Origin of the sequence: Photorhabdus thracensis (genome assembly GCF_001010285.1) — a bacterium.
Classification (GTDB): domain Bacteria; phylum Pseudomonadota; class Gammaproteobacteria; order Enterobacterales; family Enterobacteriaceae; genus Photorhabdus; species Photorhabdus temperata.
Genome location: NZ_CP011104.1, coordinates 748871 through 806541 on the forward strand (window position 1 = coordinate 748871; position 57671 = coordinate 806541).

General features: G+C 46.1%; 49 protein-coding genes, 1 tRNA gene and 9 pseudogenes (2 of these 59 running past the window's edge). 33 read left to right on the forward strand and 26 right to left on the reverse strand.

Features of this window, described 5'->3' with window-relative positions:
- From VY86_RS03050 to tesA, 5 genes are all read right to left on the reverse strand, one after another.
- Positions 1-279 carry the 5' portion of an NfeD family protein gene (locus VY86_RS03050; RefSeq protein WP_046973886.1) on the reverse strand. 177 nt of this gene lie to the left of the window's left edge, so the window shows 279 of its 456 coding nt (coding positions 1-279); it begins with the start codon at positions 277-279; the stop codon falls past the left edge of the window.
- Positions 280-281: 2 nt separating this feature from the next.
- Complete coding sequence (locus VY86_RS03055; RefSeq protein ID WP_021323827.1) at positions 282-1202, reverse strand: SPFH domain-containing protein; 921 nt, start codon at positions 1200-1202, stop codon at positions 282-284.
- A 23-nt stretch (positions 1203-1225) separates the two neighbouring features.
- On the reverse strand, positions 1226-2083 hold the full coding sequence (locus VY86_RS03060; RefSeq protein WP_046973887.1) for a co-chaperone YbbN: 858 nt from the start codon (positions 2081-2083) through the stop codon (positions 1226-1228).
- Positions 2084-2150: 67 nt separating this feature from the next.
- Positions 2151-2936: an SDR family oxidoreductase gene (locus VY86_RS03065; protein ID WP_021323825.1), complete on the reverse strand. Its 786-nt coding sequence runs from the start codon at positions 2934-2936 to the stop codon at positions 2151-2153.
- A 50-nt stretch (positions 2937-2986) separates the two neighbouring features.
- The gene (gene tesA / locus VY86_RS03070; RefSeq protein ID WP_193386979.1) at positions 2987-3619 is read right to left on the reverse strand and encodes a multifunctional acyl-CoA thioesterase I/protease I/lysophospholipase L1; all 633 of its coding nucleotides are present in this window, start codon (positions 3617-3619) and stop codon (positions 2987-2989) included.
- Between tesA and ybbA the strand changes: the two genes are divergently transcribed.
- On the forward strand, positions 3590-4276 hold the full coding sequence (gene ybbA / locus VY86_RS03075) for a putative ABC transporter ATP-binding protein YbbA (RefSeq protein WP_021323823.1): 687 nt from the start codon (positions 3590-3592) through the stop codon (positions 4274-4276). The genes tesA and ybbA overlap by 30 nt on opposite strands.
- Positions 4273-6705, forward strand: a complete 2433-nt coding sequence (gene ybbP, locus VY86_RS03080) for a putative ABC transporter permease subunit YbbP (protein ID WP_046973889.1) — start codon at positions 4273-4275, stop codon at positions 6703-6705. The genes ybbA and ybbP overlap by 4 nt, the downstream gene beginning before the upstream one ends.
- A gap of 108 nt (positions 6706-6813) precedes the next feature.
- Here ybbP and VY86_RS03085 read toward each other — a convergent pair whose 3' ends face one another.
- From VY86_RS03085 to VY86_RS03095, 3 genes are read right to left on the reverse strand one after another with little or no spacing between them, the layout of a single operon-like run.
- The gene (locus tag VY86_RS03085; RefSeq protein WP_046973890.1) at positions 6814-7872 is read right to left on the reverse strand and encodes an LLM class flavin-dependent oxidoreductase; all 1059 of its coding nucleotides are present in this window, start codon (positions 7870-7872) and stop codon (positions 6814-6816) included.
- Positions 7873-7930: 58 nt separating this feature from the next.
- Entirely contained in the window at positions 7931-9205 is a 1275-nt protein-coding gene (locus VY86_RS03090; RefSeq protein WP_046973891.1) for an MFS transporter, read from the reverse strand.
- A 55-nt stretch (positions 9206-9260) separates the two neighbouring features.
- Positions 9261-10166, reverse strand: a complete 906-nt coding sequence (locus VY86_RS03095) for an outer membrane protein OmpK (RefSeq protein WP_046973892.1) — start codon at positions 10164-10166, stop codon at positions 9261-9263.
- A gap of 819 nt (positions 10167-10985) precedes the next feature.
- Between VY86_RS03095 and VY86_RS03100 the strand changes: the two genes are divergently transcribed.
- On the forward strand, positions 10986-11609 hold the full coding sequence (locus VY86_RS03100) for a riboflavin synthase (RefSeq protein ID WP_046973893.1): 624 nt from the start codon (positions 10986-10988) through the stop codon (positions 11607-11609).
- 103 nt (positions 11610-11712) lie between these two features.
- On the opposite strand, the gene purK is transcribed toward VY86_RS03100, so the two are convergent.
- The 4 genes from purK to ppiB all read right to left on the reverse strand — a co-directional run bounded on the left by purK (position 11713) and on the right by ppiB (position 14693).
- Positions 11713-12780, reverse strand: a complete 1068-nt coding sequence (gene purK, locus VY86_RS03105; protein WP_046973894.1) for a 5-(carboxyamino)imidazole ribonucleotide synthase — start codon at positions 12778-12780, stop codon at positions 11713-11715.
- On the reverse strand, positions 12777-13307 hold the full coding sequence (gene purE / locus VY86_RS03110; protein WP_046973895.1) for a 5-(carboxyamino)imidazole ribonucleotide mutase: 531 nt from the start codon (positions 13305-13307) through the stop codon (positions 12777-12779). Before purE ends, purK begins: the two co-directional genes overlap by 4 nt.
- A gap of 149 nt (positions 13308-13456) precedes the next feature.
- Positions 13457-14188: a UDP-2,3-diacylglucosamine diphosphatase gene (gene lpxH / locus VY86_RS03115; RefSeq protein WP_046973896.1), complete on the reverse strand. Its 732-nt coding sequence runs from the start codon at positions 14186-14188 to the stop codon at positions 13457-13459.
- 10 nt (positions 14189-14198) lie between these two features.
- On the reverse strand, positions 14199-14693 hold the full coding sequence (gene ppiB / locus VY86_RS03120; protein WP_021323815.1) for a peptidylprolyl isomerase B: 495 nt from the start codon (positions 14691-14693) through the stop codon (positions 14199-14201).
- Between the two features lie 269 nt (positions 14694-14962).
- On the opposite strand from ppiB, the gene cysS reads away from it, so the two are divergent.
- Positions 14963-16348 carry a cysteine--tRNA ligase gene (gene cysS, locus VY86_RS03125; protein WP_046973897.1) on the forward strand — a complete coding sequence of 462 codons (1386 nt, stop codon included), beginning with the start codon at positions 14963-14965 and terminating at the stop codon, positions 16346-16348.
- A 68-nt stretch (positions 16349-16416) separates the two neighbouring features.
- Here cysS and ybcJ read toward each other — a convergent pair whose 3' ends face one another.
- Both ybcJ and folD read right to left on the reverse strand, forming a co-directional pair.
- Positions 16417-16629: a ribosome-associated protein YbcJ gene (gene ybcJ, locus VY86_RS03130; RefSeq protein WP_046973898.1), complete on the reverse strand. Its 213-nt coding sequence runs from the start codon at positions 16627-16629 to the stop codon at positions 16417-16419.
- Positions 16629-17504, reverse strand: a complete 876-nt coding sequence (folD, locus tag VY86_RS03135; protein ID WP_046973899.1) for a bifunctional methylenetetrahydrofolate dehydrogenase/methenyltetrahydrofolate cyclohydrolase FolD — start codon at positions 17502-17504, stop codon at positions 16629-16631. The genes ybcJ and folD overlap by 1 nt, the downstream gene beginning before the upstream one ends.
- Positions 17505-17700: 196 nt before the next feature.
- Here folD and VY86_RS03140 point away from each other — a divergent pair.
- The 4 genes from VY86_RS03140 to VY86_RS22910 all read left to right on the forward strand — a co-directional run bounded on the left by VY86_RS03140 (position 17701) and on the right by VY86_RS22910 (position 19975).
- Positions 17701-17777, forward strand: a tRNA-Arg gene (locus VY86_RS03140).
- A 165-nt stretch (positions 17778-17942) separates the two neighbouring features.
- A complete protein-coding gene (locus tag VY86_RS03145; RefSeq protein WP_046973900.1) occupies positions 17943-19157 on the forward strand; it encodes a tyrosine-type recombinase/integrase in 1215 nt (404 codons plus the stop codon).
- Between the two features lie 327 nt (positions 19158-19484).
- Positions 19485-19700: a helix-turn-helix transcriptional regulator gene (locus VY86_RS03150; RefSeq protein WP_046973901.1), complete on the forward strand. Its 216-nt coding sequence runs from the start codon at positions 19485-19487 to the stop codon at positions 19698-19700.
- Entirely contained in the window at positions 19700-19975 is a 276-nt protein-coding gene (locus VY86_RS22910; RefSeq protein ID WP_071880963.1) for an AlpA family phage regulatory protein, read from the forward strand. The genes VY86_RS03150 and VY86_RS22910 overlap by 1 nt, the downstream gene beginning before the upstream one ends.
- A 201-nt stretch (positions 19976-20176) precedes the next feature.
- Here VY86_RS22910 and VY86_RS25585 read toward each other — a convergent pair whose 3' ends face one another.
- Positions 20177-20368, reverse strand: a complete 192-nt coding sequence (locus VY86_RS25585; RefSeq protein ID WP_071880964.1) for a hypothetical protein — start codon at positions 20366-20368, stop codon at positions 20177-20179.
- 233 nt (positions 20369-20601) lie between these two features.
- Between VY86_RS25585 and VY86_RS25295 the strand changes: the two genes are divergently transcribed.
- The 6 genes and pseudogenes from VY86_RS25295 (at position 20602) to VY86_RS03185 (ending at position 27180) form a co-directional block, all read left to right on the forward strand.
- Positions 20602-21009, forward strand: a complete 408-nt coding sequence (locus VY86_RS25295) for a hypothetical protein (RefSeq protein WP_082111164.1) — start codon at positions 20602-20604, stop codon at positions 21007-21009.
- A 2-nt stretch (positions 21010-21011) separates the two neighbouring features.
- Positions 21012-23414, forward strand: coding sequence for a primase-like DNA-binding domain-containing protein (locus VY86_RS03170; protein WP_046973902.1), 2403 nt, complete (start codon positions 21012-21014; stop codon positions 23412-23414).
- A 537-nt stretch (positions 23415-23951) separates the two neighbouring features.
- Positions 23952-24917 carry a hypothetical protein gene (locus VY86_RS03175; RefSeq protein WP_080718300.1) on the forward strand — a complete coding sequence of 322 codons (966 nt, stop codon included), beginning with the start codon at positions 23952-23954 and terminating at the stop codon, positions 24915-24917.
- Positions 24914-25309: a DUF1240 domain-containing protein gene (locus tag VY86_RS22925; RefSeq protein WP_038222693.1), complete on the forward strand. Its 396-nt coding sequence runs from the start codon at positions 24914-24916 to the stop codon at positions 25307-25309. The genes VY86_RS03175 and VY86_RS22925 overlap by 4 nt, the downstream gene beginning before the upstream one ends.
- A gap of 124 nt (positions 25310-25433) precedes the next feature.
- Positions 25434-26588: pseudogene (locus VY86_RS03180) on the forward strand (phage major capsid protein).
- Between the two features lie 43 nt (positions 26589-26631).
- The gene (locus VY86_RS03185; RefSeq protein WP_046973903.1) at positions 26632-27180 is read left to right on the forward strand and encodes an HK97 family phage prohead protease; all 549 of its coding nucleotides are present in this window, start codon (positions 26632-26634) and stop codon (positions 27178-27180) included.
- 129 nt (positions 27181-27309) lie between these two features.
- Here VY86_RS03185 and VY86_RS03190 read toward each other — a convergent pair whose 3' ends face one another.
- Positions 27310-28692, reverse strand: coding sequence for an IS4 family transposase (locus VY86_RS03190; RefSeq protein ID WP_046973493.1), 1383 nt, complete (start codon positions 28690-28692; stop codon positions 27310-27312).
- A 102-nt stretch (positions 28693-28794) separates the two neighbouring features.
- On the opposite strand from VY86_RS03190, the pseudogene VY86_RS03195 reads away from it, so the two are divergent.
- The 9 genes and pseudogenes from VY86_RS03195 to VY86_RS03235 form a co-directional block, all read left to right on the forward strand.
- Positions 28795-29901 (forward strand): annotated as a pseudogene (locus VY86_RS03195) (phage portal protein); the annotation flags it as partial.
- Entirely contained in the window at positions 29898-30230 is a 333-nt protein-coding gene (locus VY86_RS03200; RefSeq protein ID WP_046973904.1) for a phage head closure protein, read from the forward strand. The pseudogene VY86_RS03195 and the gene VY86_RS03200, both read left to right, overlap by 4 nt.
- Positions 30230-30526 (forward strand): head-tail connector protein, encoded by a 297-nt coding sequence (locus VY86_RS03205; RefSeq protein WP_046973905.1) that lies wholly within the window; start codon positions 30230-30232, stop codon positions 30524-30526. Before VY86_RS03200 ends, VY86_RS03205 begins: the two co-directional genes overlap by 1 nt.
- On the forward strand, positions 30527-30961 hold the full coding sequence (locus VY86_RS03210; RefSeq protein WP_046973906.1) for an HNH endonuclease signature motif containing protein: 435 nt from the start codon (positions 30527-30529) through the stop codon (positions 30959-30961).
- Positions 30962-31090: 129 nt separating this feature from the next.
- On the forward strand, positions 31091-31444 hold the full coding sequence (locus tag VY86_RS03215; protein WP_046976688.1) for a phage terminase small subunit P27 family: 354 nt from the start codon (positions 31091-31093) through the stop codon (positions 31442-31444).
- A pseudogene (locus VY86_RS03220) lies at positions 31441-32025 on the forward strand (terminase large subunit domain-containing protein); the annotation flags it as partial. The gene VY86_RS03215 and the pseudogene VY86_RS03220, both read left to right, overlap by 4 nt.
- A gap of 47 nt (positions 32026-32072) precedes the next feature.
- A complete protein-coding gene (locus VY86_RS03225) occupies positions 32073-33284 on the forward strand; it encodes an IS701 family transposase (protein WP_238591457.1) in 1212 nt (403 codons plus the stop codon).
- A gap of 89 nt (positions 33285-33373) precedes the next feature.
- Positions 33374-33733: pseudogene (locus VY86_RS03230) on the forward strand (RHS repeat-associated core domain-containing protein); the annotation flags it as partial.
- Positions 33734-33741: 8 nt separating this feature from the next.
- The gene (locus VY86_RS03235; protein ID WP_046973908.1) at positions 33742-34149 is read left to right on the forward strand and encodes a hypothetical protein; all 408 of its coding nucleotides are present in this window, start codon (positions 33742-33744) and stop codon (positions 34147-34149) included.
- A 95-nt stretch (positions 34150-34244) separates the two neighbouring features.
- On the opposite strand, the gene VY86_RS03240 is transcribed toward VY86_RS03235, so the two are convergent.
- Positions 34245-34565, reverse strand: coding sequence for a SymE family type I addiction module toxin (locus VY86_RS03240; protein WP_046973909.1), 321 nt, complete (start codon positions 34563-34565; stop codon positions 34245-34247).
- Between the two features lie 73 nt (positions 34566-34638).
- Positions 34639-35043, reverse strand: coding sequence for a helix-turn-helix domain-containing protein (locus VY86_RS03245; RefSeq protein ID WP_046973910.1), 405 nt, complete (start codon positions 35041-35043; stop codon positions 34639-34641).
- A gap of 121 nt (positions 35044-35164) precedes the next feature.
- Between VY86_RS03245 and VY86_RS03250 the strand changes: the two genes are divergently transcribed.
- Positions 35165-38077 (forward strand): CHC2 zinc finger domain-containing protein, encoded by a 2913-nt coding sequence (locus tag VY86_RS03250; RefSeq protein WP_046973911.1) that lies wholly within the window; start codon positions 35165-35167, stop codon positions 38075-38077.
- 746 nt (positions 38078-38823) lie between these two features.
- A complete protein-coding gene (xerC, locus tag VY86_RS03255) occupies positions 38824-39825 on the forward strand; it encodes a site-specific tyrosine recombinase XerC (RefSeq protein WP_046976652.1) in 1002 nt (333 codons plus the stop codon).
- On the opposite strand, the gene VY86_RS24445 is transcribed toward xerC, so the two are convergent.
- Together VY86_RS24445 and VY86_RS24450 are read right to left on the reverse strand one after the other, a co-directional pair.
- Positions 39757-40218: a hypothetical protein gene (locus tag VY86_RS24445; RefSeq protein ID WP_158019899.1), complete on the reverse strand. Its 462-nt coding sequence runs from the start codon at positions 40216-40218 to the stop codon at positions 39757-39759. The two genes, xerC and VY86_RS24445, sit on opposite strands and share 69 nt — an antisense overlap.
- A gap of 291 nt (positions 40219-40509) precedes the next feature.
- Positions 40510-40653 carry a hypothetical protein gene (locus tag VY86_RS24450; protein ID WP_158019888.1) on the reverse strand — a complete coding sequence of 48 codons (144 nt, stop codon included), beginning with the start codon at positions 40651-40653 and terminating at the stop codon, positions 40510-40512.
- Positions 40654-40769: 116 nt separating this feature from the next.
- On the opposite strand from VY86_RS24450, the pseudogene VY86_RS03265 reads away from it, so the two are divergent.
- The 3 genes and pseudogenes from VY86_RS03265 to VY86_RS23930 form a co-directional block, all read left to right on the forward strand.
- A pseudogene (locus VY86_RS03265) lies at positions 40770-41873 on the forward strand (terminase large subunit); the annotation flags it as partial.
- Between the two features lie 274 nt (positions 41874-42147).
- Positions 42148-42423 (forward strand): helix-turn-helix domain-containing protein, encoded by a 276-nt coding sequence (locus VY86_RS03270; protein ID WP_046976692.1) that lies wholly within the window; start codon positions 42148-42150, stop codon positions 42421-42423.
- Between the two features lie 146 nt (positions 42424-42569).
- A pseudogene (locus tag VY86_RS23930) lies at positions 42570-43327 on the forward strand (IS5 family transposase).
- A gap of 652 nt (positions 43328-43979) precedes the next feature.
- On the opposite strand, the gene VY86_RS03285 reads toward VY86_RS23930, so the two are convergent.
- The 6 genes and pseudogenes from VY86_RS03285 to VY86_RS03310 form a co-directional block, all read right to left on the reverse strand.
- A complete protein-coding gene (locus tag VY86_RS03285) occupies positions 43980-45011 on the reverse strand; it encodes an IS630 family transposase (protein ID WP_046976622.1) in 1032 nt (343 codons plus the stop codon).
- A gap of 56 nt (positions 45012-45067) precedes the next feature.
- Positions 45068-45514 (reverse strand): annotated as a pseudogene (locus tag VY86_RS03290) (hypothetical protein); the annotation flags it as partial.
- A gap of 8 nt (positions 45515-45522) precedes the next feature.
- Positions 45523-45954: pseudogene (locus VY86_RS03295) on the reverse strand (IS630-like element ISPlu16 family transposase); the annotation flags it as partial.
- A gap of 20 nt (positions 45955-45974) precedes the next feature.
- Positions 45975-47105, reverse strand: coding sequence for an ISAs1-like element ISPlu17 family transposase (locus tag VY86_RS03300; protein WP_046973755.1), 1131 nt, complete (start codon positions 47103-47105; stop codon positions 45975-45977).
- Positions 47106-47171: 66 nt separating this feature from the next.
- Positions 47172-47816, reverse strand: a pseudogene (locus tag VY86_RS03305) (IS630 family transposase); the annotation flags it as partial.
- Between the two features lie 463 nt (positions 47817-48279).
- Positions 48280-48525 (reverse strand): PIN domain-containing protein, encoded by a 246-nt coding sequence (locus VY86_RS03310; RefSeq protein ID WP_193386964.1) that lies wholly within the window; start codon positions 48523-48525, stop codon positions 48280-48282.
- Positions 48526-49081: 556 nt separating this feature from the next.
- Here VY86_RS03310 and VY86_RS03315 point away from each other — a divergent pair.
- From VY86_RS03315 to tssK, 5 genes are all read left to right on the forward strand, one after another.
- On the forward strand, positions 49082-50731 hold the full coding sequence (locus VY86_RS03315; RefSeq protein ID WP_046973915.1) for a condensation domain-containing protein: 1650 nt from the start codon (positions 49082-49084) through the stop codon (positions 50729-50731).
- 86 nt (positions 50732-50817) lie between these two features.
- Positions 50818-53949: an amino acid adenylation domain-containing protein gene (locus tag VY86_RS03320; RefSeq protein ID WP_046973916.1), complete on the forward strand. Its 3132-nt coding sequence runs from the start codon at positions 50818-50820 to the stop codon at positions 53947-53949.
- Between the two features lie 963 nt (positions 53950-54912).
- Positions 54913-55449 (forward strand): type VI secretion system contractile sheath small subunit, encoded by a 537-nt coding sequence (gene tssB / locus VY86_RS03325; protein WP_071880966.1) that lies wholly within the window; start codon positions 54913-54915, stop codon positions 55447-55449.
- 31 nt (positions 55450-55480) lie between these two features.
- Positions 55481-57013 carry a type VI secretion system contractile sheath large subunit gene (gene tssC, locus VY86_RS03330; protein ID WP_046973917.1) on the forward strand — a complete coding sequence of 511 codons (1533 nt, stop codon included), beginning with the start codon at positions 55481-55483 and terminating at the stop codon, positions 57011-57013.
- Positions 57014-57017: 4 nt separating this feature from the next.
- A protein-coding gene (gene tssK, locus VY86_RS03335) for a type VI secretion system baseplate subunit TssK (RefSeq protein ID WP_046973918.1) crosses the window boundary here: on the forward strand, positions 57018-57671 show its 5' portion. The gene runs 693 nt beyond the window's last position; the window shows 654 of its 1347 coding nt (coding positions 1-654); the start codon lies at positions 57018-57020; its stop codon lies off the right edge, out of view.

Sequence of the window (57671 nt, forward strand, 5' to 3'; positions counted from 1 at the left end):
CTGGTGGTCTTTCTGGTTCAGTGTATCGCTGCCTTTTGACGGACGGCTACGTAACCAGTAGCGCCATAGCACCACAGAGAGCAGCGTCAGCGTTGCAAACAGAATACCTTGCAATTCCCAGCCCATTCCTGGTAGTAACCAGGTGATAAATGCAACAACGAGAGCGGCTATACCGGTCCATAACAGATAGCCGCCGGTTCCCAGAAGCTCTGCGATTAACAGTAAACCGCCGAAAGAGAACCAAAGCCAGGTTGTTTGAGCCGCAAGTTGTGCAATCATGGTTATTTACCTTTTTTGCTTTCGCCAATCAGTTCAGCAATACCACCAATAGCGCCCATGAGATTACTGGCTTCCAGCGGCATCATAATCACTTTGCTGTTATCGGAGGCGCCAATGCTGGTCAGCGCATCGGTATATTTCTGAGCAACAAAGTAGTTAATGGCTTGCATATTACCGTCAGAAATCGCGTCAGAAACCATTTTGGTTGCACGGGCTTCCGCTTCGGCAGCACGCTCACGCGCTTCTGCCTGAAGGAATGCGGATTGACGTTCCCCTTCCGCTTTCAGGATCTGAGACTGTTTTTCCCCTTCGGCTTTCAGAATCGCCGCTTGACGGATACCTTCCGCTTCCAGAATATCAGCACGTTTGGTACGTTCTGCTTTCATCTGGGCGTTCATGGCAGAAATCAGTTCCTTCGGTGGGCGCACATCACGGATTTCAATACGGGTAATTTTCACGCCCCACGGGTTAGTGGCTTCATCAACAATATGCAATAGACGGCTATTGATGGAATCACGCTGTGACAGCATTTCGTCCAGCTCCATTGAACCCAGAACGGTACGGAAGTTCGTCATAGTCAGGTTGATGATGGACAGCTCAAGGTTGCTGACTTCATAGGCGGCCCGAACGGGATCGACAACCTGAATAAAGCAGACTGCATCAATAGTCACATTAGCGTTGTCGCGGGAAATCACTTCTTGTGAAGGAATATCCAGCACTTGTTCCATCATGTTAATTTTACGACCAATGCGATCGATAAAAGGGATAATAATATGCAGGCCCGGTAATAAAGTCCGGGTATAACGGCCGAAGCGTTCTACTGTCCATTGATAACCCTGTGGCACTGTTTTTACGCAAGTAAATACAATAACTACAGCGATAAATATCAGAATAGGGACGGCACCAAAAGCAAATAAGTCCATAGCAATTCCTTAATCAAATAAAATCAGTAAAGCAGCGAATAAACCTGGCGACGGTATTTCGACGCCAGAGTGTTACCGGTTCCCATCGCAGACATAATATCCATCATTGTTTTCCGTACTGCACCATTAGCGGCAGAAAGATCCTTTTTCAGGAAGCCCAGTAATAATTCCAGAGCTTCTTCGTTGCGGTTGACTTCGTGCAGTTTCAGAGCGAGCTTAACAGCCAGCTCTGCATTTTCCGATTGAGTGGAGAATTCTTGTTGCAATTGCTGGATCTCCGGTGTATCCGCCGCTTGTTTTTGTAACTCAATTTGAGCCAGTAAACTATGATAATGAGAATCTTGATCCTGCAAGGGAATAAGATTCAGAATTTCCTGAGCTTCTTCTATATTATTGAGCATAATTTGCACTTTGGTCAACGTTAGTGCAATTTCACTGTTTTTAGGGGCTAATTGCCAGGCTTCTTTTAACAGAGGCAGTGCTTCCAGCGGTTTTCCTTCTGCGATAAGTTCTTCTGCCTGAGCAGCTTTCAATTCTTCCGGTTTGGGTAATACGCGGGAAAGCATCTCTCTAATCGCGTTTTCAGGTTGTGGCCCTTGAAAGCCATCTACTGGTCGGCCTTGTTGCAACATATAAACAGTAGGAATGGCCCGTAAGCCAAACTGTGCAGCGACCATTTGCTCTTTATCGCAATCCACTTTTGCCAATATAAATTGATCTGCATATTCTGCTGCCAGTTTATCCAGAGTTACGCCCAATTCCTGACAATGGGGGTTATGTTCAGACCAGAAATAAAATAAAACAGGTATAGTCATAGACTGTTCAACAGCTTGGTGCAGGTTACTTTCGTTAACGTTAATTCCAGAAGTGGTTGGTAGCATATAATTAGTCTCTTAAATTCGATTGTCGCAGAGGAATATTAAACAGATGAGGTTATTTTCCTGACTTTCAAGTTGTACCACTCTGTTTACTCAGTATTTTGTCCATTAATCTTCCCGGTAAAAACCGGCGCATAATAGTGACAGCATGGGTTATCCAAGTAACCGGATAACGTAATTTAGGATTCGGACTTTCCAAAGCATGAATCAATTTGCGCACAACGGCTTCGGGTGTCAGGGTGAAATGGCGGGCGATCCTGGAATTTACGACGGGTTTATCGCGTTGGGTTTGATTCACATTTTCTGCAAAACGTGTTTTTATCGGGCCAGGTACAATCAAACAAGATTTAATTCCTGTTCCTGCCAATTCCATTCTTAATGCGTCTGACCATGCTTCCAAAGCATATTTACTGGCAGAATAAGCACCACGGCCTGGAGTTGAAATCAGTCCCATGACTGAACTGGTTTGGATAATACGGCCTTCACCATGAAGCTGCATTGCCGGGAGTAATAAACAGGTAAGTTGATGTGTACCAAACAGATTGGTAGAGAATTGGCGTTCCAGTTGTTCACGGCTGATGGTATTTAACGGACCATAAATACCAAAGCCGCCATTATTAAACAGTCCGTAAAGGCGACCATTGGTTAATCGGATAACTTCGGCAGCGGCACGTTCGACACTGATTTTATCGTCAAGATCCAATGCGATAGGTTCCAGCCCCAATTCGCGCATATGTTGTAAATCCTCGGGCTTCCGGCAGGCTGCTAATACTCGGTAGCCCCGTTGATGGAGTGTTTTGGCCGCCACCAGACCAATCCCACTGGAACAGCCGGTGATAAGAACTGACTTTTGCATAACTTTACCTGCTTATATACATCTATTTGTAAAAACTGATGGTTTACTACTTAAGAATGATTAAGGTGTACTAATAATATGTCAGATATCCAGTCGGCGATAAACGGTTGAGCGGCCAGATTGGGATGTAATCCATCCTGTTGTATCCATTCTGGTTTAATAGCGACTTGTTCCATGTAAAACGGGAGCAGGGGAATTTGATTGTGTTCTGCCAGTTTGGGATAAATTCTGGCAAAAGATTCGGTATAACGGCGGCCATAGTTTGGTGGCAGCCGGATCTGCATCAATAAAGGCTGAATATTGGCTTGTTTCACTAAAGTGATGATCTGTTGCAGATCCTGTTCTGTTTGTTGTGGAGGAAAACCGCGTAATCCATCATTGGCGCCAAGCTCTATCAGGACCCAACGGGGTTTATGTTGTTTAAGTAATTCGGGTAGCCTTTCAAGGCCCTGAGCCGCGGTATTACCGCTGATGCTGCTGTTGATCACAGTGATATTATTGCCGGATTTCTGCCACTTTTTGTCCATCAAAACAGGCCATGACTGTTCAACCGGCAGATGGTAACCAGCGCTAAGGCTATCACCCAGAATCAAAAGGGTATCAGCGGCAGTCGTTCTGGCGCAGAATAGCACCACCAGTAAAAGGAAGGGTAAATGGTAACGGGGAATATTCTTGAAGTTCAGCATCTCAGTAAGCACGTTGGTCAGGGGGAACATAGAATCACTATATTGCAGGGAGTCGGGTTGGTTGTCGAGCCTGCACAGACGATTGCTTTAGTGGGCGAATCGGGTTCGGGTAAATCTACGTTGCTCGGTATTATTGCTGGGTTGGATGATGGCAGTGACGGCGAGGTTCGGCTGCTGGGGCATAATTTAAGCCGGATGAATGAAGAACAAAGGGCACAACTGCGGGCTGAAAATGTCGGTTTTGTCTTTCAGTCATTTATGTTAATTCCGACGTTAAACGCATTGGAAAATGTCCAGCTTCCGGCTCTATTACGTGGTGAGTCGGAAAGTAGCAGTAAGAAACGGGCGGTTGAATTGCTTGAACAACTCGGATTGGGGAAGCGTTTAAAACATATGCCTGCACAACTTTCTGGTGGTGAGCAACAGAGAGTGGCGTTGGCACGGGCATTCAGCAGCCAACCTAAAATTTTGTTTGCTGACGAGCCAACAGGGAATCTGGATCGACAAACGGGAGACCGTATTGCAGATTTACTGTTTTCTCTCAATCGCGATTACGCCACAACATTAATTCTAGTCACTCATGACAGCCAGCTTGCGGCCCGCTGCCAGCGTTGCTTGCGGTTGGTCGATGGTAAATTGAGGGAAGAAAAATGATTTGGCGCTGGTTTTGGCGCGAATGGCGCACTCCTTCTTTATTGATTGTCTGGTTATCTCTGACGCTGGCCGTGGCTTGTGTGTTGGCATTGGGCAGGATCAGTGATCGCATTGATCAAAGTGTTCATTACCAGAGCCGGGATTTTCTGGCCGGTGATTTAGTTCTGCGAGCCTCTTACCCGGTAGATGAAGGGTGGTTACAACAGGCGGGAAACCTTGGGCTAAAGTTGAGCCGCCAGCTCTCTTTCTCCACAATGACTTATGCTGGGGATATTCCTCAACTTGCCAGTGTCAAAGCCGCGGACAGCTATTATCCATTATATGGTGAGCTGGAAACCAATCCACCGGGTTTGAAAGCAGAAAAGGGCACGGTGCTGGTAGCATCTCGTTTGCTTGAACTGTTGAAAATTAAAGTTGGCGATAATCTGGATGTGGGTGATACCACACTAAGGGTGAGTGGAGAATTAATTCAGGAACCAGACAGTGGTTTCAATCCATTCCAGATTGCACCGCGGATTTTGATCAATCTTGATGATGCGCAATCCACCGGCGCTATTCAGCCCGGTAGCCGTTTGACGTACCGTTATATGTTTTCTGGTGATAAAGAAGCGGTTTATCAATATCAACAGCTAATTGATCCCCAACTTAAGGCTGATCAGCGTTGGAATACCTTGAAGCAGGATAGTGGCGCGCTGGCAAAATCTATTGATAGGGCGCAGCAATTCTTGCTGTTATCGGCTTTGCTCACATTATTACTTGCTGTCGCGGCGGTAGCCGTATCAATGACTCACTATTGCCGTAGCCGCTATGACTTGATTGCGGTGCTTAAAACACTTGGTGCGGGACGTTGGGCGTTACGTAAATGGGTGATTGGTCAATGGCTGGTGATATTGAGTGCGGCAGCGTTGGTGGGGGCGCTGCTTGGATTGATGTTTGAGTATCTGCTGGTGCAGATTTTGGCACCTATGTTGCCGAAGACGTTACCGCAAGCAGGCTTCTGGCCGTGGATATGGGCGTTAGGGGCATTATCTGTTATCGCTTTACTGGTGGGGATACGTCCATATAAACAGTTAATGGCAACCCAACCATCAAGGGTGCTGCGTGATGATATTATCGCGCCCATCTGGCCGTTGCGTTATTACCTGCCGTTGGTGGCGCTGGTGGTGATTGGCGGGCTGAGTCTGCTGGCTGGAACTAAACCGATGTTATGGGCGTTACTTGCCGGCATGATGATTGTTGCGGTATCACTGGCTGTGCTCGGTTGGGGAGGATTGTGGTTATTACGTCATCTGAAATTTCGCCAGCTCAGTTTTCGTCTGGCGGTTAACCGATTACTGAGGCAGCCATTGCAGACGGTAACTCAATTGGCGGCTTTCTCTTTATCATTTATGTTATTTGCTCTGTTGTTGGTAGTCAGGGGAGATTTGCTTGATCGCTGGCAACAACAACTGCCAGCGGACAGCCCAAACTATTTTCTGATTAATATGACTGGACAGCAAATTTCACAGGTAGAAAATTTGTTGGCTCAGTATCAGGTTAAACCGGCGGAGTTCTATCCGGTGGTATTGGCCCGTTTGACGGAAATTAATGGGCAATCGGCGATAACATGGGCAGATGCCAGAGAACCGGACAGCAACACTGTACGACGGGAATTGAACCTGACATGGAAAGAGGAATTGCCGCCATTTAATACCCTAGTAGAGGGAAATTGGCCACCAAAAGAGGATGAAGTTTCTATTGAGAAGGGGGTTGCTGAACGTTTGGCAATCAAAATCGGCGATAAACTGACATTCAGTGGCGATACGCAGCAATTCAGCGCCACAGTAAGCAGCATCCGACAGGTAGACTGGGAAAGTTTTCGGCCAAATTTCTTCTTTATTTTCCCAAAACAGGCATTGGAAAATCAGCAACAAACCTGGTTGACCAGTTTCCATTATCAAGGGGATGGCCGACTGCTAACCAGCCTTAATCGCCAGTTTCCAACGTTGAGTTTGCTTGATACTGGTGCGATGATTAAGCAAATTCAGGGTATTTTGCAGCAGGTAGGCAGGGCGTTGGAGGTCATGGTTGGGCTGGTTATGGTATGTGGCGCATTACTCCTGTTGGCACAGGTTCAGGTAGGGATGCATCAACGACAACTTGAGCTGGTGGTTTACCGTACCTTGGGAGCCAGTAAGCCATTACTGAGCCGTACTCTCTGGAGTGAATTCGCTTTGCTTGGATTAATGGCGGGTTTTACTGCGGCATTAGGTGCTGAAGTTGCGCTTTGGTTGTTGCAGACAAAAGTGTTTGATTTTCCATGGCAACCAGAGTGGCGAATGTGGCTCTTACTGCCAGTCATCAGCAGCCTGTTACTTTCGTCGTGTGGTAGTTGGCTGGGGATCAGGTTGTTACGGGGAACGGGATTACACCGGCGGGTTCAGGGGTAAAAAGGCGATATTTGTAACATCCGGGGAATGGGTAAGATCGCCGATACGGGGTGAACCCATTCCCAAGGAGTTGAAGCCACATTAATTTGCTGATTTGTTTATCGTTGTTTAAGCAAATTCGGCCCTGAGTTGTGGCAGGATTTTGGCGCCGAAAGTCGTGAGACCTTCGACATAATCAGGGAAGATCAACATAACTCCATCCAGCTCGCATTCACGCAGTAAATCTGACAATTGTCTGCGACAAGTTTCTGGGTTGCCGATAGCCGTGTGGGTCATAAAAGCATTTTGGGATCGTTCAACCATAGCATTGCTTTTTTCACCAACATCGACGCCGAAACTATGCATCATGCTTTTAACTGCGCCGATATCCAGGCCATCACGATAGAACTGAGCCAGAGTTTCAGCTTCTTCATCTGTTTCGGCGCAGATAATCGTACACATACAAAAGGTCTTGGTGGTTGAACCGTATTCTGCCGCAATACGTTTGGCCATTAGGCTTATTTGCTGTGTCTCTTCTTCATCCTTACCACCAATGAAACACACATCAGTATTACGTACACTAAAGCGTAGCCCACATTCTGATTGACCGGCACAGACCAAATAAGGACGTGGAACGGAAACAGGTTTGGGTTCAGAAACACAATTCTTCAAGTTAAAGAACTCTCCCTGATGATCAACCTGCTTCTCGCACCAAAGCCGTTTGATTAATTGGGTCCATTCTTCAGTCATTGCATAACGCTGATCGTGATCTAAATCACTATTCCATTCTCCCATTTGTTCAAATTCGTCTTTGAATGAACCGGAGACAATATTCAACCCGGCGCGTCCATGACTAATCTGATCCAATGTGGCAATCATCTTGGCTGTCACAGCAGGATTATGCAGCCCGGCATGCATGGTCGCGATAAGTTTGGCGTGATGAGTCACTTCGGCAATGCCGGCCATCATCGTGACGGATTCCAGCGAACAACCCCAATGTTCGGTCTCACCGCCGAAGCCACGCCATTTGCTCATGGACATAATGAAGTCCAGGCCGATTTGATCAGCCAGAATAGCGGCTTCACGGTTTTGTTGATAAGAAGCATCCAGTGGTGGTGTATTTTTAGAAATAATCCACCCGCCTTTAGCTATGGGCAGGAATACACCGAATTCTTTTTTTGCCATCATTGATTCCTTCTTTTTATGTTGTAAGGAATACCTTTTCAGGTCCATTTTGTTTTTAAATTCAGTTAAGCAAGGTACTGTTATCAGGGTGTTTCTTCACTATTTGTGAAGGTGGTTGCATCGTGAATGTGATAATCAGAATGGTAAACACGGGTATGGCAATAATGAAGAATGCAGGGGTAAAACTACCTGAATAATCTTTAATCGCTCCTACCAGGAAAGGAGCGAAACACGCGATAGTGGAGATCAGGTTCACCACCGAGAACAATTCCAGGTAAGGCTTACGCCCAAAGTAATTGAACAGTAATAGGCTGGATGCCAGAAAGGTCATGCCATAACCGATGCCAATACATAAAGTAAACAGGATTAAAAATGTCCATGAAGAGGCAGCACTGAGTGCGATAAGACCACAGATAATTATCGACAGACTGCCGATAAGAAGTTTTTTGGGATCGAGCCATTCACCAACAGCTCCTCCGGCAAATCTTGAAAATGCATTGATAAAAGCCAGAATACTGAGTGACGAAGCGGCAACAGACTCACTGAATCCGTTTTCGGTGATATGGGCCACAGCAAAACTGTTAACAGTTATTCCGCACAATAAGAAAGAGGTATAAGCGGCCGCAATGGCATAGAATTGCCAGGTTTGCAGTGCTTGCCGGGCATTCCAGATTTCCTTGGTGCGATAGATACTGGAAGGGGGTTGATCTTGTTGATTTTTACTGACTTGTTCAGCATGGGCGCTTTCCTTTTTGCCTTCGCGCATCACTAAAATAGTCAACAGGCTAAACAGGGTCAGTAATATCCCGGAAATCGCCCAGTGCATACGCCAGCTTCCCCAGAATGCTGTTGCCAGGAAATAGATCCATGGACCAAGCACTCCACCTAATCCACCAATGGTGAAATAAATACCAAAGGCCAGCGACTGTTTTTCAAAAAGCCGGCTAATGACATAGGTTCCGGGAACGGTAGCCATAAGGCTAAAACCGATCCCCAGCAATGTTGTGCCGGTGAAATAGGCAGTAATACTGTGGGTGTTGTAGAGGATGTAAAAACCGGTGATGAAGATTAGCGTACCGATCAGCAAAGTGGCCCGGACACTCGTATGACGAATAAGCATCGCCGGAAGGTAACTGGATAGCCCACATGACAGGCCAAGTAAAGTGAATCCCAAACCTGCATCAGTCCAACTCCAGCGTAATTCCTTGATCATGCTGGGTAACACAACGCCCAATGAGGTAAATGTCGTTGCGGTGACCAGAAAATAAACCAGACCCAAAAGTATCAGCAGAAGCCACTGATAAGTACGTCCGAACCTGTCGTGTTGAATGGGCATCTTGACTCCATAATGGATAAAGGTCATCAAAAATTTCTGATATTTTATTTCGGTATCAGAAAAAACTATATCGAATAAAGATCCCGTAGCTAAATTGATCCGTTCGATAATAAGGGGTATCTTTTATTTTGTATTTATTTTTTATTGGGTTCAGGACAATGCCAGTCCATAAGTGACCTGGTTGATTACCTAGGAATTTTCCTAAATCATAGTGCAACTCGGGTTTGAAATCGATAGTTTCGGGTTGTCCATGTAAGCCTAATGTATAATCAAAAGTTCCGACAACCCGGAAATCACCTAAACGATTATTGAAGGGAATTCCATAGTCAATATGAATTCGCTGATCATTCCAGCTCCCTTTGGCGTTATTCTCAAAATAAAAAATTGTACGTAACCAGCTAATCCAGTCTGCTTGCCAGTCAATGCTGATACCTGGGAAGTAGTCGTAATTCATACTTTTGGTTTTAGCAACCCATTGAGCGAACAGAATATCTTTTAACGGCCCAAAAGAAATGTCATGATCAGTTACTTTACTAAAGCTTATTCTTGGCACAAGTTTATAATAGTAGGTGCTTTTATCACCGGTATAATCACTTTGCAGTGAATTCTGCCAAATACTATAGACGTACATATCTCCGACACTGTAGTCACCGAAAGCCTCTAAAATGGGTGAGATCGTTTTTCTGGGATCGACCCGGTTTTCAAATTGCATATAAAGGCTGGTATCAACAGATTGAAAATTAACAAAATCACTTGCCTGAGCTTGATTGATTACCGGTAGTAATAACAATATTGAAGATAATTCTCTCTGTTTTAATCTGGTGCTGATCCAATACCAAGCCATTGCCAGATAAGCGGCACAAGAAAATGGAGAAGAGAGCCCTAAAGTGAAAAAAAACGGTGGGCAGCTTTTAGGATGGTGGGCTTTCCCGGTAAGTAACACGAGGGTTCCCCTTTTCATACGTTATCGGACTAATAATAGCGATAGCATTGATCTAATGAGTCGGTTTTGTCAAAGGAAGATTTGATTTTATTGATGAATGGTGAACTGTGTAGAAAGATAAGATTATTCTAACTTTAGTTATTTTTTTAGTATCGCTAATATATTGATTATTTAGTTAGCGATGTTTTTTGTTTAACTTTATGTTCCAGATCGTAAAGAATATTGTTAATTTATTGTTGTGTGGAAATATTTGTACAATTGTGACTTAGGTCACTGAATTTTATGATTTTATTTATAATGATAAATAGTCATAGAAATGATAACAATGAATTAATACTTTCTATATCATAGTGGAATTAAGGCTAAATAAGATTCCAAAATAGCGCTACATCTTATACTACTCATAATTCTATATATAACAATGGGTTGAAGAAGGCCATGTGTAGCAAAATTATGAAATGTTATTTAGTAGTGAATTATAATTTAAATATTTTGAATTGCTATGTGAAATATTTTATAAGATGTAGTCTGTTATTGTTTGCGAAATATTTATATATTTTAGAGTTATCATTAATTTAAATTACAAATCTTATTTTATATTTAGTTGTTTATTTAACAATAAAATCGCATAAATTTAATATAATTAAAAATCACTATATTAAGTAAGTAATTAAATTTTTTATTTGTGAGATTTTATATATTAAAATCATAAATATATAAAAACTTGATAAAATAAGTCGTGAAAATACCATTAATAACTCTTTACCAGAAATATATTTCAAGATAACATAAAGGTTATTATTCAATGGTTTTTTTACTTAATATAATGGGGTGATTATGTATACTGGAATTGTACAAGGAAAAGAAACAGTATTATCTCTTGATAAAAAAAATGGATTTAGTACATTAACGGTAAGTAATATTAACCACTTCTTTGATGATGTTTCTGTGGGGGCGAGTGTTGCTATTAATGGCACGTGCTTGACCGTGACACAATTTAAAAATGATATTGTTTCTTTTGATATTTCAGATTTTACTGCTGATGTGACCACATTAAAGCTTTTAGGTGTGGGAGATAAAGTTAATATTGAAAGATCACATCAAATGTATAAAGAAAATGGCGGGCATAGTCTGTATGGGCATATTGAAGGCGTAGCAAAAGTCGTTGATTTTATCGAAACGGGTGAAACTTATCGATTAATTATTAGCATTCCTGAAGATAATATCAAATATTTTTTCCATAAAGGTTTTATCGGTCTTCATGGTTGTAGTTTAACAATAAATGGCATAAATGAAGAAAATAAAACCATAGAATTGAATTTAATTCCAGAAACATTAAGGGCGACTAATCTTAGTGATATTAAAATTGGCGATTTACTGAATTATGAAATAGATCAAACAACGAGAACTATTGTAGATACGGTAGCCAGAGCGATTAATGCTAATAAATTAACACAATAATTAAAGGAATATAAAAGAATTCGGAACGAGTGGGAATGTGGAGCGGTAAATTATTTTATTTCCGCTTCCACATTTAATTCCGGGCTATTAGATGATAAAACAGCTAATTTAATTTTTCCTGCACCCACTCCAGACCACTCTGATATTCAGGTGGTAGCATTGGAATTAGTTTTCGCAACGTATCTTTTAATTCGTTTTTATCTGAATAAGAAAGATTAAGGTGACCGACCTTACGCGCCGGACGAACTTCTTTCTCATACCAATGCAAGTGTACTAATGGCAAACTGAGCCATTGATTATTGATATCTGTGCCAATCAGATTAACCATGACTGATGGCGCAGTAACTTCTGGGTGAGGCATAGGTAAATCCAGAATAGCGCGAAGGTGTAATTCAAATTGGCTGATGGAAGCGCCGTTCTGAGTCCAGTGACCACTGTTATGAACCCGTGGCGCCAGTTCATTAATTAGTAAGTGATCATCGACGATAAAACACTCCATTGCCATTACGCCGACATATTTCAGCTCATGCATAATGGCTGACAACATGTTCTGGGCTTGTTGTTGTAAATGGCAATTTTCCTGAGGAAAGGCAATGCTGGCCCGCAGAATGCCATCTTGATGCAGATTGTGAGTCAATGGATAGAACACACAATCACCACTTTCATTGCGTGCACCTACCAATGACACTTCACCAGAGAAAGGAATCGCCTGTTCGGCAATACATTCACCATAAATATCGGTCGGTAACTCTGTTTCATCTCCGGGGCGGATGCGCCATTGTCCACGGCCATCGTAACCGCCGATACGGCGTTTAACGATGACGAAATGACCAAGCTCTGCGAATAGTTGCGGCCATTGGCGGATATCAGACAGTAATTGCCACGGAGCAGTTGCAAGCCCAAGGCTATCTATTAATTGCTTTTGTGGCAGGCGATCTGCCAGGCGGGGAAAAATATCCCGATTAGCAAAAGCCTTATGGCGGGCGAGTTCTTGGGTAAGGGCGGTTTCCGGCCAGCGCTCAATTTCGGCGGTGATAACACTATTTTGGTAAGGAACGGCTTCGGGTTCTGCATCCAGGCCAACCGGATAAACTGTGATGCCTAAAGGCTCGCCCGCCTGACGTAGCATCCGGCCGAGCTGACCGTTACCTAATACACAAACTGGCTTCATGCTTCCTCCCGTGGATCGGGATTATCGAGTACATCTTGAGTTTGTGTTTCACGCCAACAGGTAAGGCGTTTCAGCAAATCTTTATCATGACGAGCCAGAATCTGTGTTGCCAGCAAGGCTGCGTTTGCTGCGCCTGCTTTCCCAATCGCAAGTGTACCGACGGGAATACCTTTTGGCATCTGTACGATTGAATAGAGGCTGTCTACACCATCAAGTGCCGCACTTTGTACGGGTACGCCCAGAACCGGTACCAGCGTTTTAGCCGCCAGCATTCCGGGTAAATGGGCAGCACCTCCTGCGCCAGCGATAATGACATCAAAACCATGTTGTTCAGCTTGTTCGGCAAAACTGAACAGCTTATCTGGTGTACGGTGGGCAGAAACGATTTCAACATGGAAGGGGACATCAAGGGAGGTGAGAATATCCGCCGCGTGCTGCATAGTCGCCCAGTCGCTTTTGGACCCCATAACGATGGCAATTTTGGCGTTGTGTTGAGTTGTTCCTGCTGAATCAGGCCGGGCAGTCATAAATCAAATGCTCCTGTGTTTTAACGTCCACCAGAACGAAAATAGCGCTTTAAGGCCGCGAATCATACCATGCTCGCAAGCTAAGGAAAACGATTGCGTTGCTTTATACTTTGGTTGTGCTGGTTTTGGGTGTGAGTGTTCCCTATCAATCAGAATGGGAAAAAGATAAGATCCGTTGATTCGCCGGTTACTTTGAACATTGATCCTTGATGGTGCCATGCACCAAGCACTCCGCGGTAGTATATTTTGTTATGCAGAGAAATTTCATGTACAGCCGGGCGGTGAGTATGCCCATGTATCACCCAGTCAGCTTGATATCGCTCAAAAACATCAATAACAGCTTGCTGGTTGACATCCATGATTGCTTCGGATTTTCTGCTATTGACAGATTGGCTGTTTGCCCGCATTTTTTCGGCGATTTTCTGACGGATAAACAGAGGTAATAATAAAAACAGGCGCTGAATCCACGGGGTATGTACCCGTTTACGGTATTGTTGATAACCTTCGTCATCAGTACACAAAGTATCTCCGTGTAAGATAAGCACTCGCTTACCATACAGTTCCACTATTTTTTCCTGTGGTAACAATATCATTCCGCTTTCTTCAGCGAAGCGGGAGCCGATCAGAAAATCACGGTTACCATGAATAAAATAACAGGTAACACCTTGTTTTTTCAGTATTTTTAATGCAGCGGCAATTTCATGGTGGAGAGGATTGTTATCATCATCGCCAATCCAGTAATCGAACAGATCACCGAGAATATAGAGACTATCTGCCTGAATAGTATCCTCACGCAGAAAACGCAGAAAACGCAGAAAACCGGCAGTGATTGCCGGTTCGTGTTCGCTGAGATGTAAATCTGCGATAAAAAGTGTGCACATACGCGCTGAATTACTCGCTGACAGTCACTTTTTCGATGATAACGTCTTCGCGTGGTACGTCTTGGTGCATACCGCTGCGGCCAGTAGATACGCCTTTGATTTTATCAACAACATCCATACCTTCGACCACTTCTGCAAATACGCAGTAACCCCAGCCATCAGGACGTTCAGAACGGAAGTTCAGGAAATCATTATCAACAACATTAATGAAGAACTGTGCAGTCGCGGAGTGTGGGTCGTTGGTACGTGCCATAGCCAGAGTACCACGGTTGTTTTTCAGACCGTTATTGGCTTCGTTTTTGATAGCCTCGTCAGTCGATTTTTGCTTCATACCAGGTTCAAACCCACCACCTTGAATCATGAAGCCATTAATAACACGGTGGAAAATAGTGTTATCGTAGAAGCTATTGCGGCAGTAGTTCAAGAAATTTTCAACAGTTACAGGAGCTTTGTCAGCGAAAGTATTAATTACGATATCGCCAAAATTGGTATGGAAAGTCACCATAATTGAAATCCTAATAATAGTTTTGATTAACCCGGTTTAGGGCATTTGGACCAGGCGGCTTTTATATCACATCTGCCATAATGAGTCAGTACCTATTAATTTCAGTAAGCTATATTGACCGCTGACCTTGCAAAGCGCTTAATATCAGGTTTCAATATCTTATTGGTCTATGCCATATCGAGTATCTATTTATGAGATAAGGACATAAATCCAGAATTATCAATTCGTTATTTTTAATCACACGTACAGTGAATTTACGGAAAATCCCGATGCTAAAAATTTTCAATACCCTCAGCCGCCAGAAAGAAGAATTTAAGCCAATCCATCCAGGGAAAGTAGGGATGTACGTGTGTGGTATCACGATTTATGACCTATGTCATATTGGTCACGGCAGAACATTTGTTTCCTTTGATGTGGTTGCCCGTTATCTGCGCTATCTGGGATACGATTTGACCTATGTGCGCAACGTGACCGATGTTGATGATAAGATCATCAAACGTGCAGCGGAAAACCGTGAAAGTTGCGATGAGTTGACCAGCCGTATGCTGGCGGAAATGCATAAAGATTTTGACGCGCTGAATATTTTACGCCCTGACTTGGAACCACGTGCGACCCGTCATATCCCAGAGATTATTGAACTGACGGAATTGTTGATAAAACGTGATCATGCTTATGTGGCGGATAATGGTGATGTCATGTTTTCCGTCGAGAGTGATCCGGATTACGGATCACTTTCCCGCCAAGATCTCAGCCAATTACAAGCAGGTGCACGAGTAGAAGTAGCTGATGTTAAGCGTAACCCGATGGATTTCGTATTGTGGAAAATGTCTAAGCCGGGTGAACCGAGCTGGGAATCACCGTGGGGAGCTGGTCGTCCTGGTTGGCATATTGAATGTTCTGCCATGAACAACAAACAGTTAGGCAACCATTTTGATATTCATGGTGGTGGTGCTGATCTGATGTTTCCGCATCATGAAAATGAAATTGCTCAGTCTACCTGTGCTCATGATGGCCCGTATGTGAATTATTGGATGCACTCTGGAATGGTGATGGTGGATAAAGAGAAGATGTCCAAATCACTGAACAACTTCTTTACTATCCGTGACGTACTGGAATATTACGATTCAGAGACGGTACGTTACTTCCTGCTGTCAGGCCACTATCGCAGCCAGCTTAACTACACTGAAGAAAACCTGAAACAGGCGCGTACTGCGCTTGAACGTCTATATACTTCTCTGCGTGGCACGGATGCTTCTGTACAGCCGGTAGGTGGTGAAATGTTTGAGGCGCGTTTCAAGGAAGCGATGAATGACGATTTCAATACGCCAGAAGCTTATTCGGTACTGTTTGATATAGCACGTGAAATCAACCGATTGAAATCAGAAAATATGGCCGCGGCGAATGGCCTGGCGGCTGAGTTACGAAAATTGGCAGGTATTTTAGGCTTATTGGAACAAGAGCCGGAACAATTTTTGCATAGTGGTGTTCAGGCTGATGATGAAGAAATTGCCAAAATAGAAGCACTGATTAAACAGCGTAATGATGCCCGTAAAAACAAAGATTGGGCGCTGGCAGATTCTGCCCGTAATCAGTTGAATGAGATGGGGATTGAGCTGGAAGACGGCCCGCAGGGAACGAGTTGGCGTCGTAAGTAAGTTAGATATGTTTTGAGTCACTGAGCTGGCTTTTAAAATAGGCTCCCTTTTGGTGGAGCCTATTTTAGTTATTCTTTGATGCAAACAGAGTCACCGTTGAAGGTAACAACCTGTCCGGCAGTAATTTTGCAGCGTTTGCGCGTCTCTGTCTGACCATTGACTTCAATCAGACTTTCAGCAATAACGGCTTTGGCGGCCGCACCGCTTTCACTCCATCCTTGAAACTTTAGCAGATCACACAGCTCCACATGAGGATGGCCTTCTAAATAAAAAATTTCCATTAACAACCTTCAGTTTTTTCCACGTTGTGGTATTCCTCGCAGGCTTGCAAGGTGTTCTGGATAAGCGTAGCTACTGTCATTGGACCAACACCACCTGGAACGGGCGAAATCCAGCTTGCTCGTTCTGATGCGGTTTCAAAATCAACATCACCAATGACCTTACCGTCTTCCAGACGGTTAATGCCTACATCAATAACGATAGCGCCTGGTTTAATCCATTCACCGGGGATAAAGTTCGGTTTACCGACAGCCACAATCAGCAGATCCGCATGTTCCACATGGTAGCGTAAATCTTTGGTAAAGCGATGAGTCACCGTGGTGGTACAGCCAGCCAGCAACAATTCCAGACTCATTGGACGACCAACAATATTTGAAGCGCCGATAATGACGGCATTCAGGCCATAAGTATTGATTTCGCAGCGCTCAAGCAACGTTGCGATACCGCGCGGAGTACAGGGGCGCAGTTTTGGCGCACGTTGACACAGACGGCCAATATTATAGGGATGGAAGCCATCAACATCCTTATCAGATTGGATACGCTCCAGAACCTTGACATTGTCGATACCGGCGGGTAAAGGGAGTTGCACCAGAATTCCATCAATTTCTAAATCGTTATTGAGCTGATCGATAAGGTTCAGTAACTCTGCTTCACTGGTAGTATCTGGCAGATCATAAGAACGGGAGACAAACCCGACTTCTTCACAGGCACGGCGTTTGCTTGCGACATAAATCTGAGAAGCGGGGTTTTCCCCTACTAAAACAACGGCAAGACCGGGAGCACGTTTTCCCGCTGCGACACGTTGTTGAACACGTTCTGCGACTTCTCTTCTGATTGTCTGCGCAATCGTTTTCCCGTCAATAATTTTTGCTGACATGTACTAATAAATCCATAAATCAAACATTGGGATACCGCCTATTTTGTCAGAACATGAGCGTGCTGTCAGTTTTATTGATAATCAGAAAATAGACAGATGGAGATTTATAAGCAGAAAAGCCATTGACTCAAGGGTTTGTCCCCGTATAATCTCACCCCGCATCAAAGCATTACAGATGCAGCTCATCTCCCAAGATGCGCCCTTAGCTCAGCTGGATAGAGCAACGGCCTTCTAAGCCGTAGGTCACAGGTTCGAATCCTGTAGGGCGTACCATCCTTTAATATCTTATCGTCTTCCAAAGTCCACAAAACTCCAGTAAATACGCAGTATTAGCCATTCTTCGTTCTCCCGTAGTCTAGTAAGGTATGTTGAAATCTACGATCTTATGGGGGTATATTTAGGGGTACGTTCAGGTTCAATGAAGTGAGATACCCCCAAATGAAGCTAACAGCCCGACAGGTAGACACTGCGAAGCCTAAAGATAAACCTTATAAACTTGCAGATGGTGGTGGATTATATCTATTGGTTAACCCTAATGGCTCTCGTTATTGGCGGTTAAAGTATCGGATCGCAGGCAAAGAAAAATTGCTCGCATTAGGGGTATATCCTGATATATCTCTCGCAGAAGCAAGAAATAAGCGAAATGAGGCAAGGCGAACGCTGTCAGGTGGTAGTGATCCGCTTGAGGAAAAGAAAGCTGAAAAAGTCGCCAGAGCTTTTGCGGTCAATAATAGTTTTGAGTCTATCGCCGTTGAGTGGCACGAACATAAGCGCCCCAATTGGTCAAAAGGATATGCTGAAGACATTCTGGAATACCTGCGAAAAGATATTTTTCCCTATGTTGGGAAACGTGCTATTACTGATATCAAACCCGCTGACATGTTAGCCGTTCTCCGAAAGATGGAGCAACGCGGCGTGTTAGATAAATTGAAAAAAACCAGACAAGCATGTCGGCAAATTTTCACATATGCTGTTATTACAGGACGAGCAGAATTCAATCCCGTTACTGATCTTGCCAGCGCGCTTAAGGCACCAAAGCAAAAACATTTCCCACACCTTTTAGCCGACCAACTACATGATTTTCTTATCACCTTGGGTGGTTATAGTGGCAGCCAAGTGACGCAATCAGCAACACGTATGCTGATGCTGACCGGAGTACGTACCATTGAGCTGAGAGAATCGGAATGGACTGAATTCGATTTTGATAACGATCTCTGGCAAATACCTGCCGAACGTATGAAGATGCGCCGTCCTCACATCGTACCGCTATCAAATCAGGTTAAAGCTATTCTTATTAAGTTACACGCTATTACAGGGCGCGGGAAATATGTTTTCCCTGGTCGTAATGATGCGGGTAAGCCAATGAGTGAAGCCGCCATTAATCAGGTTCTTAAGCGTATTGGTTATGATGGCAGGGCAACAGGCCACGGATTCCGCCACACTATGAGTACAATTTTACATGAACAGGGGTATAACTCAGCTTGGATTGAAACGCAGCTTGCTCATGTGGATAAAAACAGTATCCGAGGAACTTACAATCATGCCCAATATTTGGATGGTCGTAGGGAAATGTTGCAATGGTATGCCGACTATATGGATGTACTCGAACAAGGCAAAAATGTATTACATGGCGAATTTAAGAAGCGCGCTTAACTGGGTGAATAAGCAACAATAGTTGTCGTTCAATATAAATAACATTTCATAATTCTGCTACACATGGCCTTATTCAACCCATTGTTATATATAGAATTATGAGTAGTATAAGATGTAGCGCTATTTTGGAATCTTATTTATAACTACTTAAGGTTATTTTTAATCATAAGTAGTTATATCTGTAAACTGTAAGATATATTACATTCTTTGTATGAAGTAAGTTACTATTCCAACGTGATGATCTCACATTATAAATTCGGTTTAATTACTCCTGTTCTAATAACATCCAGAAACATCAAATATGGACAAACTAACAGGGGAAACTATATGTCAACAATTACCACATCTAAAGAAAGTCTTATTCGCTTGTCCGAGGTTCAACGCAGAACGGGTTACAGTAAAGCGTGGATTTACAAACTCATTGAAGAAGATAAATTTCCGAAGCAAGTAAAAATTGGCACTCGCTCAATAGCTTTTATTGAGTCAGAAATTGATAGCTGGATAGCTCAACGTATCGCTGAATCTCGCGGTGAGATGATGTAATGAAAAAATACATCTCACCAACCGATGAACAGAGGAAATATATTCTTTCTGCTTATGGTGAATCTGAAAGAAGAATAAGGGAAACAGAACGCAAAAGATTAACGAGTATATCAAGGGGACATTGCTATAAACTAGAAGCCTTGGGTTTATTTCCTCCACGTTGTCATTTTGGGCGTAATTCCTGTGCGTGGCTTTTAAGTGATATTTTATGGTGGATACGCAATCCTCCAAAAGTAGAAAACGTAAACAACCCATATAGCCGAAAAGCACAGTAAATAAAGAAAAATCATGAAAAATAAAAAGACGGATAATAACCGTTACGGGTATCCCTACGCTAAAAATCAGGAAAGTGATATTTCAATTAGTTGTATGGTGATTAGCTGGGTGAAAAAAGGCGGGGATAGCACGGTGAATGCTACCCTTAACTTACTTGCTTTTAGCGAGTTAGTTAACCACCGGATTTATTGTCGGTTAGTTCAACCTTTTGGCTCTATGCCTAGCTGTTCTAATTCTTTGCGGCCTAATGTTTTTAACCAGTTGCCTAAAGTCATTCCAGCATCGGACGCAGCGTCTTCAAACTGTGCTTTTAGCTCAGGTGTTATTCTGATTTGGAAAGTGGGGGACAAGCCTTTTCCTTTTTCAGTTTTATCTCTTTTTAATATTGACATGTACGTACGTAACCTTATAGCATGTGATTTATTACGTACGTACTTTATCATGGTGCACGTACAAAAAGAAACGCCCCCGAATGATATTGGTCGTATCAAACGAGGGCTAACCACCAACGATAACGACAATATCGAGGTAGCTATGTATCAATATACCTTTCTCATCGGAAAGGGCAAAGCCCGTTTGCCTAAAATCCTCTCTATGCGCTTTACCTCCATTCAGGGGGTATACTATGAGCAATAAACCTATCTCATTAAAACAGGCGCTATATCGCGCAGGTCTGGGAATTTCACTTTTCGCGTACATTACCCAAAAAGCCAAAGATGAATGCGAAACCAATTTAAATAACCTGATTGCACTGGCGCATGGCATTCATCAGGAAGTTCACCGCGACCTGTTGAAACACGTCCCGCAGAACCCGGTGAATAAATTAGTCAATTGCATTGTACGCAGGGAAATAGATCCATTAGGTCAGTCCTCGTTTCGCGCGGGCTTATGCACTTCTTTATATGAAATCATTCTTGAACAGGCCAGCCAACATTGTTCGGAAGAGTTACATGATTTGTTGTCGCTGGCTTGTGATATCAATCAGGAAGTTTACCACGCGCTTTATGCGGTGGTTAATGGTGAGGAAGAATGATCATGAGTCAGGGAAATCATAACCCTAAAAGCCGCCCGATTAACTTAATCCGCGCTGTGAAGCAATCCGCCGCCAATTATTGGCAAAACCTATTGCCCGCTTGTGGCGTTGGTGTTCCAGCAAGGGGAAAGCATGGTGCTTGCCCGATATGCGGCGGAACTGATCGCTTTCACTTTATTGACGATAACCATAACGGCGACTGGTATTGTCGCCAGTGCGATGAGCCGAATCATGGTGACGGTTTGGATTTGGTGGCAAGAACCAAAGGGATCACGGTCTTTGCAGCGGCTAAGCTGGTGGCTGATGTGCTGTCAATGCCTTTGCCCGAACCTAAACACGTCAAAGAACAGCCACGAGCAGCAAAGCCGGTTGCTGAACGTATTGCGGCACTGGTTGCTACTACTGTTACAGGTGAATCTCAATATCTGGTGAAAAAGGGGCTGCAATGCCCCAATCAGCGGTTATTGAAAGATGGCTCTTTATTGCTGGTGGTTCAGACGCTGGACGGCACAATCACGGGTGCACAGACCATTAAGCCAAACGGCGCAAAACGCTTTGTTGCAGGTACTCAGAAAAAAGGGAGCTTTATTTCCTTATCACCCATAGCCGGAACGCCGGACACAATCATCATTACCGAGGGCTACGCCACTGCCTTAACCGTCAGCCAGTTACATGAAGGCGTAGTGCTGGCAGCTATTGATGAAAGTAATTTACTGACTGTTGCCGGGCAGGTTAGAACGCAGTGGCCAGACGCGAAAATTATCCTTGCTGCTGATAATGACTGGCACGAGCCGGAAGAACGGGACAAAAACGGCAGGCTAAAAAAGAACGTTGGCAAAATGGCGGCAGAGAAGACCTCTATAGCGATTAACAGCTGGGTAACGCTACCGCCTACGGCATTAAAAGCCGATTGGGATGATTATCGCCAACATCACGGCATTGAGACAGCAAAGCAGGCATTTAATAACGGGTTATATCAGGTTGGGGAGAAAAGACTAATGGAAGCAGAAGCAGTGGTGATCCAAGAAGCAAAGCCCAAAAAGGCCAATAACAATCTGACACAAATGGCAGCCAGTCAGCGCGGGGCGCTGGTGGTAGAACGCTACGGCAAGGTCGCGGTCAATCCTGAAAGTGATATGGTTTACCATTTTAACGGTACGACATGGCAGACTGTGTCGGATAATGAGCTGCGCCGCGCAATGGTGGCAATCTTTGACCAGCACGAAACCCCTTACAGTCCGAATGGGATCAATAACGCTATCTGTGCCATGAAATTACAAGTGCCGGTTATCGGCGAACAGCGGCAGGATTTAATCGGGTTTCGTAATGGCGTGTATGAATTATCGACACAACAATTTACCCCGCACCAGCCGGAACACTGGCTAATGAACCATAACGGCATCACATTCACCCCGCCTGCTATCGGTGAAAACCTGCCGGATCACGCCCCTGATTTTTACCGTTGGCTATCCCATGCGGCGGGAAGCAATGAACACAAAATGAATCGCATCAAAGCCGCCCTGTTTATGATTCTGGCAAACCGCTATGACTGGCAGCTATTTATTGAAGTGACGGGCGAAGGTGGTAGCGGTAAAAGTATCTTTACCTATATAGCAACACTATTGGCAGGAGAGCATAATACAGCCAGTGGCAATATGAGGGCACTGGATGAGGCCAGAGGCCGCTATCAGTTTGTCGGGAAAAGCCTGATTACGCTCCCCGATCAAGTTAAATATGTGGGTGAAGGGGCAGGCATTAAGGCGATTACAGGCGGCGACCTAATTGAAGTTGACGGGAAATATGAGAAGCAATTTTCTACAGTCATTAAAGCGGTGGTATTAGCCACTAATAACGAGCCGATGAGCTTTACGGAACGTAACGGCGGGATTGCACGGCGTAGGGTGATATTCCCGTTTAATATTCCGGTCAAAGAATCCGAGAAAGACCCACAATTGCCGGAGAAAATCAGCCGGGAACTGCCTGTGATTATTCGGCATTTGTTAAGCGAATTTGCCGACCAGAATAAGGCTAAAAAGCTGCTACAGGCGCAACGCGATTCTAACGAAGCGTTAACGGTGAAAAGCAATTCAGATCCGTTGTATCGCTTTTGCGGTTATCTGGTGTCTGTCAATGATGCAACTGGAATGAAGATGGGCAATAAGAACATCAGCCCACGCGCACCGAGATTGTACCTGTATCACGCTTATCTTTCTTTTATGGAAGCACACGGCTTTGAGCGACCGCTCACACTGACCAAGTTCGGCGAATCACTTCCCAAAATTATGCTGGAGTATCGCAAGGAGTATCGGAAAGTGCGAACCAATAAAGGTTACTCTTATAACGTTGAATTATCCGAAGAAGCGGAAGAATGGCTACCCTCTGTACCTGAGTTACGAAACAGTTAAGCCTGCTGTATAAAACTTTTAGGTTTAGGTCTGCATTCCATGCACTATTTTAAATATCTATCTGTATTTAAAGGAAAATAATAGGTGTATAGTTATTTTTTAGCTATACACTAGTATACATTCTCTTCATTAATGTAAAAAATAGGTGAACAGGTGATACAGTGAATGAATATCATATTAATTGCGGAAAACCCAGATGTAGCAAGGCGTTCAGTGAATTATGCAGAGGGTGCACAGCGAAGGAGGCGAAAAAGATTTTTAGGGGGTATCTCTGGCAGGCAAATAAAAGCCGGATGAGTCTGGGATAATAAATTTAGTGCATAATTTTTTTATTATGGTAGGACTGAAATTAAAATTAAGTAATTGTCTGATTTTTCTTAAGAATAGAGATTCATCACAAATTTAAAGGTGGATCTTTTCCATGCTGGAATGGGTAAGCATTGTTGTTATATCCTGCTTAATTGATGCTACATCGGAAATCTTGACACAAGTCAATCAATTATTAATTTGATATTGAGTGCTACGGAGAATTGAGGAATGACACATAAAAAATATAATCCCACTTGGGATGGTTATATGGGCGATTTTTTAAGGGGTAATGTAGGGATTAATCAGCTAAAACCCCAGCATGAATTTTTTGATGCCATTGGGTTAGAAAAAGTATTGAGTGATAATACCCAATATCACTTTGTTCTCACATTAGCGCAAGCCAAAAGCATTATTGAGGATATCAGTCCCTCCCATCCACAAACCCCAAGTCATGGAGAAGCATTTGCAAGAGGTACGGAAGCAGAAAATCTAAGTTACGGAGACGAATTTGCAAGAGGCACGGAAGTAGATAACAAGAAAAAAAATCCTATGGCGTATGTATTTTCTGTCACAGATCCTATTTCCACCTATGCGGGAAATATTTATGATTCACATGGGTTTTCTGATGTTTGCCGGGAATTTAAGAGGTTAAGTATTACTGCAAAAACCTATGTGGGAGAAAATGGGAAAAAATATATTCATCTGTCAGGTCATGCTGGTCTTAGGCGTCTTGTCAGGGGAACCCGATACGGTGCTAGCCACCCTCAAATGTTAACCATGGGGATAGGACAGCAGGGTCTTAATGCTAGTATTATCAAAGGTGTTAGATTCTGTATTGTCTTTTCGATTGGCTATAGATTGATAGAAAGTATTTTTAAGGATGAATATACTTTAGCCGATTTTATCGGCAACATAACAATGGATATGGCTAAAACTGCTATTATTGCTGCTTCCTCTTGGATTGTAGGATCACTTTTAACTGCCACTGCTTTGGTAGGTGGAAGTATTATTGTTGTTGCGGGAATAGTTTTAGCTGTTGGAATTCTAGTGGCTATCGGTTTAGATCTTGTTGATAAGCAATATGGAATAAGCGAAAAATTAATAGCACTTTTGAAAGAAGAAATGAAGAGAAAGCCAAGAACACCGGAAGCAGACTTACAATATTTTTTTAATACGATGGGAAGAATTAGGTGAATAGCAAATATTTAAAAGCCTTGGGTGGAGTAATATTGTTATTATTCCTTACATTTCTGATGTACTTCATTATTAAATCTGCTGTTTCATTAGTATTAATGAAAGATGAAATAACATTCTCCAGCGCAGTTATTATAAGTATTCTATCTTTCCCTATAATATTTTACTCTTTATCAGGTTCTATTTTTTTCTTTATATTTGATAGATTACCTAAATACAACAAGATACTTGTTAAGTACCTGAGTAGATTGATGATTGCATCATTTGTCATTAGCTTACCTATCTCTTTTTATGTTGATTATAAGTTAAAAAATGATGGTTATTTGACATGTGATAAAATATCGTGGATGTCACCAACAACCTACGTAAAAAATTTATTACTTTGTAAATGAAAAGTTTTGTAAATATTTTGTCTTCATGTTTCCCCTTGTTTAGCCTCTAAATCACAGAGGCTTTTTTATTATTTTTCACGGTGTTAAATAGTGTTTTAAAGAAAATAACTATTCCAAAAACACCATGAAAAAACTACTCGAATTACACCAACAGAAAACCGATTTAACCCAACAAATGCGCTCGTTGCTTACCAAAGCCGAAGACGAAAAGCGCTCACTGACTGCCGATGAAGCCAAACAGTTCGACGAGCTGCGCACTCAGTCTGATGCACTCAATACGGAAATTGCCCGTTATGAGGCGCTGTCTGATGAAGAACGCAGTCAGGCAAGCAAACCCCAATCGACCAGCAAGAACCTCAGTAATGACGAGTTGCGCCACTATATTCTGACCGGAGAAACCCGCGCCTTGTCTACGGGCGTTCCGTCAGACGGTGGCTATACCGTTATCCCCGAACTGAACAAACAGATTATGTAGCAATTGGCTGATGAATCTGTCATGCGCCAAATCTGTACTCTCAAAACCACACGCAGCAACGAGTATAAACAGCTTGTTTCGGTCGGTGGTGCGGCAGTGGCACACGGGGAAGAAGGTAAGGCACGCGGTGAGACTGGCACGCCGAAGATGGAAGAAGTCAGCATCAAGCTGTTCCCCATTTACGCTTATCCCAAGACCACCCAAGAGATCATCGATTTTAGCGATGTGGATATCTTAGGCTGGCTGACCTCAGAGATTGCCGATACCTTCGTCGATACCGAAGAAACGGATCTTGTCAGCGGTGACGGCAGCAAAAAAGCCAAAGGTTTTCTGGCTTATCCCCGCGATACGAGAAGCGACAAGGTGCGTGATTTTGGCACGCTGCAAAAACTGGAAGCTACCACGCTTGAGGCCGATAGCCTGATTGATCTTAAGTTCCTGCTTAAGAATAAATACCGTAAAAACTCCGTCTGGGTGATGAACTCCAATACTGCCGCCAACGTGCAAAAACTGAAAAACGGTAACGGAGATTATATCTGGCGGGAACGTTTACAAGCGGGTGATCCCGATATGTTGCTGGGCTTACCTGTCCATTATCTCGAATTTATGCCCGATGGCGTGATCGGTCTGGGCGACTTCAAACGCGGTTATTTCATTGTTGACCATGAAACAGGCACCCGTACCCGTCCCGACAATATCACCGAGCCGGGATTTTATAAGGTACACACTGATAAATATCTGGGTGGTGGTCTGGTGGACTCCAACGCAATCAAGATCCTTGAAGTTAAAACCGCGTCGAAATAAGCGAAAGGAGCGAAAGTCCCTTGACTGTCTGGGAGTCCATAAAATGAATAACGATTTTGAAATCCGCACGGCTTCCCTGTCTGCCAGTGATAAGAAACTGACAGGCTATGTGATTAAGTGGAACAGCCGATCCCACGTTTTATGGGATGAATTTGTTGAACAATTCGTCCCGAATGCGTTTACGAACAGTCTGACAAACAATACCGATGTTCGGGCGCTTTATGAACATGATCACATGAACCTGTTAGGCCGTACTACATCTGGCACGTTGAAGTTGACCGAAGATGCCACCGGATTACGCTTCGAACTAACCCCGCCTGATACGCAGTTGGGGCGTGATGTGCTGACTCTGGTTGAACGGGGTGATATTTCCGGTATGTCCTTTGGATTCAGGGCGCTGAAAGATCAGTGGGATGTTGGACAAGAGCCGTATCTGAGAACCGTTTTAGAGGCCGAACTGCGGGAAATCACTATCACCAGCTTGCCCGCCTACCCTGAAAGCGGGGTAGAGATTGCCAAGCGCTCTTTGAATGCTCTCAAATCCCATGATGTGGATTTGTGTCATTACTGGCTGCAACTGTCCGAGGTGTGATTATGTGGCCTTTTAAGCGAAAAGACACTGAAACCCGCAGCATGAGCATGGATGAGTTTCTTTTTCTGGCGGGCGTGTCTAACACCAAATCGGGCGAGCATGTTTCCCCGTCTACGGCCTGTCTCTTGATCAGATCTCCAAATCAACTGATTTAGCCAGCAAATAGCCGTCTATCAGGGTTTGCAGCCGAAACCAACCTTCCCAAAGTCGTTCCCATCCGACTCGACCCGTGCGTTTGGAATCGTACCAGCCGGCCAGTTTTCCCAGATTGATGAAGGCCCAATGCAAGCTCGGGGCTTTTTTCGGCACACGGCATTTTTCTTGTTTTGACCACAGTAATTTCCACGCCAGGGGGCTTAATACTGTCTCACAGCTCTCTTTCTCTGCTTCTTCTTTGTTCAGACCCTTAAAACGCAGCTGGTGTATCCGTACCGCAATAAAGGCCAGCAGCACTATCATCCGCTCCAGATTATCTTTGCTTTGCATACGCAGCGCTTCTACCTGCGTGCCGCCCGTTTTCCACGCTTTGTGAAATTCTTCTATCAGCCAGCGGCGCTCGTAATAACTGAATATTTTATGGGCGTCTTCCTGACTGTTGACGGGTTCGGAGGTCAGAAGATGCCAGCAAAGCCCATCCTCCGGACCTTTTTCGTAGCAACCGACATAAAATATCCGCACCGCTTCACCGCTTTTTCCTTCGGGGATTTTCAACGTCACTTCGGCATAACGGATATCACAATGCGCGACACGCGCCTGACGCCCGCCTTTCTGTCTGATCTGAACTAATCGTTCTCCAGCACTCTGTAACTGGCTGATAAAGTCATAAAGTTTATCCTGACTTTCCTCAATACGCCGGTTTTGCATCGAACGGATGACGAAACGGTGTTTTTGGCTCGTTTTATAACGCAGATATTCAATGATATCGGCTTCACGGTCACAGACAGAAATCACGTTGGCCATCTGCTCCCCTAACCGGCTGTCGACGGCTTGTGAGGCCCGTTCCCACTTATAACTCTCTTTCCCTTCATAAGGGCGTGTGTCGCGTTGTCGGCTTTTGCCATAATCACTGACATCTCGACACCAGCGCTGTTGCTCTATCAACCCCACGACCTGTTGTTCTTCAGGCGCAAATAACAACACCGAGTGTACCTGCATGCCCCGGGATTTTTCCGTCGAGGTGGTATAGCCGAGTTCATCGGCGACCGACGCGTGGGAAAATGACAGGGTTGTCGTGTCTTCCAGCGCTAACAGGCAACGATAACGTTGAGCGTGAGCGACGGTGGCGGTAAATCCGGCTTCGGCGATGGCCTGAGGCGCAATGGCGGAATTTCGGGTCAGTCGGTAGGCCGCTTCAACATCGGCAGGAGAGTCAAGAGATTGCACGAGCGATTGTCCTATATGGTTAGCCAACGAACAGGCCACTTTCACCAGGCGGTTGGTACGGCGTTTATCACCTAATTCCGCATGTTGAAACGTGTCATTTGCCCATTGTTCAGCGCAGGTTGAAAACATAAAGATTACCTCAAGTCGTGTTTGTTATTGAGATCAATCTATGAGGAAAAAGTTCAATAACGAGGGGGCAGGTTAAAATATTTGTGTAGGAAAGACAGGTCTACGGCGGAGGGCTTACCTGCGGTAATGAATGCCGTTACGGTGATCAGTGAGGCGGTGGCGACCATGCCTTGCTATCTCTATCGGGTTCAGCACCAGAACGGCAAAGAATCCCGCGAATGGCTCAGTGATCATCCTGTCGATTATTTGCTGAATGAGTGTCCGAATGACTGCCAGACCCCATTTCAGTTTAAGCGAACCCTGATGCGTCATTGCTTACTCAATGGTAATGCTTATGCGGTGATTGTCTGGGGGCGGGAGGGTCAGCCACAATCGTTGCACCCTTACCCACCGTCAACGGTTGTCCCTCAGCGGCTATCCGATCACCGGTTCTCATACACCATCACAGAGCCTTATAGCGGTAAGGTGAAAACCTACCTACAGGAAGAAATTCTGCATTTACGCTATGCCACCGAAGACGGCTTTCTTGGGCGATCACCTGTCACCATTTGCCGCGAGACATTGGGGTTAGGGCTGGCACAACAACGCCACGGTGCCAGTATCATGAAAGACGGCATGATGGCGGTAGGGGTTATCAAGTCCGCTGATTGGTTAGATGGTACAAAGGGCGCTAAGGCACTGGAAGCGCTCGAACGTTACAAGGGCGCTCGCAATGCAGGGAAAACGCCGATCCTTGAAGGTGGCATGGACTACCAGCAATTAGGCATGAGTAACCAAGATGCGGAATGGCTGGCTTCCCGTCGCTTCACGATTGATGATATCTCCCGTATGTTCAACGTCAGCCCGATCTTTCTGCAAGAGTATTCGAACAGTACCTACAGTAACTTTAGTGAAGCGTCCCGCGCCTTTCTGACCATTACCATGCGCCCGTGGCTCGCCAACTTTGAACAGCAAATCAAATCGGCCTTGCTGATGGCATCCCCGAAACGGGGGATTCGTTATCAGGTGGAGTTTGATACCGCCGACTTGCTTCGCGCCAATCCGAAAGAACGCTTTCAAAGCTATGAGACGGCGATTAAGTCGGGGGTGATGTGCCCGAATGAAGCCCGTGAACGTGAGGGACTCTCTCCCCGTAAAGGTGGAGATGAATTTAGTCAGGCATGGAAGCAAACGGTAGAAATCAAGAAACAACCGGAGGGCGAGGAATGAGGGCAGGCAGATTGAGGCATCGTGTGATTATCCAGAAATCCGAGCAGTCACGCGCCCCGTCAGGGCAGGTTATTGACAAGTGGGTGGATGTCACCACCGTCTGGGCGGAAGTGAGGGCGATTAGCGGGCGTGAGCGTTTGGCATCCGGTGCGGTGTTCTCTGAGGCCACTGTGCGTATCTGGATGCGTTACCGTGATGACGTGACCACCGCCAATATCATTCTCTATAACGGGGCTAACACCAGAGGAACCGCTTTTGACATTGTGGCGGTTATCCCTGATGCGAAACACACCCGCTTAGAGTTGCTTTGTAAAGGTGGTGTTTTCTAATGGCTGAAATCCCTTTAAATGAAATCAAACAGCATTGCCGGCTGGGTGAAAGCGATACGCTTGATGATGCCTTGTTAATGGGCTATGCCGAAGCCGCGCTGGAAGTCTGCCAGCAACATATTGGCAAGCGGTTTGATAACGGATTGGCCTTTACCCCTGCTATCAAGGTGGGCTGTCTGCTTTATATTGGCTTGCTGTATGAAAATCGGGAGATGGTGACAGAAGCAGAACTTAAAGAAGTCCCTTTTACCATCAAGTCATTGTGGTCTGTGTATCGTGATGTGGGAGTGTATTAGATGCCGTGGCAACCTTTAAAGCGCTGTAGTTACCCGAGTTGCCGTGAACGGGTGAAGTCAGGCCGCTGTGAACAACATCAACGCGAGTCCAGACGGCAACAGGACAAACAACGGGGAACCCGAACCCAACGAGGCTACAGTAACCGATGGGGGCGCTATCGGCTGCAATACCTGAAAGCCCATCCGTTATGTGTCCCTTGCTTACAGGGAAATATCTATACCCCTGCAACGATTGTAGATCACATTATCCCGATACAGGGTGAAGCTGATGTGTTGTTTTGGCCTGAATCCAATCATCAATCGTTATGCCAACCCTGCCATAACCGCAAGACCGTACAGACAGATCCTATCACCAAAGCGAAGCGCAAACAGGGTATCTATCAGGAACGGGAAACAGAAGCGGCAAAGCGTCGCGGTTGGTTAGTCGCAGAATAATAACAAATGAAATAGTGGGTGGAGGTATTAAAAATGACAAACGCGCTTCCCAGCGGAACCGACCCCCTCCTTCAATTTTTACGCACGGCAATTTTTTTGAAAATAAAATCACAAGGAACAGAGAACATTATGGCAAGAGCCCCCAAACCGCCCACTTATTTGAGCGATATTGCTGCCAGTCAATGGAAAGCCAAAGGTAAAATATTAAGCGAGCGGGAAGACCTGAACGCCGCCGACTGGAACAACTTAGAACTGTACTGCGTCAATTACGCTATTTACCGAAAAGCGGTGGCAGACCTTGATATCAGGGGTTTTAGCATCGTGAACAGTCAGGGCAGTGAAAGCCGTAATCCGTCACTGAGTGCCAAAGCCGATGCCGAAAAAATCATGATAAAAATGTCGGCGTTGCTGGGTTTTGACCCTGTATCACGGCGCAAAAATCCGGTGGAAACAGAGGAAGAAGACGAGTTAGACCGATTATGAACGTATGGGAACAGTACGCTTTTGATATCGAAAACGGCACAATTCTGGCCTGTAAACGGGTAAAACAGGCGGTAAAACGCTACCTTAACGACCTGAATAACCCACTTTATGTGTTTGATTCGGAGGTTGTGGCGCGGTTTATTGCATTTTCCCGTCACTGTCCGCACGTCAAAGGCCACCTGCGGGGCAAACCCATTATGCTTGAACCGTGGCAGCAATTCGCCTTTGCTAATCTGTTCGGCTTCAAGATTAAAGCGACCGGACGTCGAAAATATCGCAGTGCTTACATTCAGGTGCCACGCAAAAATGCCAAATCCACCGTTGCCGCGATACTGGCGAACTGGTTTCTGGTGATGGAGAACGGGCAGCAGGATATCTACACCGCCGCCGTGAGCCGGGATCAGGCGCGTATCGTGTTTGATGATGCCCGCCAGATGTGCCTGTTATCAAAACCGCTCAAAAAACGGGTAGCTATCCAACAGCACAAAGTGACTTATGCAAAGAGCAACAGCCTGCTAAAACCACTGGCAGCCAAAGCCGCTACGATTGAGGGCACTAATACTACAGCCGTAGATAGATATTGTGTCATAATGCGCCAAGTTCTCATGCCAACATAGCGAAAGATTCGATGCAAACACCGTTGACCCTGTGGACACAGGAGCTGGATACATTACACGCCCGTTTAGCTCCCCTGTTCAAACGCTCCGAACCCCGACAGCGCAGTCTGGCCTACCTTAAGGGACTCCTCAGCAACGTCGAACGCAAGAACGGCTGGCAACTGGCTGAGTGGATGGGCGAAGCCACGCCTGACGGGGTACAGCATCTGCTTGAACGTGCCTTGTGGGATGCCGACGCGGCCCGCGATATCTTGTGTGACTACGTTGTCGGCCACCTGAGGGATGACAACAGCGTGCTGATTGTCGATGAGACCGGATTCATCAAGAAAGGGCAGTACTCCGCCGGCGTACAGCGCCAGTACAGCGGCACCGCCGGACGGGTGGAGAACAGCCAGATTGGCGTCTTCCTGTGCTATGCCGGCGGTGGGGGCAGTGCCTTCATTGACCGGGAGTTATATCTGCCCCGTCAGTGGGTTGATGACCCGCCACGGCGTGAGGCGGCGGGTATCCCCACGGAAGTGAAGTTTGCCACGAAACCCCAGCTGGCCCGCCGGATGCTTGAGCGGGCACTGGATGCCGGCGTCCCCTGTGGCTGGGTCGCGGGCGACAGTGTCTATGGCGGTGACCGCCGCCTGCGGGTCTGGCTGGAGTCGCGCCAACAGCCCTTTGTACTGGGCGTCGCCCGGAATGAGCCGCTGTGGTGGAAGGGACCGGTGTTCATGAGTGCGCAGGCCATCGCCAAATCGCTGACGCCCCGAGCCTGGAAGTGCCGGTCTGCGGGAACCGGCGCCAAAGGCGAACGTCGATACGACTGGGCGTTTACCCCGCTGTGGCGCCTGCAATTAACGCGGGAAGAACGGCGTTTCGGTCACTACCTGCTCGTGCGTCGCAGTCGTGATGAGAAACAGGAATTAGCCTACTACGTGGTGTATGCCCCACGAAAGAAGGCGAAGCTCAAGACGCTGGCGCAGGTGGCGGGCCGGCGTTGGGAGATAGAGACGGGTTTCGAAGCCACCAAGGGGGAGTGCGGTCTGGCGCAATACGAAGTGCGGCGCTGGCAGGGCTGGTATCGCCACATCACGCTGTCCTTGTTAGCCCACGCGGTGCTGGTAGCCTTGCGGGTGCAGGAGAAAAAAAACGGTGCCGGGGCTGATTGCGTTGAGCGTCCCGGAGTTGCGCAGGCTACTATCACGACTGATGTGGAAAACCCAAGATGTCGTTGAACACATTCTGCATTGGTCTCTCTGGAGGCGGAGGCACCAGTACCGTGCTCAGCAGTGTTACTACCGTCGCAGAGGGGGGAGCCCACCCTCAGGATCCTATAGGGTTAGCGGGCGGAATAAACCTGTATCAGTATGCCCCTAATCCGATGAGTTGGATTGATCCTTGGGGATTGAATGGCTGGCAAATAGACGGGGAGAGAACATCAGCTGTTTTACAAGGTGGCCCGTTTAAAGAAAAATATTATAAAGATAGTAAGACAGGGCTATGGTGGTCGAAAGATACAACAGGCCATGGTGGATCTGCTTATAAAGTATATAGAGAAACTTCAACTTCTTTAGAATGGATTGCTGATGCTGATAAAGATGGCCAATTTATGCCTGAAAAACATAAAGGAAATACAGGCAAAACCATACCTAAGAAAGGTTGTAAAAGTGTATCTGTTAGATGAGATTGCTTATGATTCATACAATTGAGGAATTCGTAAGATTAAGGAACAGTAATATTCCCGCTGAATATATGAGAGCCGGAGTAGATGAGGCACCTCTCTTAATTTGGAAAGAACTCATTGAAAAAAAACCAGACATGAGGGTTTGGGTTGCAAGAAATAAAACTATACCGAAAGAAATTATAGTTGCCCTTTCTAAAGATGATAATCCAATTGTCAGGGATGCTATTGCAGCTAAATATCCGTTGGATATGGATATTTACTTATCTCTATCAAAAGATCCTGATGAGGGAATTAGAGCAAGGCTAACGTATAACAAGGGATTACCTATTTCTATCTTAAAAGAAATGTCAGAGAGCGACCCAAGTGATTTTGTCAAATCTCAAGCTATAGATAGATATCAACAACGTATTACATAGTTTATATAACATACTGTAATATAGTTCTATTAAAAAGCCGGAAAGATCCCATGATCTTCCGGCTTTCTTTTTTTAGAGCCGCTCAGTCCCTGCCCTTAGTTGCTGTTGTAATCCCCAATCAGCTCCCGCATCCGCAGCTTAATGTCACTGAGCTGGTCTTGCTGGCGCTGGTACTGTTGCCGGATGGTGCGGGTGTCGTCACTGTCAGGGATCAGCACCAGACAGCCCTCCATAATCTTCACGGTCAGGGTGCAACCCTTATCGAATCCGGCCGCCTTGAGCCACTGACCTTTAAGGTGTATCGCAGGTGGGGCGGTGGCCTTGTTATTTTGCGGCACGTATCCCACGGTATAAAAACGCTCTGTTTTTGTTGCTTTATTTACGGCACGGTTTTGCCTAGAATGCGCCTTAGCCATAGTAACTACCTCTTTTAGTTGCTTGTGGTGAGCGGCGTTGGTGTGGTCTCAACACATCAGCGCCGCGCTATTTTTATCCCTCCGGTTCATCAACGGGCAGCAATGCAGACTCCATACGTTGCTTGGCAATCATGGCATCAATGATCTTGATAACTGTTTCCTGATCTTCCTGTGCCAGTTGTTCCAGAACCTGAAAACGCCTAAATAATCGAGAGTTAGCCAACGGTGAATCTTCAACAGGATTGCCTGTCAGCAGATAATCCACCGTGACCCCTAACACATCAGCCAGCTTAACCATCATCTCAGCGGGAGGTATGTTAAGTCCGCTCTCGTACTTGTTCAGTTGTTGAAAACGGATCTCAACTTTCCCAGCCAGTTCTTTCTGAGGCCATCCCTTCTGCTTACGTAGCGCCTTGAGACGTACCCCAAATTCTTTGCGGAGTTCAGCATTTTGCATAATCAAAAACTCTGTTTGCATAGTGACTCCGTTAGTGTAAGGGCTTGTCTGAATTAGGGGTTGCAAGTAACTCCTAAAAGGATTATAAATAAATCCAATTAAGAGTCAATTTAAATCTTGACAGGATTTAGGAGTCAACAACATGGCACGGATACCCGACGCAGAATTACAGCACCTGAAAGCCGCTGTCTCCTTAGTGGCCGTGGTGGAGCAACAGGGGCGACAGCTCTTTAAACGCGGCAAAGATTACGTGCTGCTGTGCCCGTTCCATCAGGAGAAAACCCCGTCAATGGTTATCTCACCGGCAAAAAATCTCTATCACTGTTTTGGCTGTGACGCCGGCGGCTCCGTGCTGGACTGGGTAATGAAAACCAGGGGCTTAAGTCTGCGCCGGGCCGTGGAACAGTTGCGCGGGATACTGGGAGATAACCCCTCTGTGGCCCCGCTGGTGCAACCGGATGAACCGGCCATGCTGGCCGATAATGACGCCGGACGGCAGGCGCTGCTCAGTCGGGTCGTCGGGTTCTACCATCATACGCTGCTGAATGCCCCCGAAGCCCTGGCTTATCTGGAAAAACGCCGGCTCAACCACCCGGAATTAGTCGCCCGGTTTAAACTGGGCTTTGCCAACCGCACGTTAGCCTATCGCCTGCCCATCAAGGCCGTGCAGGCCGGCGCACAGATCCGCGCCCGTCTTCGGGCCGTGGGGATTATGCGCGACAGTGGACACGAACACTTTACCGGTTCGCTGGTGATACCGGTTATCGACCCGAACGGTCAGATCCGCGAGATCTACGGGCGCAAAATCACCGACCGCTTACGCAGCGGAACGCCACTGCATCTGTACCTTCCCGGCGCACATGGCGGGATATGGAATGAGCCGGCGCTGATCAGTTCAGGGGCGGTCATCCTCTGCGAATCGTTGATCGACGCCCTGTCATTCTGGGTGGCCGGTCACCGCCATGTCACCGCCGCGTATGGGGTGAACGGCTTCACCGATGAGATGCGGCAGGCGTTCCGGCGGCATGGCGTTAAACAGGTCTTGATCGCCTACGACAACGATCCGGCAGGCAATGAGGCGGCGGTAAAACTGGCCGCCGAACTGACTGCCGACGGCCTCACCGTGTTCCGGGTGGGGTTCCCCGAAGGCATGGACGCCAACGGCTATCTGTGTCAGGTCGCCGAGCCGGAACGGGCCTTCGGGTTGCTGCTCGACAGTGCCGTGCCGATGCAGGCGGCGGCGGAAATACAGACAACCACCGCCACAGAGCGGGCCGCACTGGCTGAACATCAGCCGGTTCCGGTGCCGGAAACGGTCAGCACCTTAGCCGCCGGGATAGCTGCGTTGCCGTCAATGCCCAATGTGGTCTGGGAAACCGGCGCTAACGGCGAGATATCCCTCACGCTGGGCACACAACAGTGGGGTATCCGGGGCCTGTCACAGGTGAAAGCCGGGGCGGCAGTGATGAAAGTCAATGTTCAGGTGGTTGATACCGACAGCGGCGTGATGTTCGCCGACAGCGTGGACATGATGAGCGCCCGCAGCCGGAGCGGGTATGCGCGACTGGCCGCTACCGAACTGGGACTGGCCGAAGGTGACCTGCGCCGGGCACTGGGGCAGGTGTTGCTGGTACTGGAACAGTGTCAACAGGCCGGTGTCAGTGAACAAACTGAAACCCCGCCGGTTCCCGAACTGAGCGAGGACCAGCGGGCAGCGGCGCTGGCACTGCTGCAAGACCCCCAACTGAGTGAGCGCGTCACCGTTGACTTAGCCGCCTGTGGCGTGGTGGGCGAATCCACTAACCTGCTGGCCGGTTACTTAGCCGCCGTCAGTCGCAAGCTGGACCGTCCGCTGGCCGTGCTGATACAAAGCAGTTCGGCGGCAGGGAAAAGCAGCTTAATGGATGCGGTACTCAATCTGATACCGGAAGAAGAACGGCTGCAATACAGCGCCATGACCGGCCAGAGTCTGTTCTATCTGGGGGAAACCAATCTCCAGCATAAAATCTTAGCCATTGCCGAAGAGGAAGGCGTCAGGCAGGCCGCCTATGCGCTCAAACTGTTGCAAAGCGACGGCGAACTGACCATTGCCAGTACCGGTAAAGACGATGCCAGCGGGAATCTGGTCACCAAACAGTACACGGTGAAAGGGCCGGTGATGCTGATGCTCACCACCACCGCGATAGATGTCGATGAAGAGCTGTTAAACCGCTGTCTGGTGCTGACGGTAAACGAATCGCGGGAGCAGACCGAAGCTATCCACGCCTTGCAGCGCCATAAACAAACGCTGGAAGGTCTACTGGCCGAGAATGAAAAGGCATATATCACCGAACTGCATCAAAACGCCCAGCGGCTGTTGCGCCCGCTGAATGTGGTTAACCCTTATGCCTCACAGTTAACGTTCATGAGCGATAAAACCCGCACCCGACGCGACCACATGAAATATCTCACCCTGATACAAAGTATCGCCCTGCTGCATCAGCACCAGCGCGAGGTGAAGACCGCGGAACACCGGGGCAAACGGCTTGAATATATCGAGGTGACCAAAGACGATATTCGCTTAGCAAACCGGCTGGCCCACGAGATATTAGGCCGCACGCTGGATGAGATGCCGCCCCAGACAAGGAAACTGTTGCTGCTGATACAGCAAATGGTGAAAGAGACGGCGGCAGCGCAACAACGCCCGGTGAAAGATATCCGCTTTACCCGCCGGGATATCCGCAGTTATACCCACTGGAGTGACAGCCAGCTTAAACTCCACTGTCAGCGCCTGAGTGACATGGAATACCTGCTGACACACGGCGGCAGTCGCGGCCATCTGTTGCAATATGAACTGCTCTGGAATGGCGATAAAGCGGAGGAAGCCCACCTGTGCGGTCTGATTGAACCGGAAAATCAGGCTGCCAATAGTGTATATGACTCATGCAAGTCTGGCCCGGATGAAAGCAAGTCGGGGTCAAGTCTGCCCCAAGTCAGGGCCAAGTCTGGCTCGCCAAAACCGGCTGCAAGCCACAGTGACAAAGGGCTGAACGGTTCGCAAGTCGGGCGAGCCTGAAAAGGACTGTTCCGGCCCCCTAAAAATCAGGCCGTCGTACCGTACTGTCCCTTCATCAACGAACCCGAAAGCCGGATAAAGGAAAGCGTGAATATGACGGGTGCAAGTCTGGCTCAAATGAAGGCAAGTCAGGGTCAAGTCTGCCCCAAGTCGGGGTCAAGTCTGGTTCGCCAAAACCGGCTGCAAGCCGCAGTAGCAAAGGGCTGAATGACTCGCAAGTCTGGGCAGACAGAAAAGGACTGTTCCGGCCACTTAAGAATCAAGCCATCGTACCGTAGTGATGTATCACACACTGATAACACTAACCGCTGTTCTCTACAGGAAATCCCATCATGTCATCACCCGTTAAACGTCAATCTGAACCTGCCCGGCTGACCCTGCGCCAGCATCTGGAGGCGTATCTGGATAACCTGCTGTTGCAGGGGGCGAGTCAAAAGAGCCAGTCCGCCCGTCATGAACGGCTGTCGCCGTTCGTCAGCTGGTGCGAGGAACAGGGCGTAATATCCGCCGCTCAGGTCACCGGGCCGTTACTGGCAAACTGGCAGCAGTATCTGACCCAATACCGCAAGGCCAACGGCCAGCCCTACCCGCCGGACAGTCAGCGCCGACGCCTGCGGGCCTTACGCCTGTGGTTCGACTGGTTGCAGCAACAGCACGCTATCCCGACCAGCCCGGCGGCAACCCTCGCCTCACCAGACAGAAAAAAACGTCCCTCGGTGACGGAGACCCACGGTCAACCCGACGCCATCCCAGCCCGCTTCGCCACTTTACGCCAGCATCTGGCCGCCTGGCTGGAAGCCGTACGAGGACAGGGCTTAAGCGAACGGACACAAGAGTCCTATGAAGAGCGGCTGTTGCCGTTCGTCAACTGGTGCGAAGCGCGTGGCGTGATGACGGCACCGCAGGTCAGCCTGCCGTTACTGGAAAGTTACCAGCGCTGGCTGAGAAGCGCCCGTAAAGCGAACGGCCAGCCCTACAGCCCGGGCAGTCAGCGGGACCGCCTGAGTGTCTTACGTCAGTGGTTCCGCTGGCTGTTGCAACGTCACCATATCCTGTATAACCCGACGGATAACATGGTATTGCCAAGAGAAGAAAAACGGCTGCCAGCACAGGTGATGAATGAAGACGAAACCCACACGGTCTTAGCCGCAACGGATATCAACACCCCAACCGGGCTGAGAAATCGCGCTATCCTTGAAGTACTGTGGAGTACCGGTATCCGGCGGATGGAAGTAGCCAACCTGCTGTTAAGCGAGGTGGACTTCGGGCGCGGGGTGGTGCTGGTCAGACAGGGTAAAGGCCGTAAAGATAGGGTGGTGCCCATCGGCGAACAGGCGCTGCACTGGTTAAGCCGCTGGCTCAGCGTCCGGCCCGAGTTAACGCGGCGGGGTGACAGTGGACACCTGTTTATCACCAGGAAAGGCCGGGGACTGGCAAAGGGCACGTTAACCTGGATAGCCGCCGACAGCATCCGTAAACAGGCGCAACTGACTAAACCGGGGGCCTGTCATCTGTTCCGCCACTCAATGGCAACCCAGATGCTGGAGAACGGCGCGGACACCCGGCACATCCAGGCGATACTGGGGCATGAGAAACTGGAGACGACGCAAATCTATACGCGGGTGGCCATCGGTCACTTAAAGCAAGTGCATGAGCAGACCCACCCGGCAGAACGGCAGTCAAAGCAGGCAACGCCAGACGATAAGCAGGCGGAGAGTGACAAGCCGGACAGCCCGAAGCCGGTCTGAACGCGCTGTGTTGCCGGACAATCTTAATGTTAGCCGGTTCCCTGTGAGCGCGTGGGGTGCAGTGAAAGGCAGACTGCGCGCGTCCCTGCGCACAGACTGCCTGCCCACCTTCTGAGTGCCCGGCAGTAAATGCCGGCCGCCCGGCGCTGAACATCGGCGTTCTCGGTGACAATCGTTGCCGGTCAGCCGCCATTCAACATAATGTGGCATTAAGCGAAATGGGCCTACACGGCCCACAACGCTTAACGGCACATTATGTCGGCACCGCCCACCCATGGGCGCTGCGCGGTTACCTTGGCCCCGGTGCGCGGCTGGCCGCCGGGTTGAGCTTCTCAGAGCAGTGTGGCGCACCGGGTTCGCCCGCTCACCCGCTGCTGTCAGCCCCAGAGCCAAAACCGGCCGCCGCAGTCGCCGCCGTCCGTGGCGGCTCCGGGGCGAAAATCCGCCTTAAACCGTTGTCGGTCAGTCCGTCAAGGTCAACCGCCCTGAAGGCAGGCCAGCAAGCTGGCGCAATTTATGGCCCCCGCCCAACCCTGCTGCACTGGCTGCGTCCGGCTCGCAGTCGCAGGCTCCTCGCTCGTTCCCGTACTCGCCATCTCCGCCCCGTCCGCCCCCGCGAGCGGGGGCTCCCCGCTGAAAAGCTTCACCTGCGGGCTTCGCCAGCCCGCACCCGGCCAACCCGCGTCAGCGGCGCAGACAAGCTGCACCGCCGCCACGGGTTCCCAATAAAACCCGGTTCCGGCAGGCAAAGCGGGGCGAAACCCGGCGCTGACGTCGGGGAAAAAATGCGCTAACATCGGGAAAGTGCCCGTCGGGGCCAGTTGGCATGTTCTTTAACAGGGTGGGAAAAAACGGTGGAGAAAAAGGCTGCTAAATCAGGGGGAAAGGTCCGCTAAACTGTATGATGGCGTCGGGATAGTCCCTAAGATAAGTACGGCTGTAGTACTAACCCCAGTCTGGCAATTGTCGATGAGTACCATTTACACCCAGATAATGCCGTCTACTCTGCTCTTGAGCTGGGAATGGGTGCACGTCCCGAAGGTATCCTGTTTACCATTACCACGGCAGGCAGTAATGTTATTTTAGCCTGTAAGCAGCACTATGATTATTGCTGTCAGATATTGGAGGGTGAAGAACATAACACCCCACTGTTTGCCCTGATTTACGAGCTGGACGATGAGCACGAAATTGATAATGAAGCCCTTTGGATAAAGGCCAATCCCAATCTGAATATCTCCGTGGACAGTGCCGCTTTGCATGACACCATCCAGAAAGCGCGGGGCATTCCCTCACAATGGACGGAAATGCTCACCAAACGCTTTAATATCTGGTGTCAGGGCGAAACACCGTGGATGGGTGAAGGAGCATGGAAAGCCTGCCAACTCGACTATGACGAAAACGACCTGAAAGGCTTGGAGTGTTATGCCGGACTGGATTTATCCTCCACAGGCGATATCACCAGTATTTGCTACACGTTCCCCGTGGATAGCGAACTGTTATTACTAACCCGCCATTACTTACCGGAAGCCCAGTTACAGAATCCAGCCAATAAGAATCGGGCGATGTATCGTCAGTGGGCACAAATGGGCTGGATTCGCACCACACAAGGCGACTGCATTGATTATGACCGTATCCGTGATGATATTCTCAAAGACAGTCAGCACTTTGATATTAAGCTGGTGGGCTTTGATACATGGAACGCCACTCACTTAAGAACGCAATTACAGGGGGCTGGGCTGGATGTTGAGCCGTTCCCGCAAACCTACATGTGTTTTAGCCCTGTGGCTAAATCTGCCGAGGTGTTTGTTAACCGTAAGGTCATTCGTCATAACGGCGATCCGGTGCTCGCTTGGGCGATGTCCAATGTCGTGATGGAAACGGACGCGAACGCTAATATCAAACCGAACAAGAAGAAATCCGCGAATAAGATTGACCCCGCCATTGCGCTCCTGATGAGTTTTGGTACATGGCAGGTTGAGCATGAAGAGTTTGCGTTTACCTTAAGTGAAGAACAGCAGCAGCGCCTTAAGGTGTTTAATGGGATATAGCGAAAAAAGTTAAGCGTTTATACTGATTCGCTTATTGAGTCAGATAAACCAATCGGTTAAAGTAGCCCAGCCATTGGCAAAATCCAATGGTCAGGGATTTGCAACCCTGTAGACACTCCACTGGTAGGATGTTTCTACCAGTGTGCCTGCGTTCGCCTTTTCTATGGCGGTTCAGGCAGGGGAGGCTTCGGCCTCGCCGGATGAGTGTCCCGGTATTGCAAACCCTGTCCGAATCGCCACCATCAATGATCAATTAATGGAAGGGGTAGCAGGAATGAATAACGTTAGAAATGACTGGTATCAAGCTGACATTATTGCTGCATTACGTAAGCGTGGTACGACCTTAGCGGCTGTTTCCCGTGAAGCGGGACTCAGTTCATCTACACTAGCAAATACTCTCAGTCGGCCTTGGCCTAAAGGAGAGTGGATTATTGCTAACTATCTTGAAATACACCCATCTGAAATTTGGCCTAGTCGCTATTTTGATATGTGCGGTCAGCTTATTGAGCGAAAGGCTAGAAAAAATCCGACTAATAGTAGCCTAAGTTAAACAGATATTTTCTTGTGGGGGACTAAGCACCTATCCCAAAAGGAATTGTCATGTTGTATAATATTCTAGAACGGATAATTTCTGAAGGTATAGAGAGTATGACAAACAACAAATGGCGGCTCAGTGATGAGCTTTGGGAAAAAATGATGCCACTTATCCCCGAACATAAAACTCAGCATCCGCTAGGTACACATCGCAAACGGGTTGATAACCGCGCCGCTATGGATGCCATCTTCTTTGTGCTCAGAACAGGCTGCCAATGGAATGCCCTGAATGCAACAGGAATATGCTCGTCAAGTTCGGCTCACCGTCGTTTTCAGGAATGGCGTGACGCCGGCGTTTTTGAACGCTTCTGGCAGAACGGTTTGCTGGCCTGCAAGCACCTCGCGATCATCGACTGGTCGTGGTTATCACTGGATGGTTGCATGACCAAATCCCCTTTAGCGGGGACAAAAAAACAGGTCGTAACCCCACAGACAGAGGGAAACAAGGCGTAAAACGCAGCCTCATGACCGAGGCTAACGGGCTTCCTCTTTCACTCGTTGTTGGCGCAGCAAACACGCACGATATCAAACTGGTTGCAGATACGCTCGATGCACTTCAGACAGGCAAGCCGGGTAAAAAGGTCAGGCTGTGTCTGGATAAGGGATATGATGCTAAATGGCTGAAAGACTATCTACGAAGTCGGCATTACGAGCCGCATATTCAGTCTCGCAAGGAGGAATCAGATGCCTGCCAAAATACGGACTTTAAAGCTCAAAGATGGGTTATCGAGAGGACGCATAGCTGGATGAATCGCTTTCGTCGGATACTGATCCGATGGGAAAAGAAGGTCGAAAACTATGAAGCTATGTTACATTTTGCCTGCGGGATTATAGTCTGGAACAAAATCCTATTGGGATAGGCTCTAATACTACAGCCGTAGATACCAGAAAGTTGCATTTTCCTTGATGGTCACCACTCTGAGAAACCGCATGAATTAAGCTTTTCTATGAGTGTCTTTTCTGTTGAAAAAAGTAAGTACGGCTGTAGTACTAAGCACCCCACTAGATATTTAGATATTTTCTTTTAATTAAGAAAATTTCAGTCACCTTGCGTTAAGAAATCTAAACTTACATCTCCATACATTAATAGATCAAAAGCTAAAAATAACTTTCTTAAGTCTGATTTTAAATTATCATTTTTAAATAATGGAAAAGCTTCTTCTTGAATATATTTCTTTAATTCATCTTTATTTATTGATTTTATATTTTTTATTATAACTAATAATTCTTTTTTATTTAATAAATTCTCGGATTTTATATCTTCGATTGAGCTAAACTCTCTCTTTGAGAATGTTTTATCCAGATGGACGGATTTAACTAATTTGTCTATTTTTCCATGTTATTTTATTCTTTTTTCTATTTTTTTTATTTCTTTTTTTGATATATTAATATTGTGAAAATCACAAGATTTTATTAATTTAGAGAAAGGGGTTCTAGCATGAGGAGAGTAGTCGATAAGAAATTCAAGAGCTGATTTGTTGGGGATTTCATTTTTTTCAAATATATACCCGCTTAACTTGAAGATGCAGTATTCATAACCTGGAAGTTGTCATTAATACGGCACGACAGGTTCCCGGCCAGTTCCGGTAATATTTCCGTAAAAAAGCGATGTATTGCCTGCTTGAACAAGGTCGTCGAGGCGAAATAATGGTTATTCCTGACTTGTTCATTCATCACCTTCCACAGCCTTTCTATCGGGTTCAGATTCGGGCTGTACGGTGGCAGGTAATGAAGCTCAATATTCATCACATAAGCCCAGTCTTTCACCAGCCTGCTTCGGTGGTAACCAGCTCCGTCAAGGATAATATGAACCTTCTGACTGACCGGATAGGTTTCACGCAGAGCAATGAAAAACTCTGCGATGTGATAACTGTCGATACGGTCATACTCGCGTACTACCGTTTTACTAATATCAGCCAGATTAAGGGCCCCCATCAGGTTCAGACGGGTACGGCTTCCCGTGGTTTTCACCGCGGTTTTCTGGCCTTTTCGCATCCAGCCATAAGCCAGTTTCGTCCCCTGCGTGGGATGGACGCCATCAATGAACAGGATGGGCTCATGGTCTCCGGCTTCCTGCTTGAGTTTCCCGTAGGTTTCTATAAAGGCCCGCTGCTGTTCCGCGTTGAACTTGTGTGGCACGCCGGTCGGCTTTTTATAACTGAATCCCTGGTGGTGCAGCCATTTATTCATGCCGGGAACGGTGTAACGGATATCCCACGCTTCTTTGACAAGGCGGATAACCGCCTGTGTGGTGGGCAGAAGATTTGCGGTCAGATAGGCGATAAGTTCCTGAGTCTGTGTTTCGCTGAGATGGCTCTGAGAGCCGCCATTTTCGGGCTTGATTTTACGGTGATTAAGGTAATCGCTGATATGACGATGAACGGTCGTTTCATGAAGACGCAGGGCCTGAGCGATCATGACAGAACTCCAGCCCTCAGAGGCCAGGAGGACCGCTTTGATGCGATCACACTCTCTCTTATCACGGCAGGTGTGATGGAGATGTTCAAGTTCGGCTTTTTGTTCATCGGTAATGAATATTTTCATGACAGATACCATGAACCTCATTTGGGCGAAAATCAAGCAGTTTCAATGATTACGGGTATATAATCTTCTAAATATCCAATTTCTTTCACTCTAATATAAACAAGTTGTTTATCACCTAATGCTACGACTAAATTTTTACCAGAATTAGCATATTTTTCTAATTCATCCAAATCAGAAGGCGTGACTAATAAACTACCTAGATTTCCTTTCTCCCCTTCTTCTAGAATAAGTTGCTTTATTACCCTTTGATATCTAAGGATATCATATGGTGGCAATCCTTCATCTATGTTACTTATTTCATCATATATTTTTTTATAATTATCTGTTTCTATAGATGTATACGTTATTTGTGATTTATCATCTGTCCTATGTGTTTTTAAAATATCCATTTCATTTTTTTTGAATTCAATAAAAATAATTCTTTCAGCGGATTTTCTTTTATCTTCTTTTGGGAGCTGTGAAGAAAAATCAGTCAGTAGCTTTTTTACATTTCTATCTGTTAAATAAGATTTCATAATTGTGCTACACCCATTTTTTGTCTTCCTGGCTTTTGCTGTGATGAAAACGATGCCAAAAAGGCATCAACATAATTCAGTAACTGCCACATAAATTGACAACAATGATTTCGCGTTATTGTCTCATGGAGCGATTGCCATAACCGTTCTATTTTATTTAGCCACGGTGAATAGACCGGTAAAAACAACAGGGTAAATTTTGGATGTCGTGCCAGCCAGTCCTTTACCTTCTGACTTTTATGAATACAGTAGTTATCTAAGATTAATGTGAGGGTTTCCGCATGGGGATATTGATGATTCAGTTCATCTAACATTTTGATAAATAAATCAGAATTCTTTTTTATTCCTTTAACATAGGTGATTTGCTCTGTTTGGGCATTAAGGCAGCCCGCAAGGTAATGTTTTTCGTTTTTTCCCGGGGTGATAACCAGGGCAACCGCATGAATGATTAAATATCACTCACATTAGCAAAACCCGCCTGTAATACTCGCTCCAAAAATTGGGTTTTCATCCATATTCGTCTACGCTTCGCTTTAATGCTTAATTGACTCGTTTCTTTTTTCAGCATGTTTAACGAAATACGTCGTAATATCGCGATGTTTTCCGCCGCATTTTCACGGTAAATTTGACAATCATCTTCCTTAAACGTCACATCAAGCACCCAGTGAAGATTATTCTCTATTTGCCAATGGCTGCGTACTGCCTGAGAAAATTGTTCTTCTGTCAGTCTGGCTGAACTGATGTAGTAACGGTACTCCAGACTGGGCAATTTGCCGTTTTCTTGCCTGTATCCGATTGTGACACCCAGTGTTTTTAATCCCGTCCATTCCGGAAAATCGGTTTTGAATGTATCGGCATTCAGCACATGGCTTTCTCTGATTTCCAGACGACCATGACCCTGTTCTATCAACGCTTTTTCGGTTGTTAAGGGCAAAACGCGCTGGGCTTCCAGGGCTTTTTGAATGGCACGATGGAGACGTTTTTGGTTGTCTTTCACACTTAATAAATAATCCGCGCCGGCATCAATAATCTCCTGAGCGATCTGCGTTTGGCATCCCATCGCATCAATGGAAATCAGCGCGCCTTTCAGTTCCAACAACTTAATGAGTTCCGGGATTGCGGTAATTTCATTAGATTTTTTCTGGGTTTTAACCTGGCCGATGACCATTTTATTGGCTGTCGCATAAGCACTCACAAGGTGGAGAGCCGAACCGCGTTCTCCCGGGGCATAGGCACCCCGTAAGACTTTACCATCAATCGCCACTAATTCTCCCTGAGTAACCTGATGAACCGAACGCATCCAGTTGATAAAACACAGATTAAATTGTTCCGGATTAATCCGTGAGAGAAGCCGGGCAATCGTATCATCAACAGGGATCCCCGCCTTGAACATATTATGTTCAAGAAACCATTCATGGTGGCCTTCAATATACTCTTGGATCTCACTCCAACCATCTGCGCCGCCCAGAACAGCGCACAATGAGGCAAATAAAATATCGAATAAAGGGTAGGCGACTTTAGCGCTTTGACGGGGATCTTGAATGTCTGAGAAATGTTCAGTAAAAATATCAAAGCACATGGTTTTTGCTCTCAAAAAGAGAGTATGAGATCATAACTATTACCGTCGGTCAAATCTGATTTTTTTAACAAAATATTCACGATCTTGCCCTGGGGTGATAACCCGTTTTTGTTGTCCTTTGAAGCACCAGTCCGCGCCGATTTTCGGGTTTAAATCAATATCCACCTCATCTTCATAAAAAACGGGATGTTTTTCTGAAATGTTCGCTTTGGCTTCCGCGATCTTTGCCATTTTCTCATCGTATTCGGGATCAGGTTGTTTCACTGTGGGTGCCGCTCTACGCCAGACAATCCCCACCTGAGCAAAGTAACGATAAAGGACATTTTGCGTCAGAGAGAGGTTGAGTAATTCATTGAGGGTATGAGTCATGAGTTCAAGGCTCCAGCGAGAGCGGAGATAGCCTAACTTTTGGGGGGATTGCTGTAATAAGAAAAGTAAGAGGTTATAGAGTGGGGAGAGATCCCAGACAACAGGTCGGCCAACGGGTAAACTTTCGAGTCCTTCCAGCCCATATAATGTAAACCACTGAACCCAACGATTGACGGAAGAGCGTGCGGCATGAAGGGTCTTGGCGACATAAGTCACTGTCAATCCTTCATTGAGCATCAATAACGCCGTTAATCGACGGGAATAGTTCTTATCACGGGTTTTATGGATAAGTTTTCTCATTTTCTGGCATTCATCTTGAGGTATAGGTGCTATGATAGGCATCACTCAGTCCGTGTTGGGGTTTGGGATTTTTCGCAATTGATCAGATCGCAAAAATCGGACTGAGTTCCCTCCAAGTGATCTATTATTTTGAAAAGTTATTTACTTCGATTAAATATAATTAACTGTCTTTCTAAAAAGTTTTATTTATTGAGTTAAATCTGACTTTTATATAAAAGCTTTAATCTATTTGTATTCTCGTTTTTAAATGGTCATGGCAGGTTAGGTAAATGTAAAATGAGCGGAGGATAGCATAGCTGATAAATGCATTAAACATGTTAGGGAGTAAGCTGTTTTTAGTCACCTTTCCGCGTGACCAACCAAAATGCTTCTGTACAAATATAATAAACCTCGGTAACTTTAGCTTACTTGTAATAGGATCCATTGATCCCATTTCACCTTCTTGCAACACTTTGTGCAATTGGGGACTGTGATAGTATCCCGTTCATTCGTGAAATATTTTCCTCTAAGGCTCTTCTGTGCCGTCGATCTCCAATGCGGCTTTATCAAAAGTATAAAGCGGCGAAACCGACTCTTTGTTTTTTACCCCATACCGCTGAGACTTATTCACTATCAATGCACCCGCAAAGTCGGCCTGCTTAGTCTTACCGCCGCATTTAATCGGCTTTGCATTGATGTAGTCATCCAATGCACACCAGAGCGCATGACCATCTTCGAAGATAACATTGGGTTCTTCAATGAGGCTATGCAACACATCTACCAGCGACTCTTCAGGCAGCAAGTAACGCTTACCTCTCAATGTCCAAATTGTCTCGACTAAACATGATAAGTAGAGATATGCACATCTTTACATTTTGTCAATAGTAAATACCTGTCATCAAATTTGCTGGGATTGCAAGTTAAGATAACTGGGCTATTTGAACAATGTTTTTATGTAATCCCATATGTGAAGGCTGTTTTTCAACTATTGGTTTATCCACGTATAGCGTTTAATCAGGCTAGGGGAGCAAGTGTATGGTGTCCATTTATTTATTGCTATAAATTGGACATTAATTTATTGGATATATTAAATTTTTTATCGAATTTAGATGATGTGCTCTCGACTTTAATCCTGCGGAATAAGGTTCACCTGCTTATTGAGTGGTTTTATCTAATTAATAAGCATGGATATTTTCAAGAAATTTTAGTCATTAACATCGGGCTAATTCATATTCATGTTGCTTTATTTATCAAATAATAATAATTTTTATTATCATTTGTAATCGTATTCTTGTTGTAGCTGATGATCTAAACTTTATGGAAACTAAATGAGAGAGCTAACGACCATGCAGGCCGCTTATTGGGTTGGCCGACAATATGAACAGACGTTGGGTGGTGTTACCGCACATTTGTATGCAGAGTTTGATGGTACTGCACTTGATCTTGAGCGGCTGAAAACTGCCGTACAGTATCTCTTTGATATCCATCCGATGTTGAGACTACGCGTTACACCGGATGGCATGCAAACCATAGAAAGTCTGTCTTCCAAAGATAAATTGTACATTGATGATGTCAGTATCTGCGATGAAAAAGCCATTGCTGATTTTCTGGAAAGTAAACGAAAAAGTAAAACCCACCAGAAACTGGATCTTGAACATGGTCAGTCTATCGATTTGAGTGTCACCCTTTTAAAGGATGGAGACTTTCGCTTGCATATCGACCTGGACATGATTGCAGGTGATGCGCAAAGTTTTCGTATTCTTATGGAAGATTTGGCCCGGTTTTATCATCAGCCTGATCATCAACCGAAAAGTGGAGGAAGCACTTATTTTCACTATTTGGAGCGGATGCAGGTTGATAAGTCTTTATTAACTTTACGTGAACGCGATAAAAAATGGTGGAGTACGCGTATCGCGCAAATTCCACCAGCCCCTAAACTTCCTCATATTCATCGCCCTCTCCCAAAGGGAGAATACTTTAGTGATCGATTCGCGGTTCAACTGACTAAAGAAGAAAAGTTGTCGTTAAAGACAACCGCCAAAAAATATCAGATTACGCTGTCAACATTATTTCTGTCTCTTTTCGCGTGTACCGTGGGGATTTGTACGCAATCTGATAAATTCAGATTAAATGTACCTACGTTCCAGCGAGAAAGTTACCTCAGTGATGTGGACAAAATTGTTGGTGATTTTTCAGATTTATCGATTTTAAGTGTTGAATTACAGCGCCATGAGCCGATGATTACGTTATGCCGTCGTTTTGCTGATCAAATCGCTTTACTCCTCTCTCACCGTGCTTACCCGGGAGTCAGTGTTATGCGGGATCTCTCCAGATACCACGGTAACATGCAAATCTCGCCTATTGTTTTTACCTCCGGTTTTGGTATCAGTGGCGATAATTTATTATCCGAAAATGTAACCCGTACTTTCGGTGAAATGGTCTTTGTTATTTCGCAAGGGCCACAGGTTGCCTTGGATGTCCAGGTTGCGCCGGCTTATGAAGGGATTCTGGTCAACTGGGATGTTCGTCTGGATATTTTCCCTGAACCGTATATCCGCGGAATGTTTGATATCTATCTCTCTTTGATTCGGATGATCATTCGTTCGCCTGAACTAATAAACCAATCTTTGGACTATTTTTTCTCATCTCATTTTTCTGCTTCGCATCAAGATGTGGGGGCTGAAAAGGTGACATCCTCTTGTGTTGAGCAAATGCTCATTATTCTGCTGTCCCGGCTGACGAATGAAGAAAATATCAACGCTCATACTTCTCTTTCAGCATTGGATATTGATGCTGATGTCGCAAAAGAATTAACGGGATTTATTAACAAATATATCCCACAGGCAGGACTGATAATTGAAGATATTCAGGCTCATCAAACATTAAATGCACTGGCACAGACAATGACATTAAGATCGCGGGGAGCGGCTGAAAAGGCGGCTGAGGCACTAGTGAAAATCCTTAATCGACAGAAGTAATCTTTCTTTTTGAAAGATGTTAAATGTTTAGCTTGTTAATTAATTAGATTCTGCGCTTTCTCACAATCGAAAATTGAGGAAATATCATGGATACCGCACTGACACCATTACAACGCGCGTACCTGCTAGGACGAAGTGAATTGTTACCACTGGGTGGTGTTGCCATGCATGATTTCAGGGAATTCAGAGGTCATATCGAGTTTTCTGTTATTAGGGCCCGGCTCACCAGATTAGTACAGCAATATGATGCATTACGTACCCATATAGATGAAAGTTCATTGGTTCAACATGTTTCCGATGCCATTATCCTGAATCTTGATGAAATTGATTTCACGGGTATCCCGCGTTCAGCGGCTTATCAAAAGATAGATGAGATGAGGCAGGCGTATTCTCATAAGATCCACGATCTTTCTCGCTCTCCCTGGCATATTTGGGTCATTAAATTGGCAGAGCCAGAAGATAAGGATAATGACCTTTTTACGACCGTGGTATTCGTGAGCTTTGATGCACTGATTTTGGATGGCAGCGCTATCTCTCTCATATTGTTTAAATTGTTTGAGGAAGGTGAGAATGAGCAGAAAAGATCCAGGCCAACGGGAAATATCGCTCATTTGCTTCAACCGCCTTCTGTCCCGAAAAAGCAAAGTGATACTGAATATTGGTCAGAAAAGCTAAAAGACTATCCCGGCCCACCGGCGTTGCCCTGGAAGAAACCGCCAGAATCGATTAAATCCTCTCGCTACAGAAGGGAGAAGGTCACAATTCCCAGCGCGACGTTGAATCATTTGTCTAAAATCGCCTCATCTTATGGTCTGTTTCAAAATACGATTTTATCTACCATTATCCTGGAGATAATGTCGTTTTGGACACAAGATAGTCGGTTATGTATCGGTGTTCCGGTTGCTATTCCCACCCAGAAAACGCAGTTCAGTAATGAATCTTCTTTTGTCGCTGTTTGTTTTAAAAGAGACCAAGTGCCATTTTTAGAAAGAGCGACAGCTTTTCAAAATGATATTTTTGCCTCTCTGGAACATCTGGATTTTTCCGGTGTTGATATTAACAGAATGATATTTAATCAACATCAGACAGGTTTAGCGCTGCCTGTTGTGCTAACGAATGGCTTGTCATGGAAAACATTGCCTGCATCTGGTGATGTCTCTTTTTATGATGGATTAACGCAAACGCCGCAAGTTGCGATGGATATTCGTTTGTCCTTGGACCAGGACAAAAATTTGGTGTTATCCATTGATTATGCAGAAAAAGCGCTGGAACAAAATATCGTGCAGGATATTTTACAAACCATCACTCAGGCAATAGCGCTGATTTGTCGTCAGGAAAAACTCGCTGTGGATTTTTCTGAGGTGATTGATTATCACCATTACAAAGATAACGGTAATGACAGTGATTTTATCTGTTCAAATTTCCTGGCTCGTATTGCGGATAACCTATTGACGGGAAAATTAAAAAAATCCGCTATTATCTGTGGGGAGCAGCAGATTACATATTCTGAGTTGGGGGCGTGTGTTCAAAAAATAGTGAATAATCTGAATCGCTGTGGGATGCGTAAAGGCAGTGTGGTCGCGATTTGTTTGCCTCGTAGTCCTGAACATGTGATGGTGACAATCGCTTGTGCGCTCTTGGGGATTATTTGGGTGCCTATTGATGTGAATTCTCCCCCTGAACGTCTGGACTATCTGCTAACGAATTGCCATTCTGATCTCATTGTGAATACCGGACAGTTTAATCGTGATAAAACCATCACATTGGAAACACTGCTCACATCGGTTTCTGAAAACGTTTTACTCCCTTTAGAAACTTTATCATCACTGAGTCATAGCCTTGAACCTGCTTATTATCTGTATACCTCCGGAACAACGGGTAAACCCAAATGTGTGGTGCTCAATAACAAGGCAACATCTAATGTTATCGGGCAAACGCTGAATAAATGGGAGGTTAAACAGGATGACGTGTTTATTTCCGTTACGCCATTACATCATGATATGTCTGTTTTTGACCTCTTTGCATCACTGACTGTTGGCGCAACACTGGTTATCCCTGAACCTCATGCAGAGAAAGATGCTATCCATTGGAATCGGCTGATTTCGAAGCACAAAGTTTCTATTTGGTGCTCAGTGCCTGCGATTTTAGAAATGTTAATTGCGTGTCAAAAGGAGGGTTCTCTCTCTTCCCTCAGACTGATAGCGCAGGGCGGTGATTATATTAAGCCTGCTCTTATCAAGGAAATTAGAGCAATTTATCCTGATACCCGGTTGTTTTCTTTGGGAGGGCCGACTGAAACGACGATTTGGAGTATATGGCATGAAATTACGTCGGCGGATGTCAGCCTTATTCCTTATGGTAAGCCCCTGCCTGCGACTCAATATTTTATCTGTAATGATATCAATGAACATTGCCCGGCGTTTGTGACTGGCCGGATTTATACTACAGGAGTCAATCTTGCCTTAGGCTATCTGGAAGATGGTCTTGTTATGCAAAAAGATTTTGTCACTATCACCTCGCCTGAAGGTGAACAATTAAGAGCATTCAGAACAGGGGATCAGGGCTATTACCGAAAGGATGGCACCATCATTTTTGCCAGCAGAGTCAATGGTTATATCAAAATTCGGGGGATTAGGGTATCTCTGCCTGATATTGAAAGTGAGTTATGTAAGCACCCACAAATCAATAATATTATCGTCGTTGATTATCCAAATGAGCAGAATGGCGATGCAACATTAGGCGCTATGTATACGACGCTAAATGGCCAGGAAATTCCCGCCTCAGAATTGCGGGATTATTCTCACAGGCTTTTACCCGTTTCTCATATACCAACGCGTTTTGCTCATATTCAGGCGTTTCCTTTGTCTGCAAACGGTAAAACGGATCGACATCAAATCAGAGCGTTCTTTACGCAACCGAAGCCGGATAATTTGGCTGATAAGCAGTCGGTTATATCGGAGAGCCAAAGAGTCAATAACAACGCAAAGGATGAATGTTACCAATCGATCCTCGGCATTTATTTGCATACCATTGGTGCGCAGCCGTTAACTGGTTTGAATGAAGATTCTGAATTTTTAGCGCTGGGATTAAGGCCCTCTCATCTTAAAGAAATCGCTCGGTGCCTCACTGAAAAGTTTGGTGTTATTCTGACGCCTCAGCTTTTAGTTAAATGCAGAAATGCCCGGCAGGTTTCCTCTTTGCTTTCACAAAGCATTTAACCTGTTTTTGCTAAAGAACCGGGGGGCAAACTCCGGTTCAAATTGCTGACTTTTCAAATTATATATTGTGTAACGATTTCCAGATAGGAAAACACGAGAACGTTATTATGATTATGTATCCAACTCTGGCTGAATGCCATTTTGATTATCGGCATTCAGCGGTGTTTTATAACACCTATCGTTGACTTAAATGGACCAGCGTCTCCGGGACATAAATATAAAACGGAATACCAGAAAATGAATCATCGTATCCATTATCAATAATCGCATTTTCCCGTACTTCGGCTCCCTATTTCAGAAACACCCTCTTCAATAACTTTCATGCCATCAAAAAGAGCAAAAAAATATGCCAGCTTTATCATGCAGGATAAGGATTTTTCAATTTCATCCTTATTATCTTATAAAAGCCATAATTAGACGGCGTGTTACCCCATAATATAATCGATATGACGCAACTTAATTGAATGTATTCTCATTCGCATAATCTGATTGATAACCATTCTCTTTTTCACCCATCTAATCAGGCACGATTTATTTATTACTTAGTTAATTGAAAAATAGTATAAATTTAAAGAAATATAACCGATCTCTATTGTGCTGAATGACCCTAATGATAACAAAACAGACAAGTCACTATCACTTCATAAAAATAAATACAATATTTTTATCAATAAAATTCCATGTTGTTTAGGTTGGGTTTATATATTGTATTTTTTTATGTTGCAGAGAGGTTTTTATGACCAATAAATCTTGTGCAAAAAATGCGGTAGGATAAAAAATGTCTTGATTTTAGATAAAACTGTTTACAGAATCGCCCTGGTTAGGAAATGATCTGCTCGGTAAATGTGTTTATTTATTACGGTGGATCTTGTCGGTGTTCTCTTATTTACTGCCCGGTTAACTGCCTGCTCTGAAATATCTGAATCCGTTCTTTGTTCCTGAAATTTATCGGGCATGACCCTCATGTCATTCATCCTATTTTTATTGTTTAAGGAGTTGTTTGTGACCCAGAGTTTTCAAAACGAAATCCCCAAGGCACGTATTAATATCAAATTAGATTTGCACACCGGTGGTGCGCAGAAAAAAGTTGAGTTGCCGCTGAAATTATTAGTGATGGGCGATTACAGTCATGGGCAGGAACAGCGCCCACTCTCGGAAAGAGAAAAAGTGTCTATTAACAAAAACAATTTTGACAACGTGATGGCTGAATTCAGCCCCGCGCTTAACCTGACGGTTCAAAATACTCTGGCTGAAAATGGCAGCGAAGAAAATATCGCCCTCACTTTCCAGCAAATAAAGGATTTCGATCCTGAACAAGTGGCCCGCCAAATTCCCCAACTACGGGCGTTACTTTCTATGCGTAATTTATTGCGCGATCTGAGATCCAACCTGCTTGACAACGCTACCTTTCGCCGGGAGCTGGAGCACATTCTCCAGGATGACACGTTGAACGATCAATTGCGGGCTGAACTGGCTGCGCTGGCACCGAAAGCCCTCTGATGATGGCGGTATTTTAGTCAGGAGAGATGTGATGACTGTACAAGAACAAGCCGCTTCTGCTGCGGCAACCACAACCTACGCCGAAGGCAGTGTTTATCAATCATTGTTTGAAAAAATCCATTTGCAACCGGTCGAACAACTGAGTGATATCGAACGCTTTCAGTGCAGTGATGCGCTGGCGGATGTCACGGCGGATGAACGGGTGACCGCGGCGGTCAGCGTTTTTCTCAATCTGTTGAAAGCCTCAGCACGAAAAGTCGAGCGGCTGGATAAGGCTTTGTTGGATAACCACATCGGCGAGCTGGACCACCAAATCAGCCGTCAGTTGGATGTGGTCATGCATCATCCGGCATTCCAGCAAGTTGAATCCGCCTGGCGCGGCCTGAAATTTTTGGTTGACCGGACGGATTTTCGTCAAAACGTCAGCATTGACGTATTGGACGTCACTAAAGACGACTTACGGCAGGATTTTGACGATGCGCCGGAAATTGTTCAAAGCGGCTTTTATCTCCACACTTACACTCAGGAATATGACACGCCAGGCGGGGAACCTATCGGTTCGGTGGTTGCCAATTACGAATTTGATGCCGGCTCGCAGGATATTGCCTTGTTGCGTAATATCGCCAAAGTATCAGCCGCGGCGCATATGCCTTTCATTGGCGCTGTCGGACCCGCCTTTTTTGGTAAAAAAACCATGGAAGAAGTGGCGGCGATTAAAGACATCGGCAGCTACTTTGACCGTGCTGAATACATCAAGTGGCAGGCGTTCCGCGACAGCGACGATGCCCGCTATATCGGTCTGACGATGCCACGTGTGTTGGGGCGTCTGCCCTACGGCCCGGATACCGTGCCGGTACGCACGTTTAACTATGTCGAAGAGGTCGCCGGGCCGGATCACAATAAATATTTGTGGACCAACGCCGCGTTTGCGTTTGCCGCCAACATGGTCAGGAGCTTTGTCAGCAATGGCTGGTGTGTGCAGATCCGCGGGCCGAAAGCGGGGGGCGCGGTCACGGATTTACCGATCCATCTCTACGATCTGGGGACCGGTAATCAGGTCAAAATTCCGTCGGAAGTGATGATCCCGGAAACCCGCGAGTTTGAATTTGCCAATTTGGGGTTTATACCGCTCTCGTACTACAAAAACCGCGATTATGCCTGCTTCTTTTCGGCCAATTCCACGCAAAAACCGGCGTTGTACGACACGAATGAAGCCACGGCCAACAGCCGTATCAATGCGCGTCTGCCCTATATCTTTCTGCTGTCACGGATTTCCCACTATTTGAAGTTAATCCAGCGGGAGAACATCGGCACCACCAAGGACAGGCGTCTGCTCGAAATTGAGTTGAACAACTGGATCAACACACTGGTCACGGAGATGACCGATCCGTCAGACGATGTGCAGGCGTCTCATCCGCTGCGTGAAGCGCAGGTCATTGTTGAAGATATTGACGACAACCCCGGTTTCTTCCGGGTCAGGTTATACGCCGTGCCCCATTTTCAGGTGGAAGGGCTCGACGTCAATCTGTCTCTGGTTTCCCAGATGCCGAAAGCCAGGGGGTAACAACATGAAAATTGATCGTCCGCTGTGGGTGACGGGGACCATCCTGTCGCCCCAACAGTTTCAGCAACAGGCCCGTTGGGAGGCGTATACCCGTGAATGCGTTGCCCGGCTTGGGGGGCTGCATCCCTGGGGCGTGCTGACCGCCGTGTTTGACAAAGCGATGCTGGCGTTGGGGCAGTTGAAAGCCGATCACCTGTGTGTGCGCTTTGCTGACGGATCGCTGATTGATACCGATCAGGCGGATCGCTTACCCCCGGTGCTAGAACTGGCGACGGTGCTGTCGGCAGAGACGCAACAGGTCACGGTCTTGCTGGCGTTGCCGCACCTGTATGCCAATGGCGGTAATTGCCTTAAACCGGATGAACAGGCTGACCGCCCGGTGCGTTACCGGCAAGAGTGGGTGCCGGTACAGGATGAATTCAGTGACCGCTGTGAATCCATGGCGGTGGCCCGTTATGCCGTCTCGCTGCGCGTTGATGGGATGGAAAACAGCCAGTACCTCACCTGTCCCGTTGCCCGTCTGATGCGTGACACCCGGGGAAACTGGGCCTTTGATGAACAGTTTGTGCCGCCGTTACTGCGGTTGAGTGCGAATGCCGGGCTGATGGACCGACTCGATCGGTTACTGACACAGCTGCGGGCCAAACAGGCCCGGTTG

What these genes read in the sequence shown, in the direction of transcription:
- VY86_RS03055 (WP_021323827.1), bottom strand. Translation starts at nt 1,202, where the DNA reads ATGGACTTATTTGCTTTTGGTGCCGTCCCTATTCTGATATTTATCGCT.
- folD (WP_046973899.1), bottom strand. Translation starts at nt 17,504, where the DNA reads ATGTCAGCAAAAATTATTGACGGGAAAACGATTGCGCAGACAATCAGA.
- VY86_RS03190 (WP_046973493.1), bottom strand. Translation starts at nt 28,692, where the DNA reads ATGTTTTCAACCTGCGCTGAACAATGGGCAAATGACACGTTTCAACAT.
- VY86_RS03300 (WP_046973755.1), bottom strand. Translation starts at nt 47,105, where the DNA reads ATGTGCTTTGATATTTTTACTGAACATTTCTCAGACATTCAAGATCCC.
- VY86_RS03065 (WP_021323825.1), bottom strand. Translation starts at nt 2,936, where the DNA reads ATGCAAAAGTCAGTTCTTATCACCGGCTGTTCCAGTGGGATTGGTCTG.
- VY86_RS03235 (WP_046973908.1), top strand. Translation starts at nt 33,742, where the DNA reads ATGATTCATACAATTGAGGAATTCGTAAGATTAAGGAACAGTAATATT.
- VY86_RS03320 (WP_046973916.1), top strand. Translation starts at nt 50,818, where the DNA reads ATGGATACCGCACTGACACCATTACAACGCGCGTACCTGCTAGGACGA.
- VY86_RS03245 (WP_046973910.1), bottom strand. Translation starts at nt 35,043, where the DNA reads ATGCAAACAGAGTTTTTGATTATGCAAAATGCTGAACTCCGCAAAGAA.
- VY86_RS03170 (WP_046973902.1), top strand. Translation starts at nt 21,012, where the DNA reads ATGAGTCAGGGAAATCATAACCCTAAAAGCCGCCCGATTAACTTAATC.
- VY86_RS03240 (WP_046973909.1), bottom strand. Translation starts at nt 34,565, where the DNA reads ATGGCTAAGGCGCATTCTAGGCAAAACCGTGCCGTAAATAAAGCAACA.
- VY86_RS03250 (WP_046973911.1), top strand. Translation starts at nt 35,165, where the DNA reads ATGGCACGGATACCCGACGCAGAATTACAGCACCTGAAAGCCGCTGTC.
- VY86_RS03215 (WP_046976688.1), top strand. Translation starts at nt 31,091, where the DNA reads ATGGCAAGAGCCCCCAAACCGCCCACTTATTTGAGCGATATTGCTGCC.
- VY86_RS03285 (WP_046976622.1), bottom strand. Translation starts at nt 45,011, where the DNA reads ATGAAAATATTCATTACCGATGAACAAAAAGCCGAACTTGAACATCTC.
- VY86_RS03210 (WP_046973906.1), top strand. Translation starts at nt 30,527, where the DNA reads ATGCCGTGGCAACCTTTAAAGCGCTGTAGTTACCCGAGTTGCCGTGAA.
- purE (WP_046973895.1), bottom strand. Translation starts at nt 13,307, where the DNA reads ATGACTGCCCGGCCTGATTCAGCAGGAACAACTCAACACAACGCCAAA.
- VY86_RS03100 (WP_046973893.1), top strand. Translation starts at nt 10,986, where the DNA reads ATGTATACTGGAATTGTACAAGGAAAAGAAACAGTATTATCTCTTGAT.
- VY86_RS03205 (WP_046973905.1), top strand. Translation starts at nt 30,230, where the DNA reads ATGGCTGAAATCCCTTTAAATGAAATCAAACAGCATTGCCGGCTGGGT.
- VY86_RS25295 (WP_082111164.1), top strand. Translation starts at nt 20,602, where the DNA reads ATGAGCAATAAACCTATCTCATTAAAACAGGCGCTATATCGCGCAGGT.
- VY86_RS03090 (WP_046973891.1), bottom strand. Translation starts at nt 9,205, where the DNA reads ATGCCCATTCAACACGACAGGTTCGGACGTACTTATCAGTGGCTTCTG.
- VY86_RS03270 (WP_046976692.1), top strand. Translation starts at nt 42,148, where the DNA reads ATGAATAACGTTAGAAATGACTGGTATCAAGCTGACATTATTGCTGCA.
- ppiB (WP_021323815.1), bottom strand. Translation starts at nt 14,693, where the DNA reads ATGGTGACTTTCCATACCAATTTTGGCGATATCGTAATTAATACTTTC.
- tssC (WP_046973917.1), top strand. Translation starts at nt 55,481, where the DNA reads ATGACTGTACAAGAACAAGCCGCTTCTGCTGCGGCAACCACAACCTAC.
- tssB (WP_071880966.1), top strand. Translation starts at nt 54,913, where the DNA reads ATGTCATTCATCCTATTTTTATTGTTTAAGGAGTTGTTTGTGACCCAG.
- VY86_RS03175 (WP_080718300.1), top strand. Translation starts at nt 23,952, where the DNA reads ATGACACATAAAAAATATAATCCCACTTGGGATGGTTATATGGGCGAT.
- VY86_RS03225 (WP_238591457.1), top strand. Translation starts at nt 32,073, where the DNA reads ATGCAAACACCGTTGACCCTGTGGACACAGGAGCTGGATACATTACAC.
- VY86_RS03150 (WP_046973901.1), top strand. Translation starts at nt 19,485, where the DNA reads ATGTCAACAATTACCACATCTAAAGAAAGTCTTATTCGCTTGTCCGAG.
- VY86_RS25585 (WP_071880964.1), bottom strand. Translation starts at nt 20,368, where the DNA reads ATGTCAATATTAAAAAGAGATAAAACTGAAAAAGGAAAAGGCTTGTCC.
- VY86_RS03145 (WP_046973900.1), top strand. Translation starts at nt 17,943, where the DNA reads ATGAAGCTAACAGCCCGACAGGTAGACACTGCGAAGCCTAAAGATAAA.
- VY86_RS03085 (WP_046973890.1), bottom strand. Translation starts at nt 7,872, where the DNA reads ATGATGGCAAAAAAAGAATTCGGTGTATTCCTGCCCATAGCTAAAGGC.
- VY86_RS03060 (WP_046973887.1), bottom strand. Translation starts at nt 2,083, where the DNA reads ATGCTACCAACCACTTCTGGAATTAACGTTAACGAAAGTAACCTGCAC.
- VY86_RS03095 (WP_046973892.1), bottom strand. Translation starts at nt 10,166, where the DNA reads ATGAAAAGGGGAACCCTCGTGTTACTTACCGGGAAAGCCCACCATCCT.
- cysS (WP_046973897.1), top strand. Translation starts at nt 14,963, where the DNA reads ATGCTAAAAATTTTCAATACCCTCAGCCGCCAGAAAGAAGAATTTAAG.
- ybbA (WP_021323823.1), top strand. Translation starts at nt 3,590, where the DNA reads ATGGTAACGGGGAATATTCTTGAAGTTCAGCATCTCAGTAAGCACGTT.
- lpxH (WP_046973896.1), bottom strand. Translation starts at nt 14,188, where the DNA reads ATGTGCACACTTTTTATCGCAGATTTACATCTCAGCGAACACGAACCG.
- ybbP (WP_046973889.1), top strand. Translation starts at nt 4,273, where the DNA reads ATGATTTGGCGCTGGTTTTGGCGCGAATGGCGCACTCCTTCTTTATTG.
- ybcJ (WP_046973898.1), bottom strand. Translation starts at nt 16,629, where the DNA reads ATGGAAATTTTTTATTTAGAAGGCCATCCTCATGTGGAGCTGTGTGAT.
- VY86_RS03200 (WP_046973904.1), top strand. Translation starts at nt 29,898, where the DNA reads ATGAGGGCAGGCAGATTGAGGCATCGTGTGATTATCCAGAAATCCGAG.
- VY86_RS03185 (WP_046973903.1), top strand. Translation starts at nt 26,632, where the DNA reads ATGAATAACGATTTTGAAATCCGCACGGCTTCCCTGTCTGCCAGTGAT.
- VY86_RS24450 (WP_158019888.1), bottom strand. Translation starts at nt 40,653, where the DNA reads ATGCCAACTGGCCCCGACGGGCACTTTCCCGATGTTAGCGCATTTTTT.
- purK (WP_046973894.1), bottom strand. Translation starts at nt 12,780, where the DNA reads ATGAAGCCAGTTTGTGTATTAGGTAACGGTCAGCTCGGCCGGATGCTA.
- VY86_RS22910 (WP_071880963.1), top strand. Translation starts at nt 19,700, where the DNA reads ATGAAAAAATACATCTCACCAACCGATGAACAGAGGAAATATATTCTT.
- VY86_RS03315 (WP_046973915.1), top strand. Translation starts at nt 49,082, where the DNA reads ATGAGAGAGCTAACGACCATGCAGGCCGCTTATTGGGTTGGCCGACAA.